We start from the raw sequence: 57671 nt of genomic DNA on the forward strand, positions 1-57671 counted from the left end.
GGCGAGCTGGGCGACGACGACGAGCAGGTGCGGGCGCTGCTGCCGGCCCTGCCCGTGCTGTCCTCCTGGCGCCGGTCCCGGCGGGAACGCTCCCTCGTGGACGGCTGGTCGTACCAGGTGAGCTGGCAGCCCGTGCCGGTCGGGGACGGCGACGCCCCGGCGGGCCGCTGGCTGGTCGTGCTGCCCGCCGAGGACGCGCCGGCGTGGGCCGACGGCCTGGCCGGGCTCTTCGGCGACGCCGAGCCGCTGGTGCTGCGCGTCGGCGCCGCGGACCTGGACCGCGCGGCACTCGCCGCCCGGCTCCGGGTGCTGACCGGCGGCCGCGCTGTCGACGGCGTGCTCGCCGTCGTCGCCGGCCAGGACCGGCTGCTGCCCGGGCACCCCGGCGTGACCCTCGCCGCCGCCGGCACCCTCGCCCTCGTCCAGGCGATGACCGACCTGGACCTGGTGGCGCCGCTGTGGTGCGTCACCAGCGGCGCGGTGGCGGCGGCCCCGGGCGACCGGGTCACGCACCCGCTGCAGACCGAGGTCTGGGGCCTCGGCCGCGCGGCGGCTGTCGAGCAACCGCACCGCTGGGGCGGCCTGGTCGACGTGCCGGCCACCGTCGACGCCGCCACCACCCGGCGGCTCGCCGCCGTGCTGGCCGGCCACGGCGGCGAGGACCAGGTGGCCGTGCGCCCCGGCGGCACCTGGGCCCGGAGGCTCACCCCGGCTCCGCCGCCGACCGACGAGAACCCGGCCGGTGACTGGTGGTCCGGCGCCGTCCTGGTCACCGGCGGCACCGGCGCCCTCGGCGGCCACGTCACCCGCTGGCTGCTCGACCGGGGCGCCGGGCGGGTGGTCCTGGCCAGCCGCCGGGGCGCCGCCGCCCCCGCCGTGGCGGACCTGCTCGACCGGTACGGCGCCGACGGGCGGGTCACCGCCGCCACCTGCGACGTCACCGACCGGCGGTCCGTGGCGGACCTGGTCGGCTCGCTGCCCGACCTGACGGCGGTCGTGCACGCCGCCGGCACCGACCAGCTCACCCCGATCACCGACACCACCCTCGACGAGTTCTCCCACGTCGTCGCGGGCAAGGTACTCGGCGCCCTGCACCTCGACGCCTGCCTCGCCGAGCGCGACCTCGCCGCGTTCGTCATGTTCTCCTCCATCTCCGGCGTGTGGGGCAGCGCCGGGCAGTGCGCGTACGGCGCCGGCAACTCCCTGCTGGACGCCCTGGCCGTCAACCGGCGCGACCGGGGCCGGCCGGCCACCGCCGTCTCCTGGACGGCCTGGGGCGGCGCGCACGGCATGGCCGCCGAGAACGTCGCCACCGAGCAGCTCAACCGGATGGGCCTGCCGCCCGTCGATCCGGAGAAGGCGCTCGTCGCCCTCGACCGGGCGCTGCGGCGGCCCACGCCCTGCGTGACCGTCGCCGACGTCGACTGGAGCCGGTTCCACCCCGCGTTCACGGTGGCCCGGCCCAGCCCGTTCCTCGGCGACCTGCCTCAGGTGCGGGCGCTCGTCGCGCAGGAGGAGGCCGCCGCGCCGGCGGACGGGGTCGCGGCGCCGCTGCGCCACCTCGCGGCGCTCCCGGCGGCGGAGCAGGAGCGGGAGCTGCTGCGGCTGGTCAACGAGCAGACCGCGGCGGTGCTGGGCCACGCCACCCCCGACGAGCTGCGCGGGCGCCCGTTCAAGGACCTCGGCTTCGACTCGCTGACCGCCGTGGACTTCCGGGGGCGGCTGAACGCGGCCACCGGCCTGCGGCTGCCCACCACGCTGGTCTTCGACTACCCGACCCCCGCCGAGCTGGCCGCGCACCTGCGCGAGCTGGTCTCCGGCGCCGCCCCGGCCGCCGCCCCGCAGGCCGTCGTCGTCGACGCCGACGAGCCCGTCGCGATCGTCGGCATGGCCTGCCGCTACCCCGGGGGCGTCGACGGGCCGGAGGCGTTCTGGCGGCTGGTCGCCGACGGCGTGGACGCCATCTCGCCGTTCCCCACCGACCGGGGCTGGGAGATCCCCGAGCCGGCCGAGGGGACGCACCCGCCGGCGGGCGGCTTCCTCCACGACGTGGCGGACTTCGACCCCGCGTTCTTCGAGATCTCGCCCCGCGAGGCCCTCGCCATGGACCCGCAGCAGCGGCTCACCCTGGAGACGTCCTGGGAGGCGCTGGAGCGGGCCGGGGTGGACCCGGCGTCGCTGCGGGGCACCCGTACGGGCGTCTTCGTGGGCGCCTCCACCTCCGGCTACGGCACGGGGCTGACCGAGGTACCCGAGGGCGTCGAGGGCTATCTGATGACGGGCGCCGCGCACAGCGTCATCTCCGGCCGGGTCGCGTACGCCCTCGGGCTGGAGGGCCCCGCCGTCACCGTCGACACGGCCTGCTCCTCGTCCCTGGTGGCGCTGCACCTCGCCGGGGCGGCGCTGCGGCGCGGCGAGTGCGACCTGGCGCTGGCCGGCGGCGTGGCCGTGATGGCCACCCCGACGGCGTTCCAGGAGTTCTCCCGCCAGGGCGGACTCGCCTCCGACGGGCGGTGCAAGTCCTTCGCCGCGACGGCGGACGGCACCGGCTGGTCCGAGGGCGTCGGCATGCTGCTCGTGCAGCGGCTCTCCGACGCCAGGCGGCAGGGCCGCCGCGTCCTCGCCGTGGTACGCGGCTCCGCCGTCAACTCCGACGGCGCGTCGAACGGGCTGACCGCCCCCAACGGCCCCTCCCAGCAGCGGGTGATCCGGCAGGCGCTGGCCGGCGCCGGGCTGGCGGTCACCGACGTGGACGTCGTCGAGGCGCACGGTACCGGCACCGTCCTCGGTGACCCGATCGAGGCGCAGGCGCTGCTGGCGACGTACGGGCAGGACCGGGGCGACGCCGGCCCGCTGCTGCTGGGCTCGGTCAAGTCGAACATGGGCCACGCGCAGGCCGCCGCCGGTGTGGCCGGCGTGATCAAGATGGTGCTGGCGATGCGGGAGGGCACCGTACCGGCGACGCTGCACGTGGACGAGCCGTCGCCGCACATCGACTGGTCGGCCGGCGACGTGGAGCTGGTGACCCGGTCCCGGCCGTGGCCGGCCGCCGACCGGCCCCGCCGCGCGGCGGTCTCCTCGTTCGGTATCTCCGGCACGAACGCCCACGTGGTCGTCGAGCTGCCCGCCGACGCGCCCGCCGGCGCCGAGGCGGCCGACGCACCGATGCCGCCGCCAGCCGCTGCGGCGGGGGAACGCCCCGCCGGGCTGCTCACCGCCGACGTGGTGGCCTGGCCCGTCTCGGCCCGCTCCGCCTCGGCCCTGGCCGCGCAGGCGTCCCGGCTGGCCCGGCACCTGCGCGCGCACCCCGGCCTCGCCCCGGCGGCGGTCGGCTGGTCGCTCGCCGCGACCCGCTCGGCGTTCGACCGGCGCGCCGCCGTGCTCGGCGCGACCCCCGGCGAGCTGCTGGCCGGCCTGGACGCGCTCGCCGCCGGCACCCCGGCCGGCAACGTCGTGACCGGCACCGTCGCCAACCACGGCGCCGGACCGGTGTTCGTCTTCCCGGGCGCCACCCCGGCGGGCGCGGTGGCCGAACTGGTGGGCCGCTGCCCGGTCTTCGACGACACCCTCGCCGAGTGCCGGCAGGCCCTCGCGCCCTGGGTCGACGTCGATCCGGCCGCCCTGCTCACCGGCGCGGACGCTGCCTGGGCTGACCGGCCGGAGCTGGCCCGGCCCGTCCGGTTCGCCGTCGGCGTGGCGCTCGCCGCCGTCTGGCGGCACGCCGGTGTCACCCCCGCCGCTGTCGTCGGCACCGGCGACGGCGAGGTCGTGGCCGCGTACGTGGCGGGCCTGCTGTCCCTGCCCGACGCCGCCCGCACGGTGGCGATGCGGGCCCGCGCCGCCGCCGGCGGCCTGGACCACGACGGCCTCCGCGCCGCCCTGGCGGGGCTCGCGCCGCAGCCCGGGACCGCCCGGCTGGCCTCCACTGTCACCGGGGACTGGGCCGACGCGGCGGGCCTCGGCGTCGACCACTGGACCGACCCGGCCACCCTGGGCACCGACCCGGCCACCCCCGGCGCGGCCCCGGCCGTCCCCGGCGCCGGGGACGGGGGGCCGGAGCGGCTCGACGCCGCCCTGCGTGCCGCCGTCGCGGCCGGACACCTGACCTTCGTGGAGGTCTCGCCGGAGCCGGCACTGGCTGCCGGGATCGCCGCCGCGCTCGACGCCGCCGGCACCCCCGGACACGTCCTGGACACCCTCGGCGGCTCGGCCGACGCCGCCACCCGGCTGCTGACCGGCCTCGCCACCGCGCACGCCCTCGGCCTGCCGGTGGAGCACCGCCGGCTGCTGCCCGAGTCCGAACCGGTCGACCTGCCCACGTACGCCTTCGACCGGCACCGCTACTGGCTGGAGCGCACCGGCGCGCACCGCTCCGTCCTGCCCGCCGTGGGCCTCGACGTGGTGGACCACCCGCTGCTCAGCGCGGTGGCCGACCTGCCCGGCGACGAGGGCCTGCTGTTCACCGGCCGGATCACCCTCACCACCCACCCCTGGCTCGCCGACCACGCCGTGCTGGGCACGGTGCTGCTGCCCGGGACGGCCCTGGTGGAGCTCGCGTCCTGGACCGGCCGGCAGGCCGGCGCGGCGACCGTCGCCGAGCTGAACCTGGAGGCGCCCCTGGCGATCCCCACCGAGGGAGGAATCGACCTGCGGGTACGCGTCGGCCCGCCGGACGAGACCGGGCACCGGCCCGTCGCCATTCACACCCGGCGCGACGACGACACCGCGGCCGACGGTTCCCGGCCCTGGCAGCGGCACGCCTCCGGGCAACTCGCCGACACCGCCGACCCGGACCCCGCGCCGGCCGCCGTGTGGCCGCCGGCCGACGCCGAGCCGATCGCCCTCGACGGGCTCTACGCCCGGCTCGCCGCCCAGGGCTACCACTACGGCCCCACCTTCCGGGCGCTGCGTGCCGCCTGGCGCTCGGGCCCGGACATCCTCGCCGAGGTCGCCCTGGACGCCGACGCGTCCACCGACACCACGGCGTTCTCGGTGCACCCGGCCCTGATGGACGCGGCGCTGCACGCCATCGGTGCCAGCGCCACGGCCGACGACCCGGCCGGCGACCCCGCCGGCGGCGCGTCGGGCACCGAGGGCGGCCCCGGCATCCGCCCGGGCCTGCCGTTCACCTGGTCGGGCGTCACCATCCGGCCCACCCGTGCCCGCGAGCTGCGGATCCGGCTGCGCGCCACCGACGCCGGCTCCGTGGCCCTGACCGTCACCGACACGGGCGCGACCCCGGTCGCCTCCGTCGACGGTCTGGTCCTGCGGCCCATCTCCGGCGAGCAGCTCAGCGCCGCCCGCCGCTCCGCCAGCCGGTCCCTGCACCGCCTCGACTGGCTCGCCCCCACCACCGGCCGCGCGGACACCGCCTCCCGGCTGGTCGTCCTCGGCGCCGACTGGCCCGGCGCCGACCGGCACCCGGACCTGTCGACGCTGGTCGCCGACGTACGCGCCGGCGCCGCCGCGCCCGACGCGGTGGTGGTGACCTGCGCCGGAGCCGCCGCCGACGAGCCGCACCCGGCCGCCCAGGCGCACCGGGTCGCCCACCGGATGCTCGCACTGGCCCAGCAGTGGCTCGCCGAGGAGGCCCTGACCGCCGCCCGGCTGGTGGTGGTCACCCGCGGCGCGGTCCGGGTCGACCCGGACGAGCGGATCGCCGACGTGCCAGCCGCCACCGCCTGGGGCCTGCTGCGCTCCGCCCAGTCGGAGAACCCCGACCGGATCGTGCTCCTCGACGTCGACGACGACGCCCCGGCCGCCGCGCTGCTGCCGGCCGCCCTCGCCACGGGCGAACCCCAGCTCGCCGTACGCGCCGGGCAGCTCCGGGTGCCCCGGCTGACCCGCCTCGGGCCGCCCCCGGCCGACGCGTCCGGCCCCGATCTGGCCGCCGGCACCGTCCTGGTGACCGGGGCGACCGGCCTGCTCGGGCGGCTCGTGGCCCGCCGGCTCGTCACCCGGCACGACGTACGGCACCTGCTGCTGGTCAGCCGCAGCGGAGCGGGCGCCCCGGGCGTCGCCGCGCTGGTCGACGAACTGGCCGGACTGGGCGCCACCGTCCGGGTGGCCGCCTGCGACGTCACCGACCGCGACGCGCTCGCCCTGCTGGTCGACCAGCTCCCCGCCGACCTACCACTGACCGGCGTGGTGCACGCCGCCGGGGTGCTCGACGACGGTGTCCTGCCGGCGCTCACCCCGGAGCGCTTCGACACCGTGCTGCGACCCAAGGTCGACGCGGCCTGGCACCTGCACGAGCTGACCGAGAAGCTGGACCTGGCCGCGTTCGTGCTCTTCTCCTCGGCAGCCGGCCTCCTCGGCGGCCCCGGGCAGGCCAACCACGCGGCGGCGAACTGCTTCCTCGACGCCCTCGCCCAGCACCGGCACGACCGGGGACTCCCGGCGCTCTCGCTGGCCTGGGGTCCGTGGGTCAACGACACCGGCGACGGGCAGACCGGGCACGTCGACGAGGCCCGGATGAACCGGGGCGGCTTTGTGCCGCTCGGCGCCGAGGAGGGCATGGACCTGTTCAGCGAGGCCCTGCGCTTCGCCGAACCGGTGGTCGTACCGGTCGACCTGGACCTCGCGTTGATCGGCCGGCACGGGCCGGCGGCGGTGCCGCCGGTGCTGCGGTCGCTGGTGCGGCCGGCGGCGACCGGCGCGGCCCGGGCCGCCGAGCGGAACCCGGCCGAGGCGCTGCGGGAGACCCTCGCCGCCACGGCGGAGGCCGACCGCGACCAGGTGCTCTCCGACCTGGTGCGGACCCACGCCGCCGCCGTCCTCGGCTACGCGTCGATCCGCTCGATCGACGCCGAGCGCGGCTTCGTCGAGCTGGGCTTCGACTCGCTGACCGCTGTCGAGTTCCGCAACCGGCTCAACGCGGCCACCGGCCTGCGGCTGCCCTCCACGCTGATCTACGACCGGCCGACCACGGCCGCGCTCGTCGAGTACCTGCGCGGCGCGCTGCTGGCCGAGCGCAGCACGTCCGCGCTGACGGTGCTCGGCGAGCTGAACAAGCTGGAGCACGCCATGCGCGCGGTGTCCACCGGCGACACCGACCGGGCCGCCGTCGGCGTGCGGCTGCGCGAACTGCTCTCCCTGTGGACCTACACCGAGGCCGGTGCGGACTCCGCCGCCGACGAGGGCACCAGCCTCGAGTCGGCCTCCGCCGAGGAGATCTTCAGCCTGCTGGACGAAGAGTTCGGCTCGGCCTGATCCGGCATGTCGCACACCTCGAACCCCGATACGGAGTGGCCCGATGCCCACTGAGGCAGAGTTCCTCGACTACCTCCGGCGTGCCACTGCCGACCTGCGCGACGCGCGTCGACGGGTACGCGAGGTGGAGGCCAAGGACCGCGAGCCGATGGCCGTCATCGGCATGGCGTGCCGGTTCCCGGGCGGGGTGTCCAGCCCGGCCGAGCTGTGGGACCTCGTCGACCGGGGCGGCGACGGGGTGGGCGACTTCCCGACCGACCGGGGCTGGGACCTGGAGCGGCTCTTCAACGTCGACCCGGACAACCCGGGCACGTCGACCAGCAACCAGGGCGGCTTCCTCTACGACGCGCCACAGTTCGACCCGGGCTTCTTCGGCATCAGCCCCCGCGAGGCCCTGGCGATGGACCCGCACCAGCGGCTGCTGCTGGAGACCTCCTGGGAGGCGTTCGAGCACGCCGGCATCGACCCGCAGGCGCTGCGTGGCAGCCGGACCGGCGTCTTCGCCGGGGTCATGTACCACGACTACGCGTCGCGGGTGCTGGACCTGCCCGACGGCGTCGAGGGCTACATCGGCACCGGCAACTCCGGCAGCGTGGTGTCCGGCCGGGTGGCGTACACCTTCGGGCTGGAGGGCCCGGCCGTCACTGTGGACACGGCATGCTCGTCGTCGCTGGTCGCCGTGCACCTCGCGACGCAGGCGCTGCGCCAGCGGGACTGCGACTTCGCGCTCGCCGGCGGTGTGACGGTCATGTCCACCCCGGGCACCTTCGCCGACTTCTCCCGCCAGCGGGGCCTGGCCTCCGACGGCCGGTGCAAGTCGTTCGCCGCCGCCGCCGACGGCACCGGCTGGTCCGAGGGCGTCGGCGTGCTGCTCCTGCAACGGCTCTCCGACGCCCGCCGCGACGGCCGGCGCATCCTCGCCGTCGTCCGGGGCAGCGCGGTCAACCAGGACGGCGCCAGCAGCGGACTCACCGCCCCCAACGGCCCGTCGCAGGAGCGGGTGATCCGGCAGGCCCTCGCCAACGCCCGGCTCTCGCCGGCCGACGTCGACGTGGTCGAGGCGCACGGTACCGGCACCACCCTCGGCGACCCCATCGAGGCGCAGGCGCTGCTGGCCACGTACGGGCAGGACCGGGGCGACGGCGGGCCGCTCTGGCTGGGCTCGGTCAAGTCGAACCTGGGTCACACCCAGGCCGCCGCGGGCGCCGCCGGCCTGATCAAGATGATCGAGGCGATCCGCCACCGCACCATGCCCGCCACCCTGCACGTCGACGAGCCGTCCCCGCACATCGACTGGTCCGCCGGGCAGGTCTCGCTGCTGACCGAGGCGCGCGCGTGGTCGGCCACCGACCGGCCGCGCCGGGCCGCCGTGTCGTCCTTCGGCATCAGCGGTACGAACGCGCACGTCATCCTGGAGGAGGCGCCCGGCGACGACGCCCCGTCCACCGACGAGACACCCTCCGCCGTCGACGCGCCGGTCGCGCTCCCGCTCGCCCCGGTGTTCCTCTCCGCCCGTACGCCCGAGGCGCTCGCGGGGCAGGCCGGCCGCTGGGCCGACCACCTCGCCCGCGTCGACGCCCCACGTCCGGTGGACGTCGCGGTCTCCTCGGTCAGCCGCGCGGGGCTCGAACACCGCGCGGTCGTCCTGGCCGGCGACGCGGACGACCTGCTCGCCGGGCTGCGGGCCCTCGCCGCGGGCGAGCCGACCGGCGCCGTCACCACCGGCGCGTCGGCCCCGCGTGGCCGGGTGGCCTTCCTCTTCTCCGGCCAGGGCGCGCAGCGCGCCGGTATGGGTCGCGAGTTGTACGGGGCGTTCCCGGTGTTCGCCGCGGCTCTCGACGAGGCGTGCGGTCACCTGGATCCGTTGTTGCCGCGTCCGCTCAAGGAGGTGCTGTTCGCGTCGGAGGGCACGCCCGGGGCGGGGTTGCTGGATCAGACGGTGTTCACGCAGGCGGGGCTGTTCGCGGTCGAGGTGGCGTTGTTCCGCCTGGTGGAGTCGTTCGGTGTGGTGCCGGACGTGGTGGCCGGGCACTCCATCGGCGAGATCGCGGCGGTGCACGTGGCGGGCGTGCTCTCCCTGGCCGACGCGTGCGCGCTGGTCGCCGCGCGGGGCAGGCTCATGCAGGCCCTGCCGGCGGGCGGCGGCATGCTCGCCGTGGCCGCCGACGAGGCCGCGGTGGCCGCCTCCCTGGCGGGGCTGACCGGCCGGCTGGACGTGGCCGCCGTGAACGGCCCCGCCGCCGTGGTGGTCGCGGGCGACGTCGAGGCGCTCGACGAGGTGCAGCGGGTGTGGTCCGAGCGGGGTGTGCAGACCCGCCGCCTGCGGGTGAGCCACGCCTTCCACAGCGCCCGGATGGACCCGATGCTGGCCGAGTTCGCGGCCGTCGCCGGGGGACTGACGTTCCGGCCGCCGACGATCCCCGTGGTGTCGAACCTGACCGGCCGCGTCGCCGGCGCCGACCAGCTCTGCGACCCGGGCTACTGGGTGCGCCACGTACGCGGCACCGTTCGCTTCGCCGACGCCGTCGACTGCCTGCGCGCCGAGGAGGTCGACACCTACCTGGAGGTGGGACCGAACGGCGTCCTCACCGCCATGACGCAGAACTGCCTCGCCGAGCGCGCGGAGGACGAGCCGGCGCCCCTGCTGGTGCCGGTGTCGCGCCACGACCGGCCTGAGCCGCAGGCCCTCCTGGAGGCCCTCGCGTCGCTGCACGTGCACGGCCGCGCCGTCGGCTGGGCGGGCCTGCTCGACCGGGCCGGCGGCCGGCACGTCGACCTGCCGACGTACGCCTTCGAGCACCAGCGCTACTGGCTGGAGCCGGCGGGCCGCTGGACGGACGTCTCCGGTGCCGGCCTCGGCGCGGCCGGGCACCCGCTGCTCGGCGCGGCGGTCTCCGTGGCGGGCGAGGACATGGTGGTGCTGACCGGCCGTCTCTCGACGTCGACGCACGCGTGGCTCGCCGACCACGTCGTCTCCGGCGCGGTGATCGTGCCGGGCGCCGCTCTGGTGGAGTTGGCGGTGCGGGCGGGTGACGAGGTGGGTGCGTCGCGGGTGCGGGAGTTGACCGTGGCCGCGCCGTTGGTGCTGCCGCAGGCGGGTGCGGTGCGGGTGCAGGTACGCGTCGGCGCCGCCGACGAGGCCGGCATCCGCGTCGTGGCCGTGCACTCCCAGTCCGAGGGTGATTCTGAGGCAGAGTGGGTTTCGCACGCCGAGGGTGTGCTGGAGCCGGCGTCGGCCGACGAGCCGGGTGTGGGGGAGTGGCCGCCGGTCGACGGCGTCGAGGTGGACGTGGCGGACTGGTATCCGGCCCTGGCGGAGCGCGGCCTGTCGTATGGGCCGGTGTTTCGGGGGTTGCGCCGGGTGTGGACCGTCGGCGAGGACGTGTTCGCCGAGGTGGTGCTGCCGGACGACGCGGCGGTGGAGGCGGCTCGCTTCGGCGTGCACCCGGCGTTGCTGGACGCCGCGCTGCATCCGATCGGGTTGCTGCCCGGCTCGGAGGGCTCGGGTGGGGCGCGGGTGCCGTTTGCGTTCGAGGGTGTGCAGGTGTGGGCCTCGGGTGCGCGGGTGCTGCGGGTGCGGCTGTCGCGTACGGGCTCGGCGGTGCGTCTGGTCGCGTGCGACGAGTCGGGCGCGGCCGTGGTGTCGGTGGACACCCTCGCCCTGCGCGAGCTGACCGGGGTGTCGTCGTCCCCGGACGCGTCGGCCCGGTCGCTGTTCGAGGTCGCCTGGCAGGCCCAGGAGGTCGCCCCGGCCGGGGACGCCTCCGGGTGGGCGCTGCTCGGCTCGCCCGCCGCCGCCGACCTGCCGGCCGTCGCTGAGCTGCCGGTGTACGCCGACGTCGAGGCGGTCGCCGTGGCGTCGGGTGTGGCGCCGCGTCTGTTGCTGGTGCCGGCGGGTGGCCTGCGCCGGGCCCTGCACGTCGAGACGGAACCTGCTTCGGTCCCCGGTGAGATGCCCGCCGCCGTCGACAATGGCCCCGAGTCGGTGCGGGCGGCGACGTCGCAGGTGCTGGCGACGGTGCGGTCCTGGCTGGCGGCGGACGCGCTGGCGGAGTCGCGGTTGGTCGTGGTGACCCGGGGTGCGGTGTCGATCGGGGACGGAGACCGGGTCACCGACCTGGCCGCAGCGGCGGTCTGGGGTCTGCTGCGCTCGGCGCAGTCGGAGCATCCGGGTCGCATCGTCCTGGCGGATGTCGACGCTGACGTGGACGCGGGGCTGCTGGCTGTGCTGAGTTCCGTGGCCGACGAGCCGGTGGCGTTCGGTGGTCAGGTCGCGGTGCGCTCGGGTGAGGTGTTCGTGCCGCGTCTGGTGCGTGCGGTAGCGCCCTCGTCGGCGGACGGTGCCGTGGTGGGTGACGGCGCGGTGCTGGTGACCGGCGGTACGGGCGCGCTGGGTGCGTTGGTGGCGGAGCATCTGGTGTCGGCATACGGCGTGCGGTCGCTGGTGCTGGTGTCGCGTCGTGGCCCGGCGGCTGCGGGTGCGGGCAAGCTGTCGGAGCGGTTGTCCGCGCTGGGTGCGTCGGTGCGGGTGGTGGCCTGTGACGTGACGGACCGGGATCAGGTGTTCGGCCTGGTGGCGGAGGTTTCCGCCGGTGGTCGGTTGGCGGGTGTGGTGCACACCGCTGGTGTGTTGGATGACGGGGTGATCGAGCGGGTCACCGAGGAGCGTCTGGCAAGGGTGTTGGCGCCGAAGGTGTCGGCGGGTTGGTTGTTGCACGAGGCGACGGCGTCGCTGGATCTCGACTTGTTCGTGGTGTTCTCGTCGGTGGCGGGTGTGCTGGGTTCGCCGGGTCAGTCGGCGTACGCGGCGGGCAACGCCTTCCTCGACGGGTTGGCGGTGTGGCGGCGGCAGCTCGGGTTGCCGGCGGTCAGCCTGGCGTGGGGCATGTGGGACACCCCCGGCATGGGCGCGTCCCTCGACGAGGCGGACCGGGCGCGATCGACCCGGGGCGGCATCACCGCGATGAGCGCCGACACCGGGCTGCGGCTGTTCGACGCCGCCCTGACCGCCGGCCGGCCGGCCCTGGTGCCCGCCGTGATCGACCTGGCCGCCCTCCGGGCCGCGGCCGGCGCCGGCCTGGTGCCGCCGATGCTCCGCAACCTGGTCGGCACGACCACGACCCGCCGCCAGGCGGGACAGGGCACCACCTGGGCGACCCGCATCGGCGGCCTGACCGCCGACGAGGCGCGCGCCCAGCTCGACGTGCTGGTACGCGGCCTCGTCGCGCAGGTGCTCGGGCACGGCGGGGCGGAAGCCGTGCCCGCCGACCGGGCGTTCCGGGAGTTGGGCTTCGACTCGCTGACCGCCGTCGACCTGCGTAACCGCGTGAACGCGGCCACCGGCCTGCGGCTGCCCTCGACGCTCGTATTCGACTACCCGACGCCGCAGGCGCTCGCCGCCCATGTGCACGCCGAACTGGCTGGCGCCGCAGGTGGCCCCGCCGCGCCGGGCGCGCGGACCACCACCCGCGCCGACGAGCCGCTCGCGATCGTGGGCATGGCCTGCCGCTACCCGGGCGGGGTGGAATCCCCTGACGAACTGTGGGCGCTGCTGGCCGGCGGCGGCGAGGGGATCGGGGAGTTCCCGGCGGATCGCGGTTGGGATCTGGAGTCGCTGTTCGATCCGGATCCGGAGCGTAGCGGTACGTCGTACACCCGCCACGGCGGTTTCCTGTACGGCGCGGCGGAGTTCGACCCGGGTTTCTTCGGTATTTCGCCGCGTGAGGCCCTCGCCATGGATCCGCAGCAGCGGTTGCTGCTGGAGGCGTCGTGGGAGTCGTTCGAGTCGGCCGGGCTGGATCCGCAGCGGCTTCGGGGTAGCCGGACGGGTGTGTTCGCCGGCGTCATGTATCACGACTACGCGTCGCAGCTCATGGAGACGCCCGAGGTCGAGGGCTACATCGGCACCGGCAACTCGGGCAGCGTGCTGTCCGGCCGGGTCGCGTACACGTTCGGCCTGGAGGGCCCGGCGGTCACTGTCGACACGGCGTGCTCGTCGTCGCTGGTGGCGCTGCACCTCGCGGTGCAGGCGCTGCGCAGCGGTGAGTGCGACCTCGCGCTCGCCGGTGGCGTGACGGTGATGGCGACGCCCGGCACGTTCGTGGAGTTCTCGCGGCAGCGTGGTCTGTCGGCCGACGGCCGGTGTAAGTCGTTCGCGGCGTCGGCCGACGGCACGGGCTGGTCCGAGGGTGTGGGTGTGCTGCTGGTGCAACGACTCTCCGACGCGCAGCGGGAGGGCCGGCGGATCCTGGCGGTGGTACGGGGCAGCGCCGTGAACCAGGACGGCGCGTCGAACGGGCTGACGGCCCCCAACGGCCCGTCGCAGCAGCGGGTCATCCGGCAGGCCCTCGCGAACGCCCGGCTCACCACCGCCGACGTGGACGCCGTCGAGGCGCACGGCACCGGTACGACCCTGGGCGACCCGATCGAGGCGCAGGCCCTGCTGGCCACGTACGGGCAGGACCGGCCCGCCGACCGGCCGCTCTGGCTGGGCTCGATCAAGTCGAACATCGGGCACACGCAGGCGGCTGCGGGTGTGGCTGGTGTGATCAAGATGGTGTTGGCGATGCGGCACGGCGTCGTCCCGGCGACGCTGCACGTGGACGAGGCGTCCCCGCATGTGGACTGGTCGGCGGGGGCGGTTGCTCTGGTGACCGAGGCGGTGCCGTGGCCGCGGGTGGGTCGGCCGCGTCGGGCGGGGGTGTCGTCGTTCGGGATTTCCGGCACGAACGCGCACGTGATCATCGAGCAGCCGCCCGCCGAGACGGTCGGCGCGCGGCCCACCGACCGGCCGCGCGCCGACGTCGTACCCCTCGTGCTCTCCGCCGTGGACGCCCCGGCGCTGCGCGACCAGGCGGCCCGGCTGAAGGCGCACCTCGCGGCACACCCGGAGCTGGCGCCGGCCGACGTCGCGCACGCCCTGGTCACCACCCGGGCCACGTTCGAGCACCGCGCCGTCGTCCTCGGCCGCGACACCGTCGACCTGACGCGGGCCCTGGAGTCGTTCCACCTCGGCGAGGCCACTGCCGCCGTCACCGGCGTCGCGGCGCGCGCCGCCGACCCGGTCCTCGTCTTCCCCGGCCACGGCGACCCGTGGCCCGCCGCGACCGTCGAGCTGCTGGACCGGGCACCGGAGTTCGCCACCGCGATCGCCGCCTGCGAGGCGGCCCTCGCCCCCCACGTGGACTGGTCGCTCGCCGCCGTGCTGCGCGGCGCGGACGGCGCTCCCACCCCGGCCGACCCCGGGGTGGCGCCGGCCGTCCGGTGGGCCGTGGCCGTCTCGCTGGAACGCTGGTGGCGCTCCCTCGGCGTACGACCCGCCGCCGTGCTCGGGCACGCTCACGGCGCGCTCGCGGCCGCCTGCGTGGCCGGCGCGCTGTCGCTGGAGGACGCGGCGAGGACGATCGCCCTCGCCAGCCGGGCGGAGGACGGCCCGGACGCGCTGGCCGGGATCACCCTCCGGGCGGCCGACGTGCCGCTGTACTCGGCGACGACCGGCGGCCCGATCGACACCGACGGCCTCGACGCCGCCCGGTGGTACCGGGGCCTGACCACCGACGCCGACGCCGACGCCGAACCGGCCGTACGCGCCCTGCTCGACGAGGGCCACCGGGTCCTCCTCGAGGCTGCCCCGGCGACCGTGCTCGCCGCCGGCATCCGCGAGAGCGCGCGGGCCGACGACGCCGTCGTGGTGGCCGCCGACGACACCGTGGCCGGCGGCTGGCAGCGCATGCTGACGGTCCTCGCCGGGCTGCACGTGCACGGCGTGCCCGTCGACTGGACGGCGATCCTGGGCGCCCCCACCGGCCCGCCGCCCCCGCTGCCCACGTACGCCTTCCAGCGCCAGCGCTACTGGCCGCAGCCGACGGCGGCGACCGCCCCCGCCGGCACCGACGAGGCGGACCGGCACTTCTGGGAGGCCGTGGAACGCGCCGACGCGTCTGCGCTGGCTGCCGCCATGCGCATCGACGAGGCCACGGTCAGCTCCCTCGACCCCGCGCTGCCGCTGCTCTCCTCCTGGCGCCGGCGCCGCCGCGACGAGTCCACCGTGGACTCGTGGCGCTACCGGGTGACCTGGAAGCCGCTGGCCGTCGCGCCGGAGGCCACCCTCGCCGGCACGTGGCTGCTGGTCGTGCCGGCCGCCGAAGCCGAGCACCCCCTGGTCGACGGCGTCGCCCGGACGCTGGGCGAGGGCGGGGCCGAGGTCGTCCGGATCGACGTGCCGGAGACGGGCCGGCCGGTGCTGGCCGAGCGGCTGGCGCGTACCGGCGGGCCCGTCGCCGGGGTGCTCTCCCTGCTCGGCCTGGACGACGCGCCGCACCCGGCCCACCCGGTCGTCCCGGCGGGTCTCGCCGCCACGTACGCCCTGGTCCAGGCCCTCGGCGACACCGGCGTCACCGCCCCGCTGTGGTGCGCCACCGCCGGCGCAATCTCGACCGGCCGCGCCGACCAGCTCGACCGCCCCCGCCAGGCGATGCTCTGGGGGCTCGGCCGGGTGGTCGCCCTGGAGCACCCGGACCGCTGGGGCGGACTGCTGGACCTGCCCGCCGAGCTGGACCCCCGGGACCGGGCCCGGCTCGTGGCGGTGCTGGCAGGCGTCGACGCGGAGGACCAGCTGGCGCTGCGCCCCTCCGGGGTGTTCGCCCGGCGACTGGTCCGCGCCCGCGCCGAGCGCACCGCGACGCAGGACTGGCGGCCCGCCAGCGGCGCCGTCCTGGTCACCGGCGGCCTCGGGTCCATCGGGGCCCAGGTGGCGCGCTGGCTGGCCCGCGAGGGCGTGGGTGAGCTGGTGCTGACCGGCCGCCAGGGCCCCGCCACGCCCGGCGCCGACGAGCTGGCCGACGAACTGCGCGCCGCCGGCGCCACAGTCACCGTGGCCGCCTGCGACGTCGCCGACGCGGCCGCCGTACGGGCCCTCGTCGAGCGGCTCGCCGGGCAGGGCACCCACATCGGGGCCGTGTTCCACACCGCCGGTGTCGCCCACGCCGCGCCCGTCGCGGCCACCGACGTCGCCGACCTCGCCGACGCCCTGCGGGCCAAGGTGGCCGGCGCGGTCAACCTCGACGAGGCGTGCGGCGACGAACTGTCGGCGTTCGTGCTCTTCTCCTCCGGCGCGGGCGTCTGGGGCGGCGGGCACCAGGGCGGCTACGCCGCCGCCAACGCCTTCCTCGACGCGCTCGCCGAGGACCGGCGACGGCGCGGACGGGCCGCCACCGCCGTCGCCTGGGGTGCCTGGGACGGCGGCGGCATGGTCGACGCCGAGGGCGCCGCCGACCAGATGTTCCGCTCGGGCGTCCGGGCCATGCGCCCCGACCTCGCGGTCTCCGTCCTGGCCGAGGCGCTCGACCACGGCGACACCACGCTCACCGTGGCGGACATCGCCTGGGACCGGTTCCTGCAGACCTACACGCTGGCCCGCCCCCGGCCGCTGATCGCCGACATCCCCGAGGTGGCCCGGCTGCTCGCGGCCGGGCAGCGCGACGGCGGCACGCCCGACGCGGCGTCCCCGCTCCGCGGCCGGCTGGCCGGCCTCGCCGCACCGGAACGCCGTCGGGTCCTGCTCGACCTCGTACGCGTCCACGCGGCGGCGGTGCTGCGCCTGTCCTCGCCGCAGGCGCTGGCGGCGGACCGGTCGTTCCGGGAGATCGGCTTCGACTCGCTCAGCGCCGTCGAGATGCGCAACCGCCTCGCCGAGGCGGTGGGACTGAACCTGCCGGCGACCCTGGTGTTCGACCGCCCGACGCCCGACGCCCTCGCCGAGCACCTGGCGGGCCGGCTCGCGGGCGACGACACCCCGGCGGCCGAGCCCGTGCGGGCCGCCACCGCGCTGGACGAGCCGATCGCCATCGTCTCGATGAGCTGCCGCTACCCCGGCGGCGTCGCCGGCCCCGAGGACCTGTGGCGACTCGTCGCCGAGGGACGCGACGGCATAGCGGAGTTCCCGACCGACCGGGGCTGGGACCTGGCAGCCATCTACGACCCCGATCCCGACCGGCCCGGCACCTCGTACGTGCGCGAGGGCGGCTTCCTCACCGACGCCGCCGGCTTCGACGCCGCCCTGTTCGGCATCTCCCCGCGCGAGGCGATGGTGATGGACCCGCAGCAACGGGTGCTGCTGGAGAGCGCCTGGGAGCTGTTCGAGCGGGCCGGCACCGCGCCCGCCGACATGCGGGAGACCAACACCGGCGTCTTCGTCGGCACCAACGGCCAGGACTACGCGACGCTGCTGATGGCCGCCCAGGTCGAGACCGAGGGCTACCAGGCCACCGGCAACGTCGCCGCCGTCATCAGCGGTCGGCTGGCGTACCACTTCGGGTTGCAGGGCCCCGCCGTCAGCGTCGACACCGCCTGCTCGTCGTCGCTGGTGGCGCTGCACCTGGCCTGCCAGTCCCTGCGGCAGGGCGAGTGCGACGTCGCGGTTGCCGGCGGCGTGACGGTGATGGCCACCCCCGGCCCGTTCCTGGAGTTCGCCCGGCAACGAGGGCTCGCCCTCGACGGCCGGTGCAAGTCGTTCGCCGGGGCCGCCGACGGCACCGGCTGGGGCGAGGGCGTCGGCTTGGTGATGTTGCAGCGGCTCTCCGACGCCCGGCGCGACGGCCGGCGGATCCTCGCCGTCGTGCGCGGCTCGGCGATGAACCAGGACGGCGCCAGCAACGGCCTGACCGCACCCAACGGGCCCGCGCAGGAGCGGGTGATCAACCAGGCGCTGGCCAACGCGCGGCTGAGCGCCGCCGACGTGGACGCCGTCGACGGGCACGGCACCGGCACCCGGCTCGGCGACCCGATCGAGGCGCAGGCCCTGCTGGCCACGTACGGGCGGCAGCGCCCCGCCGACCGGCCGCTCTGGCTCGGCTCCGTGAAGTCGAACATCGGCCACACCCAGGCCGCCGCCGGCGTCTCCGGCGTGATCAAGATGGTGCTGGCCCTCCAGCACGACCTGCTGCCGCCCACCCTGCACGTGGACGAGCCGTCGCCGCACGTGGACTGGTCGTCCGGTGCCGTCGCGCTGCTGACCGAGGCGCAGCCGTGGCCGGACGTGGACCGGCCGCGCCGCGCCGGCGTGTCGTCGTTCGGGGTCAGCGGCACCAACGTGCACGTCATCCTCGAACAGGCGCCCGCCACGCCCCCGGCCGACACCGCCGCCCCCCGTCCGGCCAGCGCCGACGCGCCCACGACCAGCTCCAGCCGCGGCACGCTCGGCGCCGCCGACGGGACGCCGCTGCTGCCGTGGGTCGTATCGGCGGACACCGCCGACAGCCTGCGGGCGCAGGCGGCCCGGCTGGCCGACTGGCTGCCGGGCAGCGGAACGCCCGCGGCCGACGCGGCCCGGGCACTGGCCACCGGACGGTCCCCGCTGTGGCACCGCGCGGTGCTGCTCGCCGCCGACGCCGACGCCGCCCTCGCCGGCCTGCGGGCCCTGGCCGCCGGGCAGGACCACCCCGGGCTCACCCGGGGCGCCGCCGAGCCCGGCGGCGCGCTGGCGGCGCTCTTCTCCGGCCAGGGCGCGCAGCACGCCGGGATGGGCCGACGCCTGTGGGAGACGTTCCCCGTCTTCGCGGCGACCCTCGACGAGGCGTGCCAGCACCTGGACGCGTACCTGCCGCGGCCGCTGCGCGCGGTGCTGTTCGCCGAGCCCGGCACCGCCGAGGCCGACCTGCTCGACCAGACCGTCTTCACCCAGGCCGGGCTCTTCGCCGTCGAGGTGGCGCTGTTCCGGCTGCTCGAACACTGGGGGATCCGGCCCGACTTCGTGGCCGGGCACTCCGTCGGGGAGATCAGCGCGGCCCACGTCGCCGGAGTGCTCGACCTGGCCGACGCCTGCGCGCTCGTCGGCAACCGGGGGCGCCTGATGCAGGCCCTGCCACCCGGCGGCGGGATGCTCGCCGTCGCCGCGCCCGAGGTCGACGTGCTGCGGGCCCTGTCCGGCACGCCGGGGCAGCCCGCCGTCGCCGCCGTCAACGGGCCGGCCGCCGTCGTCGTCGCCGGCGCCGAGGACGTGCTGACCGAACTGGCCGCCCACTTCGCCGACCTCGGCGTACGCACCAAGCGGCTGCGGGTCAGCCACGCCTTCCACAGCCCGCTGATGGAGCCCATGCTCGCCGAGTTCGCGGCCGTCGCGGCGACCCTGTCGTACGCCCCGCCGACGGTGCCGCTGGTGTCGAACCTGACCGGCACGGTCGTCGACCCCGAGCAGCTCTGCACACCCGACTACTGGGTCCGCCACGTCCGCGAGGCGGTCCGCTTCGCCGACACCGTCACCCACCTGCACTCCCACGGGGTGACCCGGTTCCTGGAGATCGGGCCGGACACTGTGCTGACCGCCCTGACCGCCGACGCGCTGCCGGTGGACGCGCCGGTCGTCGTGACCGGCGTGCAGCGGCCCGGCCAGGACGAGGTGGCCACCCTGCTCGGCGCGGTGGCCCGGCTGCACTGCCACGGCGTGCCCGTACGCTTCCCGGCACTGCTGCCCGGCGCCGCCGCCCCGGTGGACCTGCCCACGTACGCGTTCGCCCACCAGCGGTTCTGGCCGACCCTCGACGCGGCGGCGACCCACACCCCCGCCGCCGCGCACGACGACGTCGACTCGGCGTTCTGGCGGGCCGTGGCGTCCGGCGACGGCGACGCGCTCGCCGGCCGGCTCGGCCTCGACGCGGACCGGCCGCTGCGGGAACTGCTGCCGGACCTGGACCGGTGGCGGCGCCAGCAGCAGGAGGACACCCTCGCCGGCGGCTGGCGCTACCGGATCACCTGGCGCCCGCGGGCTCTCGTCGCGGGTGCCGTCGACGGCACGTGGACCCTGGTGCACAGCGGTACGGACCAGCCGGTCGTCGACCGGCTCGCCGAACTGCTCACCGCGCGGGGCGGCACCGTGCGGCAGCTCGCCGTCGACCCGGCGACGACCGACCGGAGCACGCTCGCCGGGCAGCTCGCCGCCGCGGCGCCCACCCGGATCGTGTCGCTGCTCGCGCTCGACGAGCGGGCGCACCCCGACCGCTCGGCCGTGCCGTTGGGCCTGACCGCGAACCTGGCCCTGGTGCAGGCGGTCACGGACGCCCTGCCACCGGTGCCGCTGTGGCTGCTCACCCGGCAGGCCGTGGCCACCGGCGCCGACGACCCCGTCGCCCACCCCGCCCAGGCCACCACGTGGGGCCTCGGCCTGGTGACCGCGCTGGAACACCCCCGGCACTGGGGGGGCCTGCTGGACCTGCCCGCCACCCTGGACCCCGCCGCCGCCGAGGGAGTCCTGGCGGCCCTCACCGCCGCCGGCGACGAGGACCAGCTCGCGGTGCGCGACTCCGGGACGTACCTGCGGCGGCTGGAGCGCGCGCCCCGCGCCGAGGCGCCGGCCGGCTGGCAGGCGCCGGGCACCGTCCTGGTCACCGGCGGCACCGGCGCCGTCGGCCGGTACGCCGCCGGCTGGTTCGCCCGGCACGGCGCGCGGCGACTGCTGCTGGTCAGCCGGCGCGGCGCGGTGGCCCCCGGCGCGGACGAGGCGGTGGCGGAACTGGCCGCCCTCGGCGCCGAGGCGCGGGTGCTGGCCTGCGACCTGGCCGACCGGGACGCGGTCGCCGACCTGGTCCGTGGCCTGCGCGCCGACGGTGAGACCGTGCACGCCGTGGTGCACGCCGCCGGGGTGGGCCGGCTCAACCCGGTCGCCGCCGTGACCGAGGCGGAACTCGCCGACGTCGTCTCCGGCAAGATCGCCGGCGCGCGGCACCTCGACGAGTTCCTCGACCCGGAGCCGCTCGACCTGGTCGTGCACTTCTCCTCCATCGCGGCCGTCTGGGGCGTCGGCGACCACGGGGCGTACGCCGCCGGCAACGCCTTCCTGGACGCCTGGGCGCAGTCCCGGCCGGCCGGGCGGGCCCGGCACCTCTCGGTGAACTGGGGACCGTGGGCCGGCGGCGGCATGGTGACCGACGCGCACGCGGCGGCCATGAGCCGGCGCGGGGTGTCCCTGCTCGACCGGGAACCGGCGATGGCCGCCCTGCGCGCCGGCCTCGACGGCGACGACACCGCCCTCACCGTCGCCGACATCGACTGGGAACGCTTCGCGCCGGTGTTCGCCTCCGCCCGGCCCCGGCCGCTGATCAGCGAGATCGCCGAGGTGGCCGCCCAGGCCGCGGCGGCGCGCGCCGACGCCGAGGACGGCGACCAGGTCGCCGGCGAACTGCGCAAGCGGCTCGGCGAGTTGTCGCAGGCCGAACAGGCACGGCTGCTGGTCGATCTCATCCGCACCGCCGCGGGCGAGGTCATCGGCCACGACAGCCCGTACGCCGTGGAGGCCGGGCGGCCCTTCCGGGACCTCGGCTTCGACTCGCTCACCGCCGTGGAGCTGCGGGGCCGGCTGGCCCGCTCGACCGGGCTCAGCCTGCCCAGCTCGGTGGTGTTCGACCACCCGACCCCGCAGGCGCTGGCCGAGCACCTGCGGGCCGAACTGCTCGACGAAGCGTCGGTGGAGGCGCTACCCACCCTCGCGGAGCTGGACCAGTTGGAGGGCGCCCTCGCGCTGCGCGACCCGGACGACATCGGCCGGGTGCGGATCACGATGCGCCTGCACAGCCTGCTCGAACGGCTCGGCGCCGCCGAGGAACGCCGGGAGGACACCGCCGAGGTGGCCGGCCGGCTGCGGGCGGCCAGCAACCAGGAGCTGTTCGACCTCATCGACCAGGACCTCGGGCTCTCCTGAGCCGCCCGGGGATCTGTGGTGTCACGAGAAAGCGAGATGTCATGGCGGACGAAGATCGGCTGCGCGAATACCTGACGCGCGTCGTCGCCGAGCTGCAGCAGACCCGCCAACGGCTGCGCGAGGTCACCGCCGAGGAGTCCGAGCCGGTGGCGATCGTGGCGATGGGCTGCCGCTACCCGGGCGGCATCAGCTCGCCGGAGGAGCTGTGGGAGTTCGTCTCGTCCGGCGGGGACGCCATCGGCGACTTTCCCACCGACCGCGGCTGGGACCTGGACCGGCTCTACCACGCCGACCCGGACAACGCCGGCACCTCGTACACCACCGCCGGCGGGTTCCTGCGCGACGCGGGGCAGTTCGACGCCGCGCTCTTCGGCATCTCGCCGCGTGAGGCGGTCGCCATGGACCCGCAGCAGCGGCTGCTGCTGGAGGTCACCTGGGAGCTGTTCGAACGCGCCGGCATCGCCCCGCTGTCGCTGCGTGGCAGCCGCTCCGGCGTCTTTGTGGGCACCTCCGGGCAGGACTACGCCGCCGTGCTGCACCGGGCGCCCGGCGTCGAGGGGTACGTGCTGACCGGCACCGCCGCCAGTGTCGTGTCCGGTCGGCTGGCGTACACGTTCGGCCTCGAAGGCCCGTCGGTCACCGTGGACACCGCCTGCTCGTCGGCGTCGGTCGCCATCCATCTCGCCTGCCAGGCGCTGCGCCAGCGCGAGTGCGGCCTCGCCCTGGCCGGCGGCGCGACCGTGCTGGCCACCCCCGGCCCGTTCGTCGAGTTCTCCCGGCAGCGCGGCCTCGCCGCCGACGGCCGGTGCAAGTCGTTCGCCGCCTCCGCCGACGGCACCGGCTGGTCCGAGGGCGTCGGCATGCTGCTGCTGGAACGGCTCAGCGACGCCCGCCGCAACGGCCACCCCGTGCTCGGCGTCATCCGTAGCTCGGCGGTCAACTCCGACGGCGCGTCGAACGGCCTCACCGCCCCCAACGGCCCGTCCCAGCAGCGGGTCATCCGGCAGGCCCTGGCCGGCGCGAAGCTCACCCCCGACCTGGTCGACGTGGTGGAGGCGCACGGCACCGGCACCACCCTCGGCGATCCGATCGAGGCTCAGGCGCTGCTCGCCACGTACGGCCGGGAGCGGGGCGACGCCGCGCCGCTGCTGCTCGGCTCGATCAAGTCCAACATCGGGCACACCCAGGCCGCCGCCGGCATCGCCGGTGTGATCAAGATGGTGCTGGCGATGCGGCACGGCGTCGTGCCGGCCACCCTGCACGTCGACGAGCCCACCCCGCACGTGGACTGGGCCGCCGGCGCGGTCACCCTCGTCACCGAGGCCACGCCGTGGCCGGCCGTGGACCGGCCGCGCCGGGCCGCCGTCTCGTCGTTCGGGATGAGCGGCACCAACACCCACCTCATCCTCGAACAGCCCGAACCGGCCGGCGTCGAGGCGGACCACCCGGTGCCGCCCGCGCCCGCGCCGGTGCTGCTCACCGGCCGCACCCGCACCGCGCTGCGCCGCCAGGCCGAGCGCTGGTCGGCCTACGTCGCCGACGACGCGCACCTGCGCCCGGCCGACGTCGCCTGGACCTCGGCGGTCTCCCGCTCGCCCCTGGAGCACCGGGCGGTCGTGCTCGCCGACGACCGCGACGGCCTGCTCGCCGCGCTGCACGCCCTCGCCGACGACCGGCCCGCCCCCGGGCTGGTCACCGGCGCCGCCGCCGAACGCGGCGGGGTCGCGTTCCTGTTCTCCGGCCAGGGCGCCCAGCGCGCCGGCGCCGGCCGGGAGCTGTACGAGGCGTACCCGGTCTTCGCGGAGGCGCTCGACGAGGTCTGCGGCCACCTCGACCACCGGCTGCCCCGGCCGCTGAAGCCGCTGCTGTTCGCCGAGCCCGGCACCGCCGAGGCCGACCTGCTCGACCAGACCGTCTTCACCCAGGCCGCGCTGTTCGCCGTCGAGGTGGCGCTGCACCGGCTGCTCGGCTCCTGGGGGCTGGCCCCCGACATGGTCGCCGGGCATTCCGTCGGCGAGCTGACCGCCGCCCACGTGGCCGGCGTGCTCAGCCTCGACGACGCGTGCGCCCTCGTCGCCGCCCGGGGGCGGCTCATGCAGGACCTGCCCACCGGCGGCGCGATGCTCGCCGTGGCCGCCGACGAGGCCCGGGTCGCCGAGTCGATCGCCGCGCTGACCGGCCGGGTCGCCGTCGCCGCCGTCAACGGCCCCGACGCCGTCGTCGTCTCCGGCGACGCGGCGGCCATCGACGAGCTGGCGGAACTCTGGACCGGCCGGGGGGTGAAGGTGCGGCGGCTGCGGGTCAGCCACGCCTTCCACAGCCCGCTGATGGAGCCGATGCTCGCCGAGTTCGCTGCCGTCGCCGCCCGCCTCGACCTGCGCGCCCCCACCCTGCCGGTGGTGTCCAACGTGACCGGCGAGCTGGCCGACCCGGCGCAGCTCACCGACCCCGGCTACTGGGTGCGCCACGTCCGGGAGGCGGTCCGCTTCGCCGACGGCGTACGCGCCCTGCGCGCCCACGGCGTCGGCACCTTCGTGGAGGTCGGGCCGGACGCCGTGCTCACCGCCAGCGTCCAGGAGACCCTCGCCGGGATCGAGACCGACGCCGCCGACGCCGCCTCCGCCGTGGTGGTGCCGGTGCTGCGCCGGGACCGCCCGGACCGCCGTGCCCTGCTCGCCGCCCTCTCCCAGCTGCACGTCGCCGGCACGCCGCCGCACTGGGCGGACGTCCTCGCCGGCCGGCCCGGCCGGCTCGTCGACCTGCCCACCTACCCGTTCGAGCGGCAGCACTACTGGGTGCCGGCCGAGGCGCCCGCCGACGACACCACGACGGGCGGGGCCGGCGCGCTCGACCGCCGGTTCTGGGCGGCCGTCGAACGCGCCGACCTCGACGCGCTGCGCGACACCCTCGCCGTCACCGACACCGCCGCCGCCGAGTCGCTGCGTACCCTGCTGCCCGTCCTCGCCGACTGGCGGCGGCAGCAGCAGGAACACTCGGTCCTCGACGGCTGGCGGTACCGGGAGGAATGGCAGGTGGCCCCCGAGCCCGCCCTCGCCCGGCTGGCCGGCACCTGGCTGCTGGCGCTGCCCGCCGACGACGCCGACGACCCGGCGGCGCGGGCCGTCCGGGCCGCGCTGACCGGCGCCGGCGCCGACGTGCTGCCGCTGACAGTGGAGCCGGACGCCGACCGGGCCGGCCTCGCGGCGGCCCTCGCCGGCGCCGAGCCCGCCGGCGTCGTGTCCCTGCTCGCCGGGGAACCACGCACCGCCGACGGCACCGTCCTGCCCGGCCTGACCGCCACCCTCGCCCTCGTGCAGGCGCTCGGCGACGCCGGCGTGGCAGCGCCGCTGTGGCTGGTCACCCGGGGCGCGGTCGCCGCCGCCTCGTACGACCGGCTCGCCGACCCGGCGCAGGCCGCGATCTGGGGCCTCGGCCGGGTCGTCGGCGTCGAGGCGCCGCACCGCTGGGGCGGCCTGGTCGACCTGCCGTCCGACCCCGACGACCGGGCCGCCTTCCGGCTCGCCGCGATCCTCACCGGCTCGACCGGCGAGGACCAGCTCGCCGTGCGCGGCCCCGGCGTCTTCGCCCGCCGCCTCGTCCGCGCCGCCCTCGGCGACCGTCCGCCGGCGCGCCGGTTCACGCCCACCGGCACCGCCCTGGTCACCGGCGGCACCGGCGGGCTCGGCGCGCGCGCCGCCCGCTGGCTCGCCGCCGCCGGAGCCGAGCACGTCGTGCTGGTCAGCCGGCGCGGACCCGACGCCCCCGGCGCCGCCGAGCTGGAGGCCGAGCTGGCCGGCCTCGGGGCCCGGGTCACCGTCGCCGCCTGCGACATCGCCGACCGGGCCGCCCTCGCCGACCTGCTCGACCGGGTCGAGGCCGACGGCCCGCCGGTGCGCACCGTCGTGCACACCGCTGGCGTCGCGCAGGCCACCCCGCTGGCCGAGGTCACCCCCGCCGAGCTGGCCGAGGTGACAGTCGGCAAGACCGCCGGGGCCACCCACCTCGCCGACCTGCTCGCCGACCGGGAGCTGGACGCCTTCGTCGTCTACTCGTCCATCGCCGCCACCTGGGGCAGTGGCGGGCAGGCCGGGTACGCGGCCGGCAACGCCTACCTGGACGCGCTGGTGCGGCGGCGGCGCGCCGACGGCCGGGCCGGCACCGCCATCGCCTGGGGCCCCTGGTCCGACGGCGGCATGCACGCCGCCGACGCCGAGCGCAACCTGCGCCGCCGGGGCCTGCCCGCCATGGACCCGGCCGTCGCCATGGCCGCGTTGCAGCAGGCCCTCGACCACGACGACGTCACAGTGACGGTGGCCGACGTGGACTGGACCCGGTTCGCCCCCGCGTACGCCTCCGCGCGCCGCCGGCCGCTGCTGGAGGGCGTACCGGAGGCGCGGGCCGCCCTCGACGGCGGCGCCGCGGCCGACGACGGCGACGACGGCCCGGCGGCCACGCTGCGCCGGCGCCTCGCCGCGCTGACCCCGGCCCGCCGCGAGGAGACCGTCGCCGACCTGGTCCGCGAACTCGCCGCCGACGTGCTCGGCCACGACGGCGGGGCTGCCGCCGTGGGCGCGACCACCGCGTTCCGCGACCTCGGCTTCGATTCGCTGACCGCCGTGGAGCTGCGCAACCGGCTCGTCGCCGCCACCGGGCAGGCGCTGCCCACCACCCTGGTCTTCGACCACCCCACCCCGGTGGTGCTGTCCCGCTTCCTGCTCGCCGGCCTCTTCGGCGCCGACGCCGGGGCGGCTCCCGTCGCCGTCCCGGCCGCCGTGGGCGACGACGAGCCGGTGGCCATCGTCGCCATGGCCTGCCGCTACCCCGGCGGCGTCGACGGCCCCGAACGGCTGTGGCGCCTCGTCGCCGACGGCGTCGACGCGATCGGCGACTTCCCGACCGACCGGGGCTGGGACCTCGACCGGCTCTACGACCCCGACCCGGCCAACCCCGGCACCACGTACGCCGACAAGGGCGGCTTCCTGCACGGGGCGGGCGAGTTCGATCCCGGTTTCTTCGGGATCTCGCCGCGCGAGGCGGCGGCGATGGATCCGCAGCAGCGGTTGTTGCTGGAGGTTTCGTGGGAGGCGGTCGAGCGGGCAGGGGTTGAGCCTGGGGTTCTGCGGGGTTCGCGAACAGGGGTGTTCGTGGGCACGAATGGTCAGGACTATGGGGCCCTGCTGATGGCTGCGGGAGAGCAGGCCGAAGGGTTCGGGGCCACGGGCAACGCCGCGAGTGTGGTGTCGGGTCGGGTGGCGTACGCGTTGGGGTTGGAGGGGCCGGCGGTGTCGGTGGACACGGCGTGTTCGTCGTCGCTTGTGGCGTTGCACCTGGCGGTGCAGTCGCTGCGGCGTGGCGAGTGCGACCTGGCCCTCGCCGGTGGCGTCACGGTCATGGCCACCCCCGGCACCTTCTTCGAGTTCTCCCGGCAGCGGGGCCTGGCGGCCGACGGCCGGTGCAAGGCGTTCGCGGCGGGTGCGGATGGCACGGGCTGGGGCGAGGGTGTGGGCGTGCTGCTGGTGGAGCGGCTGTCGGACGCGCGGCGCAACGGGCACCGGGTCCTGGCGGTGGTGCGTGGGTCGGCGGTCAACCAGGACGGCGCCTCGAACGGGCTGACCGCCCCGAACGGCCCGTCGCAGCAGCGGGTGATCCGGCAGGCCCTCGCGGGCGCCCGGCTGGGCAGCGCGGATGTCGACGTGGTCGAGGCGCACGGCACGGGCACGACGCTCGGTGACCCGATCGAGGCGCAGGCCCTGCTGGCGACCTACGGCCAGGACCGCGAGGGCGGCGAGCCGCTGCTGCTCGGCTCGATCAAGTCCAACATCGGCCACACGCAGGCCGCCTCGGGCGTCGCCGGTGTGATCAAGATGGTGTTGGCGATGCGGGAGGGCGTGGTACCGGCGACGCTGCACGTGGACGAGCCGTCGCCGCACATCGACTGGACCTCCGGCGCGGTGGAACTGGCGACGCAGTCGCGGCCGTGGCCGGTGGTGGACCGGGCGCGCCGGGCGGCGGTGTCGTCGTTCGGCATGTCCGGCACGAACGCGCACGTGATCATCGAGCAGGCCGACGAGCCGCAGGCCGTGGCTGCCGCTCCGGCCGAGCAGGGCCCCGGGCTCGTGGCCTCCGACGTCGTGGTGTGGCCGCTGTCGGGACGGTCGAAGGGTGCCCTGACCGGCCAGGCGGCTCGCCTGGCGGAGTACGTGCGCGAGCACGGCGAGGTGGACGCGGCGGCGGTGGGCTGGTCCCTCGCCGCCACCCGGTCGACGTTCGACCAGCGGGCGGTCGTGGTCGGGTCGAGCGCGGAGGAGTTGCTGGCGGGGCTGGACGCTCTGGCGTCTGGGTCGCCGGCCGGCAACGTCGTCGCGGCGGCGGCTCTGTCGTATGGCGCGGGTGCGGTGTTCGTGTTCCCGGGTCAGGGTGCGCAGTCGGCGCGGATGGCGGCCGGTCTGGTGGGTCGGACGCCGGTGTTCGACGCGCGGCTGGCGGAGTGTCAGCGGGCCCTGGCCCCGTACCTCGATGTGGACCTCGTTGCGGTGTTGACCGGTGACGACGAGTCGTGGCTCGATCGGGTCGAGGTCGTGCAGCCGGTGCTGTGGGCTGTGGGTATGGCCCTGGCGGCGGTGTGGCAGTACGCGGGTGTGGTTCCGGCTGCGGTGGTTGGTCACTCGCAGGGTGAGATCGGTGCGGCGTGTGTGGCGGGGATTCTCTCCCTGGAGGACGCGGCGAAGGCTGTGGCGTTGCGGTCGCGGGCGCTGACGGTGCTGCGGGGCACGGGGACGATGGCGTCGGTGGACCTGTCGGCTGAGGCGGTGGCTGAGCGGCTGTCGGCGTTCCCGGGTGTCGGGGTGGCGGCGGTGAACGGTCCGTCGACGGTGGTGGTGTCGGGTCCGCCGCAGCCGGTCGCGGATCTGGTGGAGGCGTGTCAGGCCGACGGGGTGCGGGCGCGGTTGATCCCGGTGGACTACGCGTCGCACTCGGCTGCGGTGCAGGACGTCGCGGAGCAGTTGCGCGCGGACCTGGCCGACGTGAGCCCGCAGCCGGGGCACACTCGGCTCGTCTCGACGTTGACGGGGGACTGGGTCGACCCGTCCTCGATGGACGCCGGCTACTGGTACGACAACCTGCGGCAGACCGTGCAGTTTGACGCCGCCGTGCGCGTCGCTGTCGCCGCCGGGCACACCACGTTCATCGAGATCAGCCCCCACCCGGTGTTGACGATGCCGGTGACGGCGATCCTGGACGATGCGGGCGTCACCGGGCACACCCTGGGCAGCCTGCGCAGGGGCGACGACGACCCGACGCGGCTGCTGACCAACCTGGCTACCGCCCACGCGATCGGCCTGCCCGTCGACCTGACGGCCGTCCTCGCCGAGACCGACGTGGTGGCACTGCCCACCTACGCCTTCGAGCACGGACGCTACTGGCTGGACGCGCCCGCGCACCGCGTACGCGACGTCGGCTCGGCCGGCCTCCAGGACACCGGGCACCCGCTGCTCAGCGCGGCCGTACCCGTCGCAGACGACCGGACGGTGGTGCTGACCGGGCGGCTGTCGGTGCGTACCCACCCGTGGCTGGCCGACCACGCCGTCGGCGGGGCGGTGATCGTCCCGGGCACCGGCGTCGTCGACATGGTGGTCCGGGCCGGCGACGAGGTCGACGCCGGCCAGGTGGGCGACCTGACGCTGATCAACCCGCTGGTGCTCCCCGCGACCGGCGCGGTGCAGGTGCAGGTACGAGTGGGCCCGCCCGCCGACACCGGCGAGCGGAGCGTCACCGTGCACTCCCGCCCCGAAGCGGACGCCGACGCCGAGTGGACCCGGCACGCCGAGGGACTCCTGCTGCCGCAGCTGCCCGCCCCGACCGCCGTACCGGGGCAGTGGCCGCCGGCCGACGCCGTCGAGGTCGACGCCGACCTGGACGCCTGGTACGTGCAGACGGCCGAGGGCGGCCTCGGCTACGGCCCCTCCTTCCGGGGGCTGCGCCGGGTGTGGCGCGGCGACGGCGAGGTCTACGCCGAGGTGGCCCTGCCCGAGGAGGCGAGCGCCGACGCGTCCCGCTTCGGGCTGCACCCGGCCCTGTTCGACGCGGCCCTCCAGGCCAGCGGGGTCACCGCCCTGCTCGGCGACGCGGCGGACACCTCCGGGGCGGGCTGGATGCCGTTCGCCTTCCGCTCGGTCGCCCTGCACGCCCACGGCGCCACCCGGCTGCGGGCGCGGCTGCGCCCGCTCGGCCCGGACACCGTCGCGGTCACGCTCGCCGACACCGCCGGCCAGCCGGTCGCCACCGTCGAGTCGCTGACGTTCCGCCCGGTCGCCGCGGGCCGGGCCGACGAGGCCGCCGCCCTGCGCCGCACGTCGGTGTTCCACCTGGACTGGACGCCGTTGACGGACACCGGCGTGGCGGCCGGGGAGGCCCGCTGGGCGCTGCTCGGCGACGACACCCTCGGCCTCGCCGGGGCGCTCGCCGCCGCCGGGCACCCGGTGCGGTCGCACGCCGACCTGGCGGCGCTGGTCGCCGAGATCGGGGAGTCCGGGGACGTACCCGATGTGGTGCTGGACCTGCGCTCCGGCGCGGAGTCGGACCCGCAGCGGGCCGGTGAGGCCGCGCACGAGGCGGCCCGCGACGCCCTCGCGCTGGTGCGGCAGTGGTTGGGCGAGCCCCGGCTGGAGCGGTCCCGGCTCGTGCTGCACACCCGGGGCGCCGTCGGCGCGGCCCCGGGCGAGGCCCCCTGCGAGCTGGCCCAGGCGAGCCTGTGGGGGCTGGTCCGCTCGGCGCAGTCCGAGCACCCCGGCCGGTTCACGCTGCTCGACACCGACGACGCCGCCGCCTCCCTGGCGGCCGTCCCGGCGGCCGTCGCCTCCGGCGAGCCGCAGCTCGCGCTGCGCGACGGCGCGCCGCTCGTGCCCCGGCTGGCCCGGGCCCGCGACGCCGGTGTGTTGCCGCTGCCCGCCGACGAGGTGCCGTGGCGCCTCGACGTCACCGAGAAGGGCACGCTGGAGAACCTCGCCCTGCTGCCCGGTCCCGAGGCGGGCGGGGAACTGCCGGCGGGCCACGTCCTGGTCGGGATGCGCGCCTCCGGGCTGAACTTCCGCGACGTTGTGCTGGCCCTCGGCATGGTCCCCGACCAGGAGGTGCTGGGCAACGAGGGCGCCGGCGTGGTGCTCGGCGTGGGGCCGGGCGTCGCCGACCTCGCCCCCGGCGACCGGGTGATGGGCATCTTCTCCGGCTCGTTCGCCTCGGCGGCGGTCACCGACCGCCGGCTGGTCACCCGCATCCCCGACGGCTGGTCCTACACCGACGCCGCCGCCGTGCCCGTGGTCTTCCTGACCGCCTGGTACGGGCTGGTGGAGCTGGCCCGGCTGCGCGCGGGCGAGTCCGTGCTCGTGCACGCGGCGGCCGGCGGCGTGGGCATGGCCGCCGTGCAGATCGCCCGCCACCTCGGCGCGGAGGTCTACGGCACGGCCGGCCCCGGCAAGTGGCCGGCGCTGCGCGACACCGGCTTCGACGACGCGCACCTCGCCTCCTCCCGCAGCCTCGACTTCGCCGACGAGTTCGCCCACCGCACCGGCGGGCGGGGCGTCGACGTGGTGCTCAACGCCCTGCGCGGCGAGTACGTCGACGCGTCGCTGCGGCTGCTCGCCGACGGCGGCCGGTTCGTCGAGATGGGCAAGACCGACAAGCGGGACCCGCGGCGGGTCGCCGCCGCCCACCCGGGCGTCAGCTACCAGGTCTTCGATCTCATCGAGGCCGGCCCGGAGAAGATCGGCGCGATGCTGGGCGAGCTGATGGCGCTTTTCGCCGCCGGTGCGCTGCGGCCCCTGCCCCGGCGCACCTGGGACGTCCGGCGCGCCCCCGAGGCGTTCCGCTTCCTCAGCCAGGCCCGGCACGTCGGCAAGCTGGCCCTGAGCATTCCGCAGGCGCCCCGGCTCGACGGCACGGTCCTGGTCTCCGGGGCGACCGGCACCCTCGGCGCGCTGCTCTGCCGGCACCTGGTCACCGCGCACGGCGCCCGGCAGCTGCTGCTGGTCAGCCGGCGCGGCCCGGACGCCGAGGGCGCCGACGAACTGCTCGCCGACCTGAAGGCGCTCGGCGCGGACGTGTCGATCGTCGCCGCCGACCTGGCCGACCCGGACGCCGTGGCGGACGTACTGTCCATGGTGGACCGGCGGCACCCGCTGCGCGCCGTCGTGCACGCCGCCGGCGTCCTCGACGACGCCACCGTCGAGTCGCTCACCCCCGACCGCCTCGCCGCGGTGCTGCGGCCCAAGGTCGACGTGGCGTGGAACCTGCACCGGGCCACCCTCGGCCACGACCTGAGCGCGTTCGTGCTCTTCTCCGCCGCCGCGGGCGTGTTCGGCGGTCCGGGCCAGGGCAACTACGCCGCCGGCAACGCGTTCCTCGACGCCCTGGCGGAGCACCGGCGGGCCCTCGGCCTGCCGGCGGTCGCGCTGGCGTGGGGCCGCTGGGCACAGGCCAGCGGCATGACGGGCCACCTCGACTCGGCCGACATCCGCCGCCTCGACCGGGGCGGCATGGCGGCGCTCTCCGACGCCGAGGGGCTCGCCCTGTTCGACGCTCTCTGGCGCTCGGAGCGGGCGACACTCATGCCCGCGAAGATCGTCACCGGCGTGGCCGCGCCCGGGTCGCCCGTACACCCGCTGCTGACCAACCTGGTCCGCGCCGCCGGCCGCCGGGCCGCGGCCGGCGAGGCCGCCGACGGGCAGGCCTACGCCGAGACGCTGCGCGCCCTGCCCGACGACAAGCGGGTACGCGCCCTGCGCGACCTGGTGCTGGCGCACGTGTCGGTCGTCCTCGGCCACGGCGACCCGGCCGGCATCGAGCCGACCCGCGCGTTCCGGGAACTCGGCTTCGACTCGCTGACCGCCGTGGAGCTGCGCAACCGGCTCGGCGCGGCCACCGGGCTGCGGCTGCCGGCGACGCTGGTCTTCGACAACCCGACGCCCGAGGCGCTCGCCGTCCACCTGGCCGGGCAGTTCGCCCCGGTGAGCCCGGCCGGCGAGCCGTCGGCGGCGGGCCGGGAACTCGACCGGCTGGAGGCGGCGCTCGTCGGGCTGGACCCGGCCGACGACGAGTTCCGCCGGATCACCGACCGGCTGCACGGCCTGCTGGGCCGCCTGACCGAGCGGCAGGCGGACGCGGACGGCGACGACGACCTGGAGTCGGCCACCGCCGAGAACATCTTCGACCTGATCGACCGCGAGCTGGAGACGTCGTGACCACCAGCCGCAACGACATCGGCATGCCGAGTGAGGTAGGTCCACGGTGAGCAACGAGGACGAGAGGTACGTCGAGTACCTGAAGCGTACGACCTCGGAGCTGCGGCGTACCCGGCGTCGGCTGCGCGAGCTGGAGAGCCGGGACTCCGAGCCCATCGCCATCGTGGCGATGAGCTGCCGCTACCCGGGCGGCGTCGACAGCCCCGAGGCGCTGTGGCAGCTCGCGCACGACGGCGGCGACGGGATCGGGCCGTTCCCCGCCGACCGGGGCTGGGACCTGGAGAACCTCTTCCACCCCGATCCCGACCACCCGGGCACCAGTTACGTGCGCGAGGGCGGCTTCGTCTACTCCGCCGCCGACTTCGACGCCGACCTGTTCGGCATCTCGCCCCGCGAGGCCGTCGCCATGGACCCGCAGCAGCGGCTGCTGCTGGAGACCTCCTGGGAGGCGTTCGAGCGGGCCGGGCTGCCGCTGCCGGCCGTCCGGGGCAGCCGTACCGGCGTCTTCGTCGGGGCGTCGTCGCACGGCTACGACGGCATGATGGCGCAGGCCGAGAACGGCGAGGGCCACCTGCTCACCGGCAACGCCACCAGTGTCATCTCCGGCCGCGTCGCGTACACCCTCGGGCTGGAGGGGCCGGCGGTCACAGTCGACACCGCCTGCTCGTCCTCGCTCGTCGCCATCCACCTGGCCGCGCAGGCCCTGCGCAACGGCGACTGCGAGCTGGCCCTGGCGGGCGGCGTGACGGTGATGCCCACCCCGGCGGTCTTCGTCGGCTTCAGCCGGCAGCGCGGTCTCGCCGCCGACGGGCGGTGCAAGGCGTTCGCCGCCGGCGCGGACGGCACCTCGTGGTCCGAGGGCATCGGCATGCTGCTGCTCACCCGGCTCTCCGACGCGCAGCGGCACGGCTACCCGGTGGTCGCCGTGGTACGCGGTAGCGCGGTGAACCAGGACGGCGCGTCCAACGGGCTCAGCGCCCCGCACGGCCCCTCCCAGGTGCGGGTCATCCGCCAGGCCCTCGGCAACGCCCGGCTCACGCCCGAGCAGGTCGACGTGGTGGAGGCGCACGGCACGGGCACCCGGCTCGGCGACCCGATCGAGGCGCAGGCGCTGCTGGCCACGTACGGGCAGGACCGCGACGAGGCCGCGCCGCTGCTGCTCGGGTCGGTGAAGTCGAACATCGGGCACACCCAGGCAGCCGCCGGCGTGGCCGGTGTGATCAAGATGGTGATGGCGATGCGGCACGGCGTCGTGCCGCCCACCCTGCACGTCGACGAGCCGTCGCCGCAGATCGACTGGACCGCCGGGGCCGTCACCCTCGCCACCGCCGCCACGCCGTGGCCGGCCGTGGACCGGCCGCGCCGGGCCGCCGTGTCGTCGTTCGGCGTCTCCGGCACCAACGCGCACACCATCATCGAGCAGGCCCCGGCCCCCGCCGAGACCGAGACCGAGCCGAGGGGCCCGGCGGCCCGCACGGTGGCCCCCGTGCTGCTCTCCGCCCGCTCCGACGCCGCGCTCGCCGCCCAGGCCGGCCGCTGGGCCGCCCGGTTCGCCGCCGACGACACCCTGCGCCCGGTCGACGTGGCCTTCTCGTCGGTGACCTCCCGCTCCACCCTGGACCGCCGCGCCGTGCTGTCCGCGACCGGCCGCGACGACCTGCTCGCGGGGCTGCGCGCCCTCGCCGCCGGGGAACCGGCCGGCACCGTCGTGCTCGGCGCCGGCGCGCCGCGCGGCCAGCTCGCGGTGCTCTTCTCCGGCCAGGGTGCGCAGCGCGCCGGCATGGGCCGGGAGCTGTACGCCGAGTTCCCCGTCTTCGCCGCCGCCCTCGACGAGGCGTGCGGGCACCTGGACAGGGCCCTGCCGCGCCCCCTGCGCGAGGTGCTCTTCGCCGCTGAGGGCTCGGCCGACGCCGAGCTGCTGGACCGGACCGTGTTCACCCAGGCCGGCCTGTTCGCCGTCGAGGTGGCGCTGTTCCGTCTCGTCGAGTCCTTCGGCGTCGCCCCCGACGTGGTCGGCGGCCACTCGATCGGCGAGGTCACGGCCGCGTACGTGGCTGGGGTGCTGTCGCTGGAGCACGCCTGCGCGTTGGTGACGGCGCGGGGCCGGTTGATGCAGGCGCTGCCCGCCGGGGGTGGGATGCTGGCCGTCGCGGCCACCGAGGCCGACGTGGCGGCCACGCTGGACGGGCTGGCCGGAGTGGGGATCGCGGCGGTCAACGGTCCGCAGGCCGTCGTGGTCTCCGGCGCCGTCGAGGCCCTCGACGAGGTGGAGCGGGTCTGGAAGGACCGGGGTGTGCGCACCCGCCGGCTGACCGTCAGCCACGCGTTCCACAGTCCGTTGATGGAGCCGATGCTCGCCCGGTTCCGCGCGGTGCTCGACAAGCTCACCTTCGCCGCGCCGTCGCTGCCGGTCGTGTCGAACGTGACCGGTGCCCTGGCCGACGCCGACGAGATCCGCACGCCCGACTACTGGGTGCGCCACGTCCGCGAGGCCGTCCGCTTCGCCGACGGGGTCGCCGCGCTGCGCGCCGCCGGGGCGGACACGTTCCTGGAGATCGGCCCGCGCAGCGTACTGACCGCGATGGCGGCCGACATCCTGCCCGCCGACGACGCCGTGCTGGCCGTCGCCGCGCAGCGCGGGGACCGGCCCGAGGCGCACGGGCTGCTGGCCGGGCTGGCCGAGCTGCACGTGCGCGGGGTTGCGGTCGACTGGCTGCAGTGGTTCGCCGAGACCGGCGCGCGGCGGGTGGACCTGCCCACGTACGCCTTCCAGCACCAGCGGTACTGGCCCGAGGTCGGCGGCACCGCCGTGACGGCCGTGCCGGGTGACGCCGCCGAGGGGGACTTCTGGGCGGCCGTGGAGCGTGGCGACCTGACCGGGGTCGCCGCCCACCTGGCCGTGCAGGACGATCCCGCGGCAGTGGAGGCGCTCGCCCCGGCCGTACCGGTGCTGTCGTCGTGGCGGCGGGCCCGGCAGCGCGACGCCGTGGTGGACGGCTGGACCTACCGGGTCGAGTGGGAGCCCGTACGCCCCGCTGCCGTTCCGGCGCTGACCGGCCGCTGGCTCGTCGTCACCGCCGACAACGACGACGCCGGGGTGGCCGGCACGCTGACCGGTGCCGGCGCCCATGTCGACACCCTGACCGTCGCCCCGGGCGTCGATCGCGCCGAGCTGACCGGGCTGCTGCGCGGCCACAGCGAGCAGGGCTGGGCCGGCGTGCTCTGCGTGCTGCCCGCGACCGACGCGGCGCTGCCGGACGCCCCGGCCGTCTCCGTCGGCGCCGCGCTGCTGCTCACCCTCACCCAGACGCTCGCCGACACGGGCCTGCCCGGCCGGCTCTGGTGCCTCACCCGCGGCGCCGTGCGCGCCGGGGCCGGCGAGACCCTCACCGACCCGTGGGCCGCCCTGGCCTGGGGCCTCGGGCGGGTCGTCGCCCTCGAACAGCCGGACCGCTGGGGCGGCCTGGTCGACCTGCCCGCCCGCGCCGACCGCGCCACGGCCGACGCGCTGCTCGCCGTCCTCGCCGACGCCGGGCACGACCAGGTGGCGATCCGCCCCCAGGGCGTCCTCGGCCGGCGGCTGGTGCCGGCCGTGCCGCCGGTGGGTGTGGGTTGGCGGCCTGCCGGGACGGTGCTGGTGACTGGTGGTACGGGTGCGTTGGGTCGGCATGTGGCGCGCTGGTTGCTGGCGAACGGGGCCGGTGAGGTGGTGCTGGCTTCGCGGCGGGGTCCGGGGGCGCCGGGTGTGGCGGAGTTGGTGGCCGAGTTGGGTGCGGTGCGGGTGGTGGGGTGCGACGTCACCGACCGGGCCGCCGTCGAGGCTCTGGTCTCCGGGCTGCCGGAGCTGACCGCCGTCGTGCACACCGCCGGCGTGATCGACGACGGCGTCCTCGACGGGCTCGACCTGACCCGGATGCAGGCCGTCCTCGACGGCAAGGTCCGCGCCGCCCGGGTTCTGCACGAGGCCACCGCCCACCGCGACCTCGACGCGTTCGTGCTCTTCTCCTCCCTCGCCGGCGTCATCGGCAGCGCCGGGCAGGGCAACTACGCGGCGGCCAACGCCTATCTCGACGCGTTCGCGGCCTGGCGACGTGACCAGGGCCTGCCCGCCACCGCCATCGCCTGGGGCGCCTGGGCTGAGGACGGCATGGCCGCCGCCCTGACCGCCCGGCTCGCCCGGGGCGGGGTCGACGCGCTCCCCGCCGCCGAGGCCGTCACCGCCCTCGGCCGGCTGGTCAACACCGCCGAGCCGGCGGTCACCGTCGCCGCCGTCGACTGGGGACGCCTCGCCGCCTCCTGGGGCCGGCCCACGCCACTGATCGCCGCCCTGCCCGGGGTGCCCGCCGTGCCCACCGGTCCCGTCCGCGCCGTGGTGGTCGGCCGGTCCCTGCCGCAGCTCGCCGACCTCGTACGCACCCAGGCCGCCGTCGTGCTCGGCTACCCGGCCGGGCGGCCGCTGCCCGAGCGCACCTTCCGTGACCTCGGCTTCGACTCGCTCACCGCCGTCGAGCTGCGCAACCGGCTGACCGCCGAGACCGGTATGACCCTGCCCGCCACGCTGGTCTTCGACCACCCCACGGTCGCCGAACTCGCCGCCCACCTGCACGGCCTCACCGCCGGGCACACCACCGGCGAGGTGGTCGCCGACGGCACCGGCCGTGACCGCGAACCGATCGCCATCGTCGCGATGAGCTGCCGCTTCCCCGGCGGGGTCACCTCGCCCGAGCAGCTCTGGGACCTGCTGGCCACCGGCACCGACGCGCTGAGCCTGATGCCCGGCGAGCGCGGCTGGAACCTCGCCGAGCTGTACCACCCCGACCCCGAGCACCTCGGTACCAGCTACGTCCGGGAGGGCGGCTTCGTCGCCGGTGCCGGCGAGTTCGACCCGGCGTTCTTCGGCATCAGCCCCCGCGAGGCCCTCGCCATGGACCCGCAGCAGCGGCTGCTGCTGGAGACCACCTGGGAGGCGTTCGAGCGGGCCCGGATCGACCCGACCGCCCTGCGCGGCAGCCGCACCGGCGTGTACGTCGGCACCAACGGCCAGGACTACGGCTCGCTGCTGATGGCCACCGGGGACGTCGACGAGAACTACCTCGCCACCGGCACCTCCGCCAGCGTCATCTCCGGCCGGCTGGCGTACACCTTCGGGCTGCACGGCCCGGCCGTCACCGTCGACACGGCCTGCTCGTCGTCGCTGGTCGCGATGCACCTGGCCGCGCAGGCCCTTCAAACGGGGGAGTGCGACCTGGCCCTGGCCGGCGGCGCCACCGTGATGGCCACCCCCGGCATCTTCGTCGGCTTCTCCCGCCAGCGCGGTCTCGCCGCCGACGGCCGGTGCAAGCCGTTCGCCGGAGCCGCGGACGGCACCGGCTGGGGCGAGGGCGTCGGCCTGCTGGTGCTCCAGCGGCTCTCCGACGCCCGCCGCGACGGCAACCCGGTCCTCGCCGTGCTGCGCGGCAGCGCCGTCAACCAGGACGGCGCCTCCAACGGCCTCACCGCCCCCAACGGCCCCGCCCAGCAGCGGGTGATCCGGCAGGCCCTCGCGAACGCCGGACTCACCGCCGAGCAGGTGGACGCCGTCGAGGCGCACGGCACCGGCACCACCCTCGGCGACCCGATCGAGGCGCAGGCCCTCATCGCCACGTACGGCCAGGACCGGCCCGCCGACCGGCCGTTGTGGCTCGGCTCGATCAAGTCGAACATCGGGCACACCCAGGCGGCGGCGGGTGTGGCCGGGGTGATGAAGATGGTGCTGGCGATGCGGCACGGGGTGCTGCCGCCCACGCTGCACGTGGACGAGCCCACCCCGCACGTCGACTGGACCGGCGGCAGCGTCGAGCTGCTCACCTGCGCCCGGCCGTGGGAGCCGGCCGACGGGGTACGCCGCGCCGCCGTCTCCTCGTTCGGGATCAGCGGCACCAACGTGCACACCATCCTCGAACAGGCCCCCGCCGACGAGCCGGAGCCCGGACCGGCGGCCGACGTGCCGACCGGGGAGCTGCCCTGGGTGCTCTCCGGGCGCACCGTCGACGCCCTCACCGCCCGCACCCGGGACCTGCGCGAGCACCTTGGCACAGTGGACGACGACGCGCTCGCCGACGTCGGCTGGTCGCTGGCCGCCACCCGCGCCGCCCACGACCACCGGGCCGTCGTCTTCGCCGCCGACCGCGACGACCTGGCCGCGTCCCTCGACGCGCTCGCCGCCGGCCGGCCCGGCCCGCAGACCGTCACCCGCGTCCCCGGCACGCCGGGCGAGGTCGCGTTCGTCTTCCCGGGCCAGGGATCGCAGTGGGCCGGGATGGCCGCCGAGCTGCTCGACACCGCCCCCGTCTTCGCGGAGACGTTCGCCGCCTGCGCCGAGGCGCTGCGCCCGTACGTCGACTGGTCACCGACCGACGTGGTGCGTGGCGCGCCCGACGCCCCGTCGCTGGAGCGCGTCGACGTCGTGCAGCCCACCCTGTTCGCGGTCAGCGTCTCGCTCGCCGCGCTCTGGGAGTCGTACGGGGTGCGCCCCGGAGCCGTCGTCGGCCACTCCCAGGGGGAGATCGCCGCCGCGTACGTCGCCGGTGGCCTCACCCTCGACGACGCGGCGGCCGTGGTCGCGCTGCGCAGCCGGATCATCGCCGGCATCGCCGGGGACGGCGGCATGGTCTCGGTCGCCACCACCGCCGACGAGGCCACCGCGACGATCGCCCGCTGGGCCGGCCGCATCGCCCTGGCCGCCGTCAACGGACCCACCTCCGTCGTGGTCTCCGGCGACGGCGCCGCCCTCGACGAGCTCGTCGCCCACTACGAGTCCCGCGAGGTGCGGGTGCGCCGCGTCCCCGTGGACTACGCCTCCCACTCCGCCCACGTCGAGCAACTGCGCGAGCAGCTCCTGGAACTGCTCGCCGGGCTGCGGCCCCGCACCGGCGAGGTCCGGTTCCGCTCCACCGTCGAGGGGGACTGGCTCGACACCGCCGCCCTCGACGCCGACTACTGGTACCGCAACCTGCGGCAGACCGTCCGCTTCGACGAGGCGGTACGCAGCCTCGTCGCCGCCGGCTACCAGACCTTCGTCGAGGTCAGCGCCCACCCCGTGCTGACGATGGCCACGCAGGAGAGCGTCGAGCTGGCCGCCGCCGACCCGGACGCGGTCACCGTCACCGGCAGCCTGCGCCGGGGCGAGGGCGGCCTCGGCCGCTTCCTGCGCGCCCTGGCCGAGGTCTGGGCCGGAGGTACGGCCGTGGACTGGCGGCCCGCCTTCGCCGGCCTCGCCGGGCGTCGCCTCGACCTGCCCACGTACCCGTTCCAGCGGCAGCTCTACTGGCCGCAGCCGTCGACCGCGCCCGCCCCCGCGGTCGGGACCGCCGGTGCCGTGGCCGACGACGAGGTCGACGCCCGGTTCTGGGCGGCCGTCGAGGCGGAGGACCTGACCGCACTCACGGCCGAACTCTCCGCCACGACCGAGCCGGGGCCCGTCCCGGAGACGGCGTTCGCCGACGTGCTGCCGGTGCTCGCCGCCTGGCGTCGCCGGCACCGCGACCAGGCCACCGTGGACTCGTGGCGGTACCGGGACAGTTGGACGCCCGTCGCCCCCGACGCCTCCGGCGAGCCGGCCGTCACCGGCACCTGGTGGCTGCTCACCGGCCCCGACGAGACCGGCGCGGCCGAGGCCGGCTTCTGCGCCGAGGCGTTGCGGCGCCACGGCGGCACCGTCGTACCGCTGGCGCTGGACGCCGACCGCACGGACCGCGCGGCGCTCGCCGCCCGGCTGCGCGACCTCGCCGACGGCGGCCCCCGCCCCGCCGGGATCGTGTCGCTGCTGCCGCTCGACGAGACGCCCGCCCCGGCGTACCCGTCCGTGCCGGTCGGCTTCGCCGGCACCGTCACCCTCGTGCAGGCGCTCGGCGACGCCGGCGTCCGCGCGCCCCTGTGGTGCCTCACCCGGGGCGCCGTCGCGACCGGCCCAGCCGACCCGCTGCCGCACCCGCTCCAGCAGCTCACCTGGGGCTTCGGCCGGGTCGCCGCGCTGGAGCACCCCGACCGTTGGGGCGGCCTCGTGGACCTGCCCGACGAGCTCGACGATGCGGCCGGCCGCCGGCTCGTGCGCGTCCTCGCCGGTGCCGACGGGGAGGACCAGGTCGCGCTGCGGTGGGCCGGCGCGTTCGGCCGGCGACTGCTGCACGCCCCGCTCGGCGACACGCCCGCCCCGCGCGCCTGGCGGCCCTCCGGCACCGCCCTGGTCACCGGCGGCACCGGCGCGCTCGGCGGGCACATGGCCCGCTGGCTCGCCGCCAACGGCGCCGCCCACCTGGTGCTGGTGAGCCGGCGCGGCCGGCAGGCCGAGGGCATCGCCGACCTCGAGGCCGAGTTGGTCGCACTGGGCGCCCGGGTGACCGTCGCCGCCTGCGACGCCGCCGACCGCTCGGCGCTCGCCGCCGTCCTCGCCGACCTGCCGTCCGAGCACCCGCTGACCACCGTCGTACACACCGCAGCCGTGCTCGACGACTCGGTGATCAACTCGCTGACGCTGGACCAGGTCGACTACGCGCTCAGCGCGAAGGTCACCGCCGCACTGAACCTGCACGAGCTGACCCGCGAGCTGGACCTCGACGCGTTCATCCTGTTCTCGTCGATGGCCGGCACCGTCGGCAGCTCCGGCGTGGGCAACTACGCCCCCGGCAACGCGTTCCTCAACGCCCTCGCCGAGCACCGCCGCGCCCTCGGCCTGCCCGCCACCTCCATCGGTTGGGGCGCCTGGGGCGGCGGCGGCATGGCCGACGGCGAGTTCGGCCGGATGCTGCACCGCCACGGCGCACCCGAGATGCCGCCGCGGCTCGCCGTCGCGGCCCTGCACCAGGCCGTCGAGCACGACGAGACGTTCCTGACCATCTCGAACATCGCCTGGGAGCGGTTCTTCGTCGCGTTCACCGCCACCCGACCCGGCCCGCTGATCTCGGAGATCCCCGAGGCGCAGCGGTTGCAGGCCACCAAGGGACCGGCCGAGACGAAGGAGACCGACGAGGCCGGCCCGGCCGGCGCGTTCACCCGGATGAGCGCCGCCGAGCGCCAGCAGGCGCTGCTCGACCTGGTCCGCGACCAGGCGGCCACGGTCCTCAGGTACGCCGACGGCCAGGCCGTCGACCCGCACCACGCGTTCCGCGACCTCGGCTTCGACTCGGTGACCGCGGTGGAACTGCGCAACCGGCTCGCCACCGCCACCTCGCTGCGGCTGCCGGTGACCCTGGTCTTCGACTACCCGTCGCCGACCGCGCTCGCCCGGCACCTGCACGAGGAACTGGGCGGGGAGGCCGCCGTGGCCGTCGAGGCCGCCCCGGTGGCGTTCGGCGACGACGAGCCGGTGGCCATCGTGGCCATGTCCTGCCGATTCCCCGGCGGGGCCAACGATCCCGAGCGGTTCTGGCAGATGCTGCACGCCGGCCGCGACGCCGTGTCGGACCTCCCCGGCGATCGGGGTTGGGACGTCGAGCGCCTCTACGACCCCGACCCCTATTCCACCGGCACCTCCTACGTCCGCAGCGGCGCCTTCCTCTACGAGGCGGCGGAGTTTGATGCCGGTTTCTTCGGGATTTCCCCCCGCGAGGCGTTGGCCATGGACCCGCAGCAGCGGTTGTTGCTGGAGGTTTCGTGGGAGGCGGTCGAGCGGGCAGGGGTTGAGCCTGGGGTTCTGCGGGGTTCGCGAACAGGGGTGTTCGTGGGCACGAATGGTCAGGACTATGGGGCCCTGCTGATGGTGGCGGGGGACGAGGTGGAGGGCTTCGCGGGGACGGGCAACGCCGCGAGTGTGGTGTCGGGTCGGGTGGCGTACGCGTTGGGGTTGGAGGGGCCGGCGGTGTCGGTGGACACGGCGTGTTCGTCGTCGCTTGTGGCGTTGCACTTGGCGGTGCAGTCGCTGCGGCGTGGCGAGTGCGACCTGGCCCTCGCCGGCGGCGTGACCGTGATGGCGACGCCCGGGCTGTTCGTGGAGTTCTCCCGGCAGCGGGGCCTGGCGGCCGACGGCCGGTGCAAGGCGTTCGCGGCGGGTGCGGATGGCACGGGCTGGGGCGAGGGTGTGGGCGTGCTGCTGGTGGAGCGGCTGTCGGACGCGCGGCGCAACGGGCACGAGGTGCTGGCGATCGTGCGGGGCAGCGCCGTCAACCAGGACGGCGCCTCCAACGGGCTGACCGCCCCGAACGGTCCCTCGCAGCAGCGGGTGATCCGGCAGGCGCTGGCGTCGGCGCGGCTCTCCGCGGCCGACGTGGACGTGGTCGAGGCGCACGGCACCGGCACCACGCTTGGTGACCCGATCGAGGCGCAGGCCCTGCTGGCCACGTACGGGCAGGAGCGCGAGGAGCCGCTGCTGCTCGGCTCGGTCAAGTCGAACATCGGCCACACGCAGGCCGCCGCCGGCGTCGCCGGTGTGATCAAGATGGTGCTGGCGATGCGGGAGGGCGTGGTGCCGGCGACGCTGCACGTGGACGAGCCGTCCCCGCACATCGACTGGACCTCCGGGGCCGTCGAGCTGGCGATCGAGTCGCGGCCGTGGCCGGCCGTGGACCGGGCGCGCCGGGCGGCGGTGTCGTCGTTCGGCATCTCCGGCACGAACGCCCACGTGATCATCGAACTGCCCGAGGACCTGCCTACCGAGAGCGCGGAACCCGAGACCGCCACCGGCCGGAGCGCGGGGCTCGTGGCCTCCGACGTCGTCGTCTGGGCGGTGTCGGGGCGGTCGAAGGGCGCGCTGGCCGGTCAGGCCGCCCGCCTGGCCCGGCACGTCCGCGCGCACGCCGCCATCGACACGGCGGCGGTGGGCTGGTCTCTCGCCGTCACCAGGTCGGTGTTCGACCAGCGGGCGGCTGTGGTCGGGTCGGGCATGGAGGAGTTGCTGGCGGGGCTGGACGCTCTGTCCGTCGGCGCGCCGGCGGGGAACCTCGTCACGGGTACGGCCTCCGGAACCGGTGCGGTGTTCGTGTTTCCGGGTCAGGGTGCGCAGTCGGCGCGGATGGCGGCCGGCTTGGTGGGTCGTGCGCCGGTGTTCGACGCGCGTCTGGCGGATTGCCAGCGGGCCCTGGCCCCGTACCTGGACGTCGATCTGGTGTTGGTGTTGACGGGTGACGACGAGTCGTGGCTGGAGCGGGTCGAGGTCGTGCAGCCGGTGCTGTGGGCCGTGGGTATGGCCCTGGCGGCGGTGTGGCAGCACGCCGGGGTCACCCCGGCGGCGGTGGTCGGTCACTCGCAGGGCGAGATCGGCGCGGCGTGCGTGGCCGGGATCCTCAGCCTGGAGGACGCGGCGAAGGCCGTGGCCCTGCGCTCGCGGGCGTTGACGGTGCTGCGGGGCACCGGGACGATGGCGTCGATCGACCTGTCCGCTGAGGCGGTCGCCGAGCGGTTGCCGGCGTTCCCGGGTGTGGGTGTGGCGGCTGTCAACGGCCCGTCGACGGTCGTGGTGTCGGGTCCGCCGCAGCCGGTTGCCGATCTGGTGGAGGCGTGTCGGGTCGACGGGGTGCGGGCGCGGTTGATCCCGGTGGACTACGCGTCGCATTCGGCGGCGGTGCAGGAGGTGGCGGAGCGGTTGCGCGCCGATCTGGCCGGCGTGACGCCGCGGCCCGGCCATGTCCGGATGGTGTCGACGTTGACCGGGGATTGGGTGGATCCGTCCTCGATGTCGGCGGACTACTGGTACGACAACCTGCGGCAGACCGTCCAGTTCGAGGCCGCCGTCCGGGTGGCCGTCGAGGCGGGTCACACGACGTTCGTCGAGATCTCACCGCATCCGGTGTTGACGATGCCGGTGACGGCGATCCTGGATGACGCCGGCGTGAGCGGGCATACGTTGGGCAGCTTGCGTCGTGGTGACGACGATCCGACGCGGTTGCTGACGAACCTCGCGACCGCCCACGCGATCGGTCTGCCCGTCGACCTGACGGCCGTCCTCGCCGAGACCGACGTGGTGGCACTGCCCACCTACGCCTTCGACCGCGGCCGCTTCTGGCCCACGGCCGTGACCGGGCAGGACGGCGCCGAGGAGACCCCGAACGGCGTCGACTCCGCGTTCTGGGCGGCCGTCGAACGCGAGGACCTGGCCGCGCTCGCGGAACTCACCGAGCAGGACGCGACGGAATCCCTGGAACGGCTGGGCGGGGCCCTGCCCGTGCTCGCCTCCTGGCGACGCCGGCAGCGCAACCGGTCCGCCCTGGACGACCTGCGCTACCGCACCGTCTGGCAGCCGTACACCGGCACGCCCGTCAGCTTCCTCCCCGGCGCCTGGTGGGTGATCGCCGACGCGCGGCACCCGGAGGAGGGCGAGGCCGCCGTCGCCGAGCTGTCCCGCCGAGGCGCCGACGTCCGGCTGGTGTCGCTGCCGGAGAACCTGACCGACCGGGCCGCCCTCACCGCACACCTGAGCGGTGTCACCCGTACCTCCGACGGCGGAACGGCTCCGGTCGACGGGGTGCTGTCCCTGCTCGCCCTCGCCGACGGCGCGGTCGACGACACCCAGCCGGTGCCGCCGTTCCTCGCCCGGTCGCTGGCGCTGATCCAGGCGCTCGGGGACCTCGACGTCGCCGCGCCGCTGTGGTGCGTCACCCGGGGCGCCGCCGGCACCACCCGGGGCGGCACCGCCGGCCGCCCGGAGCAGTCGCTGCTCTGGGGCCTCGGCCGGGTCGTGGCCCTCGAACACCCCGAGCGGTGGGGCGGCCTGGTCGACGTTCCGGCCGCCCTGGACGACCACGGCTGGGACCTGCTCTGCGCCGCCCTCGCCGGCCTCGACGGCGAGGACCAGCTAGCGGTCGACGGCGCCACCGTCCTCGTCCGCCGGCTGGTACGCGCGCCCGGCGGGGAGGCACCCACCGACGAGGCCGGCTACCCGGGCACGACGCTGGTCACCGGCGGCACCGGCGCGCTCGGCGCGGAGGTGGCCCGCTGGCTGGCCGCCCGGGGCGCCGAGCACCTGATGCTCGTCAGCCGCCGCGGCGCGGACGCCCCCGGCGCCACGGCACTCGCCCGTGAGCTGACCGGGGCGGGCACCCGGGTGACCGTCGCGGCCTGCGACGTGGCCGACCGGGCCGCGCTGGCCAAGCTGCTCGACGAGGTGCCCGCCGACGCGCCGCTGACCAGCGTCGTGCACGCCGCCGGCGTGCTGGAGGACGGGGTGCTCGACGGGCTCACCCCCGACCGGCTCGCCACCGTCCTGCGACCCAAGGTGCTCGGCGCCCTGCACCTGCACGAGCTCACCCTCGGGCGGGAACTGCGCGCGTTCGTGCTGTTCTCCGCGATGGCCGGCCAGCTCGGCGCCGCCGGTCAGGGCAGCTACGCCGCCGCCAACGCCTACCTCGACGCGCTCGCCGAGCAGCGGCACCGCCAGGGCCTGCCGGCCACCTCGGTCGCCTGGGGCCCCTGGACGGCCGGCGGGATGGCCGCCACCGACCAGGCCGTCGAGGAGCGCCGCCGGCGTACCGGCGTGGCCCGCCTCGACACCGCGTCCGCGCTCACGGCGCTCGCCCAGTGCGTCGCGCGGGGCGAGCCGGCGACGATGGTGACCGACATCGACTGGGCCCGCTACGTGCCCGGCTTCGTGGCCGTGCGGCCCAGCCCGCTCATCGCGGGTGTGGCCGAGGCACGGCGGGCCGTCGCCGAGCGGGCCGAGGACACCGGCGTCTCCGCGGAGTCCCTGGCCGCCCTGCTCGCCGGGCAGACCGACGCCGAACGACGCAAGACCCTGCTGGAGCTGGTACGCGGGCAGGCTGCCGCCGTGCTCGGGCACGCCTCGATGGACGCCGTCGAGCCGGACCGGGCGTTCCGCGAACTCGGCTTCGACTCGCTGACCGCCGTGGAGCTGCGTAACCGGCTCACCGCGGCGACCGGCGTGCGGCTGCCCGCCACCGTGGTCTTCGACTACCCGACCGCCGCCGGGCTGGCCGAATACGTGCGGGCCGCGATCGTCGACGGCGGCGTGGCCGGGGTCGCACCGGTCTTCGGTGAGCTGGACAGGTTGGAGGCGGCACTCTCCGGCTCGGCGCCGGACCGCAGCGCCCGAATTCGGATCACCGAACGGCTGCGGGCGCTGCTGGCCTCCCTCAACGAGGCCGACGCCCCGGCGGACGGCGACGCCGTCGCCGAGAAGCTCCAGGACGCGACGCCGGACGAGGTCTTCGACTTCATCGACCGCGAGCTGGGGATGTCCTGAAGTGATCGCTGCTGCGACGACGGGTCAACACAAGGAGTGCGCGGTCCATGGCTGACGAGGCGAAGCTTCTCGACTACCTCAAGCGGGTCACCGCTGACCTGCACCAGGTGCGCCAGCGCCTGCGCGAGGTGGAGGCCGGTGAACAGGAACCGGTCGCCATCGTCTCCATGAGCTGCCGCTTCCCCGGCGGGGTGCGCTCTCCCGAGGACCTGTGGGAGGTGGTCGCGTCCGGCCGGGACGTGGTCACCGACTTCCCCGAGGACCGCGGCTGGGACCTCGGGTCGCTCTACGACAGCGACCCCGAACAGAGCGGTACGTCGTACACGCGGCAGGGCGGCTTCGTCCACGACCTGGCCGACTTCGACCCGGGCTTCTTCGCGATCTCCCCCCGCGAGGCGCTGGCGATGGACCCGCAGCAGCGCTGGCTGCTGGAGACATCGTGGGAGGCCCTGGAGCGGGCCGGCATCGACCCGCACTCGCTGCGCGGCAGCCGCACCGGCGTCTTCGCCGGCAGCACCGGCCAGGACTACGGCACCGTGCTGATGGGTGCCGCGCAGGGCCTGGAGGGGCACCTGATGACCGGCAACGCCGGCAGCGTGGTCTCCGGCCGGATCGCCTACACCTTCGGGCTGGAGGGCCCGGCGGTCACCATCGACACCGCCTGCTCGTCCTCGCTGGTCGCCCTGCACCTGGCGGGGCAGGCGCTGCGGCAGCGGGAGTGCACCCTGGCGATCGTCGCCGGGGTCACCGCCATGTGCACCCCGGCAGCCTTCGTCGAGTTCTCCCGGCAGCGCGGCCTCGCCGCCGACGGCCGCTGCAAGGCGTTCGCCGCCGCCGCCGACGGGACCGGCTGGTCCGAGGGCGTCGGCGTCCTGGTGCTGGAGCGGCTGTCGGACGCGCAGCGCAACGGCCACCCCGTCCTCGCCGTGGTGCGGGGCAGCGCCGTCAACCAGGACGGCGCCTCCAACGGCCTGAGCGCCCCGAACGGGCCGTCGCAGCAGCGGGTGATCCAGCAGGCGCTGGCCAACGCCGGCCTCGCCACCGGCGGCGTGGACGTGGTGGAGGCGCACGGCACGGGCACCCGGCTCGGTGACCCGATCGAGGCGCAGGCGCTGCTGGCCACGTACGGGCAGGACCGGGGGGACTCGGCGCCGCTGCTGCTCGGGTCGGTGAAGTCGAACATCGGTCACGCCCAGGCCGCCGCCGGTGTCGCCGGTGTGATCAAGATGGTCATGGCGATGCGGCACGGCGTTGTACCGCCCACCCTGCACGTGGACGAGCCGACGCCCGAGGTCGACTGGTCGGCCGGCGAGGTGTCGCTGGTGACCGAGGCGACGCCGTGGCCGGCGGTGAGCCGGCCGCGCCGCTCGGCCGTCTCCTCGTTCGGGGTGTCCGGCACGAACGCCCACACCATCCTGGAGCAGGCTCCGGCGCCCCAGCAGTCCCCGTCGGCCGCCGCCGCGTTGCTGGTCGAGCGGCCGGTCGTGCCGGTGCCGGTGTCGGCCCGGGACGCGGCCGGCCTCGCCGCGCAGGCGGGCCGTTGGGCGGCCCGGATCGCCGCCGACGAGACCCTGCGGCCCCTGGACGTGGCCTTCTCGTCGGTCACCTCACGCTCCACCCTGGAGCACCGGGCCGTGGTCTCCGCGACCGGCCGTGAGGAGTTGCTGGGCGGGTTGCGTGCCCTGGCCGCCGGGCAGCCGGCGGGTGCGGTTGTCGTGGGCCAGGCTGGCGGCCGGGGTTCGTTGGCGGTGCTGTTCTCGGGTCAGGGCGCGCAGCGCGCCGGGATGGGCCGGGAGTTGTACGCCGAGTTCCCCGTCTTCGCCGCCGCCCTCGACGAGGCGTGCGGGCACCTGGACAGGGCCCTGCCGCGCCCCCTGCGCGAGGTGCTCTTCGCCGCTGAGGGCTCGGCCGACGCCGAGCTGCTGGACCGGACCGTGTTCACCCAGGCCGGCCTGTTCGCCGTCGAGGTGGCGCTGTTCCGTCTCGTCGAGTCCTTCGGCGTCGCCCCCGACCTGGTCGGCGGCCACTCGATCGGCGAGGTCACGGCCGCGTACGTGGCTGGGGTGCTGTCGCTGGAGCACGCCTGCGCGTTGGTGACGGCGCGGGGCCGGCTGATGCAGGCGCTGCCCACCGGCGGTGGGATGCTGGCCGTCGCGGCCGCCGAGGCCGACGTCCTCGCCACGCTGGACGGCCTGGCCGACGTGGCGATCGCGGCCGTCAACGGGCCGACGTCGGTCGTGGTCTCCGGCGCCGTCGAGGCCCTGAACGAGGTCGAGCGGCTCTGGCGGGAGCGGGGCGTGCGCACGCGCCGGCTCACGGTCAGCCACGCGTTCCACAGTCCGCTGATGGAGCCGATGCTCGACGATTTCCGGGCCGTCCTGGCCGGGCTGGAGTTCTCCGCGCCGGCGCTGCCGGTCGTGTCGAACGTGACCGGGGCGCTCGCCGACGCCGATGAGATCCGCACCGCCGATTACTGGGTGCGCCACGTGCGGCAGGCCGTCCGTTTCGCCGACGGGGTCACCGCGCTGCGCGCCGCCGGGGCGGACACGTTCCTGGAGGTCGGGCCGCAGAGCGTACTGACCGCGATGGCGGCGGACATCCTGCCCGGCGACGACGGCGTGCTGGCCGTCGCCGTGCAGCGCAAGGACCGGCCCGCCGTGCACGGGCTGCTGGGCGGGCTGGCCGAGCTGTACGCGCACGGGGTGGCCGTCGACTGGCAGCCGTGGTTCGCCGAGACCGGCGCGCGGCGGGTGGACCTGCCCACGTACGCCTTCCAGCACCAGCGCTACTGGCCCGAGGCGGGCGCCGGGTGGACCGGCGACGTCACCGCCGTCGGCCTGCGCCCCGCGCAACACCCCCTGCTCGGGGCCGCCGTCGGCGTCGCGCACGCCGAGGGATTCCTGTTCACCGGCCGGCTGGCCCGGCGTACCCACCCGTGGATCTGTGACCACGTCGTCTTCGACACCGTGCTGCTGCCCGGCACGGGCTTCGTCGAACTCGCCCTCCAGGCCGGCGCGCACGTAGGCGCGGACCACGTCCGCGAACTCACCCTGGAGTCGCCGCTGATCCTGCCGGAGACCGGGGGCGTCGACATCCAGCTCTGGATCGGCCCGGCCGACGAGACCGGCTGCCGGTCCGTGTCGCTGCACTCCGCCCAGGACGGCGAGCCGGCCGAGGGCGCGGGCGAGCGGACCTGGACCCGCAACGCCAGCGGCGTGCTCGCCAGCGGCCCCGCCGCCCCGAGCGGCCCCGCCGGCTGGTCCGACCTGACCACCTGGCCGCCGCCGGGCGCCACCGAGGTCGGCACCGACGACCTCTACCTGAACCTCTCCGCCCAGGGCTACGACTACGGTCCGTCCTTCATCGCCCTGCGCTCCGCGTGGCGGCGCGGCGACGACCTCTTCGCCGAGCTGGCGCTGCCCGAGGCCCCCGCCGCCGAGGCCGGCGGGTACGGCCTGCACCCGGCCCTGCTCGACGCGGCGCTGCACACCCTCGGCCTGACCACGCCGGCCGGAGAGCCTTCAGGGGCGGGCATGCCCCCGGGGTACGGCCGGCTGCCGTTCTCCTGGAACGACGTCGCCCTGCACGGCGCCGGGGCCGCGGCGGCCCGCGTCCGGGTCTCGCACACCGGCCCCGACAGCATCTCGCTGATGCTCACCGACGTCACCGGCGCGCCCGTCATCTCCGTCGGCTCCCTGGTCCTGCGGCCGGTCTCCGCCGACCAGCTCCGCACCGCCTCCGGCGGCGGCACCGAGTCGCTCTTCCAGGTCGAGTGGGCGCCGCTCGCGCTGCCCGCCGGCCCGTCCACTGTCGACTGGGCGGTCATCGGCGACGCCGCGGCGCTCACCGACGCGGTCGCGGCCACCGGCACGGCCGTGGCGGCGTACCCCGACCTGACGGCCCTGGCCACGGCGATGGACGACGGGACGGACGCGCCCGGCGTGCTGGTCCTGCCGTTGCTCGACCCGCCCGCGTCGGCGGACGTGCCGCGCGTCGTCGCCGAGGCGACCCACCGGGTGCTTGCCGTGCTCCAGCAGTTCCTCGCCGAGGAGCGCTACGCGGTGTCCCGGCTGGTGGTGCTGACCTCGGGCGCGGTCGCCACCGACCGGGACGCCGACCTGACCGACCTGGCCGGCGCCGCCGTGATCGGCCTGCTCCGCTCCGCCCAGTCGGAGAACCCCGACCGGTTCGTGCTTGTCGACGTCGACGACGTGGCCGGCTGTGCCGCCGCGCTCGTCCCGGCCGTCGCGACCGACGAACCGCAGGTCGTGATCCGCGCGGGTGTCGCCGCCGGCGCCCGGCTCACCCGGGTTCCCGCCCCGGCCGAGCCGCCGGCCGCCCCGTTCGACTCCGACGGCACCGTCCTGATCACCGGCGCCACCGGCACCCTCGGCCAGCTGATGAGCCGGCACCTGGTCAGCGCGTACGGCGTCCGGCACCTCATCCTCACCAGCCGGCGCGGCCGCGCCGCCGGGGGCGTCGCGGAGCTCTGCGCCGAGCTGGAGGCGCTCGGCGTGAGCGTCACCGTCGCCGCCTGCGACGTCGCCGACCGCGCCGCCGTGGCCGAGCTGCTGGCCGGCATCCCGGCGGAGCACCCCCTCACCGCCGTCGTCCACGCCGCCGGCGTCCGCGACGACGGCGTCATCTCCTCGCTCACCCCCGAGCGGATGGACGGCGTGCTGCGGCCCAAGGTCGACGCCGCGTGGCACCTGCACGAGCTGACCGCCGACCTCGGCCTGAAGGCGTTCGTCTCGTACTCCTCGCTGGCCGCCACCGCAGGCGGCCCGGGCCAGGGCAACTACGCCGCCGCCAACGCGTTCCTCGACGGGCTGGCCCAGCACCGCAAGGCGCGCGGCCTCGCCGCGCTCACCCTCGCCTGGGGCCTCTGGGCCGACCGCAGCGGCATGACCACCGAGCTGGACGACGTCCACCTCAACCGGATCTCCCGCTCCGGCGTCGCCGCCATGGAGGCCGAGGAGGGGCTCGCGCTCTTCGACGCGGCCTGCCGCACCACCGACGCCGCGCTCGTCCCGGCCCGGCTGGACCTCGCCGCGATGAAGGTGCAGTTCGCCGGCGGGAGCATCCCGCCGCTGTACCGGGCGCTGATCCGCACGCCCGCGCGCGCCGCCGCGGCCACCACCGGCGCGTCACTGGTGCAGCAGCTCGCCGGGCTGGGCGACGCCGAGCGGGCCGCCGCGCTGGTCGAGATCGTCCGCGGGCAGGCCGCCGCCGTGCTCGGCTACCCCGACCCGGCGGCCATCGAGCCGCGCCGGGCGTTCAGCGAGTTCGGCTTCGACTCGCTGACCGCCGTCGAGATGCGCAACCGGCTCAACAACGCCTTCGGGATGCGGCTGCCGGCCACCCTCGTCTTCGACTACCCGACCCCGCACGACCTGGCGGGCTTCCTGGGTACGGAGATCGCCGGCACCCCGGTCCCCGTGCGACCCGCGACGACCACCGTGCCGGTCGGCGACGACGAGCCCCTCGCGATCATCGGCATGGCCTGCCGGCTGCCCGGCGGCGTGTGGTCGCCCGACGACCTGTGGCGGCTGGTGGTCGACGGCGTCGACGCGATCAGCGACCTGCCGACCGACCGTGGCTGGGACCTCGACAGCCTCTACAGCCCCGACCCCGACGCCCCCGGCACCTTCTACGCCCGCGGCGGCGGCTTCCTCAGCGGCGTCGACCGGTTCGACCCCGGCTTCTTCGGCATCTCGCCCCGCGAGGCCCTGGCCATGGACCCGCAGCAGCGGCTGCTGCTGGAAACCACCTGGGAGTCCTTCGAGTCCGCCGGCATCGACCCGGCCGACGTACGGGGCAGCAGCACCGGCGTCTTCGTCGGCACCAGCGGCCAGGACTACGGCTCGCTGCTCGCGTACTCGCCGGAGGCCGCCGAGGGCTACATGCTGACCGGGATGACCAGCAGCGTCATCTCCGGCCGGGTGGCGTACACGTTCGGGCTGGAGGGGCCGGCGGTGTCGCTGGACACGGCCTGCTCCTCGTCGCTGGTGGCCCTGCACTGGGCCGGTCAGGCGCTGCGGCGCGGCGAGTGCGACATGGCCCTCGCCGGTGGCGTGATGGTGATGGCCACCCCGACCGCCTTCGTCGAGTTCTCCCGGCAGCGCGGCCTGGCCGCCGACGGCCGGTGCAAGTCGTTCGCCGCGTCCGCCGACGGCACCGGCTGGTCCGAGGGCGTGGGCATGCTGCTCGTGCAGCGGCTCTCCGACGCGCGCCGGCAGGGCCGCACTGTGTACGCGGTGGTGCGCGGCTCGGCGATCAACTCCGACGGCGCCTCCAACGGGCTGACCGCCCCGAACGGTCCCTCGCAGCAGCGGGTGATCCGGCAGGCGCTGGCGTCGGCGCGGCTCTCCGCGGCCGACGTGGACGTGGTCGAGGCGCACGGCACGGGCACGACGCTCGGTGACCCGATCGAGGCGCAGGCCCTGCTGGCCACGTACGGGCGGGAGCGGCCCGCCGACCGGCCGCTGCTGCTCGGCTCGATCAAGTCGAACATCGGCCACGCCCAGGCCGCCGCCGGGGTGGCCGGTGTGATCAAGATGGTGCAGGCCATCCGGCACGGCCTCGTCCCGGCGACGCTGCACGTGGACGAGCCGTCCCCGCACATCGACTGGACCTCCGGCGCCGTCGAGCTGGCCACGGAGTCGCGGCCGTGGCCGGCGGTGGACCGGCCGCGTCGGGCGGCGGTGTCGTCGTTCGGCATCTCCGGCACGAACGCCCACGTGATCATCGAGCAGGGTGACGAGCCGGTCGACGCCGCACGCGTGGACACACGGCCCGGCCTCGTGGATTCCGGCGTCGTGGCATGGCCGCTGTCGGGGCGGTCGAGGGAAGCCCTGACCGGCCAGGCGGCCCGGCTGGCCCGGCACGTGCGCGAGCACGGCGAGGTCGATGCGGCGGCGGTGGGCTGGTCCCTGGCGACGACCCGGTCGACGTTCGACCACCGGGCGGCAGTGGTCGGGTCGAGCACGGAGGAGTTGCTGGCGGGGCTGGACGCTCTGGCGTCGGGGTCGCCGGCCGGCAACGTGGTCGCGGCGACGTCGTCGTCGCACGGTGCGGGCCCGGTGTTCGTGTTCCCGGGTCAGGGTGCGCAGTCGGCGCGGATGGCGGCGGGCCTGGTGGGTCGTACGCCGGTCTTCGACGCGCGGTTGGCGGAGTGCCAGCGGGCGTTGGCGCCGTATCTGGACGTGGACCTGGTGTCGGTGTTGACCGGTGACGACGAGTCGTGGCTGGCGCGGGTGGAGGTCGTGCAGCCGGTGCTGTGGGCCGTCGGCGTCGCCCTCGCCGCCGTGTGGCAGCACGCGGGTGTGGTTCCGGCGGCGGTGATCGGTCACTCGCAGGGTGAGATCGGCGCGGCGTGTGTGGCGGGGATCCTGTCGCTGGGGGACGCGGCGAAGGCGGTGGCGTTGCGCTCCCGGGCCCTGACCGCGCTGCGGGGCACCGGGACGATGGCGTCGGTCGACCTCCCCGCGGACGCGGTGACGGAGCGGCTGCCGGGCTTCCCCGGGGTGGGCGTCGCGGCGGTGAACGGTCCGTCGACCGTGGTGGTGTCGGGTCCGCCGCAGCCGGTCGCCGACCTGGTGGCGGCCTGCCAGGCCGACGGGGTGCGGGCGCGGTTGATCCCGGTGGACTACGCGTCGCACTCGGCGGCGGTGCAGGACGTCGCGGAGCAGTTGCGCGCCGATCTGGCCGACGTGACTCCGCGGCCCGGCCATGTCCGGATGGTGTCGACGTTGACCGGGGATTGGGTGGATCCGTCCTCGATGACGGCGGACTACTGGTACGACAACCTGCGGCAGACGGTGCGGTTCGACGCCGCTGTGCGGGTGGCGGTCGAGGCGGGTCACACGACGTTCGTGGAGATCAGCCCGCATCCGGTGTTGACGATGCCGGTGACGGCGATCCTGGACGACGCCGGCGTCACCGGGCACACCCTGGGCAGCCTGCGCCGCGGTGACGACGATCCGACGCGGCTGCTGACGAACCTCGCGACCGCCCACACGATCGGCCTGCCCGTCGACCTGACGGCCGTCCTGGCCGGGACCGCCCCTGTCGCCCTGCCCACGTACGCCTTCGACCACCAGCGGTACTGGGTCGAGCCGCCGGCGCACCGGGCGCAGGACGTCAGCTCCGCCGGTCTCCAGGACGCCGGGCACCCGCTGCTCAGCGCCACGCTGACGTTCCCCGACAGCGAGCGGATGGTCTTCACCGGGCGGCTGTCGGTGCGTACCCACCCGTGGCTCGGCGAGCACCGGGTGATGGACAACATCCTGCTGCCCGGCACCGCCTTCGTGGAACTCGCCACGTACGCCGGTGCGCAGGCCGGCTGCCCGACGGTGGAGGAGTTGACGCTGCTCGCCCCGCTCGTCCTGCCCGAACTCGGCGCGCTCCAGGTGCAGCTGACGGTCGGCGACCGCGACGACGACGGGCGGCGCACCGTCCAGCTCTACTCCCGGCCCTACCGGGACGGCTCCGACGAGATCCTCGCCGACGTCGCCTGGACCTGCCACGCCACCGGCCTGCTCGGCCCGCGGCCGGCCGACGCCGCGCCCGCCTTCGACCTGGGGGTGTGGCCGCCGCCCGGCGCGACGCGCGTCGAGTCCGACGACTTCTACTCCGGCATCGAGGCGACCGTCTTCGGGTACGGGCCGGCGTTCCGGGGTCTGCGTGCCGCGTGGATCCGCGACGACGAGGTCTTCGCCGAGGTCGAGCTGCCCGCCGGCCACCACGCCGAGGCCGGCCGCTTCGGCGTGCACCCGGCGCTGCTGGACGGCGCGCTGCAGGCCATGTCGATCGGCGGCTTCCTCGGCCGGATGGGCGACGGCGCCGACGCCGGCGTGCCCCGTCTGCCGTTCGCCTGGACCGGGGTCTCCCTGCTCGCCGCCGGGGCCACCGCCCTGCGCGTGCGCGTCGCCGCGGCCGGCGAGGTCGGCGTCTCCTTCCAGGTGGCCGACGCCACCGGCGCCCCGGTGCTGCACGTCGACTCGCTGATCATGCGCCGTGTCTCCGGGGACTCCCTCGGCGCGGCCCGCTCCGGCCGGCACGAGTCGCTGTTCCAGGTGGACTGGCCCGTGCTGCCGGTGCCCACCGGCCCCGTGCCGGCGGCCATCCGCTGGGTGGCGCTCGGCGACGACCTGGTGCTCAGCGCGGCCTGCGAGGCGGCCGGTGCCCGGGTGCGTACCGACGTCGGGCTCGACACCCTCGGCGACCTGCTCGCCGGGGGTGAGCCGGCGCCCGAGCTGGTGATCGTCCCGGTCGGCGACGCCGGGAACCCGTCGGACCCGGAGCTCGCCGCGCAGGCGCGCGCCGCCACGCACCGTACGCTCGCCGCGTTGCGGACCTGGCTCGCCGACGACCGGTTCGCCGACTCGCGGCTGGTGCTCGTCACCCGGGACGCGGTCGCGGCGGGGGAGCAGGAGCCGGTGAACCTGCGCCAGGCCCCGGTCTGGGGCCTGCTGCGCGCCGCCCAGCTCGAACACCCGGGCCGGTGCCAGATCGTCGACCTCGACGACGCCCCGGACAGCGCCGCCGCGCTGGCCGCCGCCATCGCCTCCGGCGAGCCGCAGCTCGCCGTGCGCGACGGGCAGGTCCGCACCCCACGGCTCGGCCGGGTTCCGGCCGGTGTCGAGCCGCTGCCCGGCGGGATCGACCCGGCCGGCACCGTGCTGATCACCGGCGGCACGGGCGTGCTGGGCCGCATCCTGGCCCGCCACCTCGCCACCAGGCACGGCGTACGGCACCTGCTGCTGGCCGGGCGGCGCGGCGCGGCGGCCGAGGGGATCGGCGACCTGGTCGGCGAACTCGCCGGCACCGGTACGGAGGTGACCGTCGCGGCCTGCGACGCCGCCGACCCCGAGGCCCTGTCGGCGCTGCTGGCCGGGGTGCCGGCAGCGCACCCGCTCACCGCCGTGGTGCACGCCGCCGGCGTCCTCGACGACGGCGTGCTGGAGTCGATGACCCCCGAACGGGTGGACGCGGTCGCCGTGCCGAAGATCGACGCCGCCTGGCACCTGCACCGCCTCACGGCCGACGCGAACCTCGCGGCCTTCGTCCTGTTCTCGTCGGCGGCGGCCACGCTGGGCAGCGCCGGCCAGTCCAACTACGCGGCGTCGAACGCCTTCCTCGACGCCCTCGCGGCGCACCGCCGGGCACGCGGGCTCGCCGGCATCTCGCTCGCCTGGGGCCTGTGGGCGCAGGCCAGCGGCATGACGGGCCACCTCGGCGACGACGACGTGCGGCGGATGGCCGAGCAGGGCGCCACCGGCCTGTCCACCGAGCAGGCGCTGAATCTCTTCGACGCCGCGTGGCGGCTCGACGCGGCAGCCGTCCTGCCGATGCGCCTGGACGT

The 57671-nt window shown here is 76.2% G+C and carries 5 protein-coding genes (2 of these 5 cut by a window edge); all 5 read left to right on the forward strand.

Annotation, left to right across the window (positions count from 1 at the left end; translation table 11 throughout):
- Tightly spaced (at most 47 nt apart), the 5 genes in view from AMK25_RS09510 to AMK25_RS09530 form a layout consistent with a single transcriptional unit that may run on beyond the window.
- A protein-coding gene (locus tag AMK25_RS09510; protein ID WP_073827813.1) for a type I polyketide synthase crosses the window boundary here: on the forward strand, positions 1–7212 show its 3' portion. It extends 2886 nt beyond the left edge of the window; only the last 7212 of its 10098 coding nucleotides appear in the window; its start codon lies off the left edge, out of view; the stop codon is at positions 7210–7212.
- A gap of 43 nt (positions 7213–7255) precedes the next feature.
- On the forward strand, positions 7256–21901 hold the full coding sequence (locus tag AMK25_RS09515) for a type I polyketide synthase (RefSeq protein WP_073827814.1): 14646 nt from the start codon (positions 7256–7258) through the stop codon (positions 21899–21901).
- A 41-nt stretch (positions 21902–21942) separates the two neighbouring features.
- Positions 21943–33138 (forward strand): type I polyketide synthase, encoded by an 11196-nt coding sequence (locus AMK25_RS09520; protein WP_073827815.1) that lies wholly within the window; start codon positions 21943–21945, stop codon positions 33136–33138.
- A 46-nt stretch (positions 33139–33184) separates the two neighbouring features.
- Positions 33185–47305 (forward strand): type I polyketide synthase, encoded by a 14121-nt coding sequence (locus AMK25_RS09525; RefSeq protein WP_073827816.1) that lies wholly within the window; start codon positions 33185–33187, stop codon positions 47303–47305.
- Between the two features lie 47 nt (positions 47306–47352).
- Positions 47353–57671 carry the 5' portion of a type I polyketide synthase gene (locus tag AMK25_RS09530; RefSeq protein ID WP_073827817.1) on the forward strand. Its footprint extends 634 nt past the window's final position, so the window shows 10319 of its 10953 coding nt (coding positions 1–10319); the start codon lies at positions 47353–47355; the stop codon falls past the right edge of the window.

It is taken from the genome of Micromonospora sp. TSRI0369 (assembly GCF_001905625.1).
Classification (GTDB): Bacteria; Actinomycetota; Actinomycetes; order Mycobacteriales; family Micromonosporaceae; genus Micromonospora; species Micromonospora echinospora_A.

Bases quoted from the DNA above. Each gene is read 5' to 3' on its own strand.
- AMK25_RS09520 (WP_073827815.1), top strand. From the start codon at position 21,943: ATGGCGGACGAAGATCGGCTGCGCGAATACCTGACGCGCGTCGTCGCC.
- AMK25_RS09515 (WP_073827814.1), top strand. From the start codon at position 7,256: ATGCCCACTGAGGCAGAGTTCCTCGACTACCTCCGGCGTGCCACTGCC.